The organism is Chryseobacterium sp. KMC2, assembly GCF_016756935.1.
Lineage (GTDB): Bacteria > Bacteroidota > Bacteroidia > Flavobacteriales > Weeksellaceae > Chryseobacterium > Chryseobacterium rhizosphaerae.
In genome coordinates this window covers 1-57,671 of sequence record NZ_JAESIT010000023.1, presented here as the reverse complement: position 1 = coordinate 57,671, position 57,671 = coordinate 1, and the positions used below count along the sequence as shown (strand labels likewise).

At 36.1% G+C, this 57,671-nt stretch carries 53 protein-coding genes; 24 read left to right on the top strand and 29 right to left on the bottom strand.

Annotated features, from left to right (window positions below):
* Positions 1-103 precede the first annotated feature (103 nt).
* The 4 genes from JML65_RS20590 to JML65_RS20575 all read left to right on the top strand — a co-directional run bounded on the left by JML65_RS20590 (position 104) and on the right by JML65_RS20575 (position 6,802).
* On the top strand, positions 104-2,899 hold the full coding sequence (locus JML65_RS20590) for a TonB-dependent receptor plug domain-containing protein (protein WP_202271933.1): 2,796 nt from the start codon (positions 104-106) through the stop codon (positions 2,897-2,899).
* Between the two features lie 22 nt (positions 2,900-2,921).
* Entirely contained in the window at positions 2,922-4,136 is a 1,215-nt protein-coding gene (locus JML65_RS20585) for a DUF4876 domain-containing protein (RefSeq protein WP_202271931.1), read from the top strand.
* Between the two features lies 1 nt (position 4,137).
* Complete coding sequence (locus JML65_RS20580; protein WP_202271929.1) at positions 4,138-5,652, top strand: DUF6850 family outer membrane beta-barrel protein; 1,515 nt, start codon at positions 4,138-4,140, stop codon at positions 5,650-5,652.
* Positions 5,653-5,722: 70 nt separating this feature from the next.
* Positions 5,723-6,802, top strand: a complete 1,080-nt coding sequence (locus JML65_RS20575) for a cytochrome-c peroxidase (protein WP_237390956.1) — start codon at positions 5,723-5,725, stop codon at positions 6,800-6,802.
* A 97-nt stretch (positions 6,803-6,899) separates the two neighbouring features.
* Here the strand turns inward: JML65_RS20575 and JML65_RS20570 are convergent, their stop codons facing one another.
* The 5 genes from JML65_RS20570 to rsmG form a co-directional block, all read right to left on the bottom strand.
* The gene (locus tag JML65_RS20570) at positions 6,900-9,266 is read right to left on the bottom strand and encodes a patatin-like phospholipase family protein (RefSeq protein WP_202271925.1); all 2,367 of its coding nucleotides are present in this window, start codon (positions 9,264-9,266) and stop codon (positions 6,900-6,902) included.
* 151 nt (positions 9,267-9,417) lie between these two features.
* Positions 9,418-12,105 carry a PD-(D/E)XK nuclease family protein gene (locus JML65_RS20565; RefSeq protein WP_047495490.1) on the bottom strand — a complete coding sequence of 896 codons (2,688 nt, stop codon included), beginning with the start codon at positions 12,103-12,105 and terminating at the stop codon, positions 9,418-9,420.
* Entirely contained in the window at positions 12,102-12,638 is a 537-nt protein-coding gene (locus JML65_RS20560) for a DUF922 domain-containing protein (protein ID WP_047495493.1), read from the bottom strand. Before JML65_RS20560 ends, JML65_RS20565 begins: the two co-directional genes overlap by 4 nt.
* Before the next feature lie 2 nt (positions 12,639-12,640).
* Positions 12,641-13,045, bottom strand: coding sequence for a hypothetical protein (locus tag JML65_RS20555; protein WP_047495495.1), 405 nt, complete (start codon positions 13,043-13,045; stop codon positions 12,641-12,643).
* 62 nt (positions 13,046-13,107) lie between these two features.
* A complete protein-coding gene (rsmG, locus tag JML65_RS20550; RefSeq protein WP_047495497.1) occupies positions 13,108-13,743 on the bottom strand; it encodes a 16S rRNA (guanine(527)-N(7))-methyltransferase RsmG in 636 nt (211 codons plus the stop codon).
* Between the two features lie 317 nt (positions 13,744-14,060).
* Between rsmG and JML65_RS20545 the strand changes: the two genes are divergently transcribed.
* The 5 genes from JML65_RS20545 to JML65_RS20525 all read left to right on the top strand — a co-directional run bounded on the left by JML65_RS20545 (position 14,061) and on the right by JML65_RS20525 (position 19,664).
* Entirely contained in the window at positions 14,061-15,254 is a 1,194-nt protein-coding gene (locus tag JML65_RS20545) for a pyridoxal phosphate-dependent aminotransferase (RefSeq protein ID WP_047495500.1), read from the top strand.
* A gap of 22 nt (positions 15,255-15,276) precedes the next feature.
* The gene (locus tag JML65_RS20540; protein WP_202271923.1) at positions 15,277-18,216 is read left to right on the top strand and encodes a M16 family metallopeptidase; all 2,940 of its coding nucleotides are present in this window, start codon (positions 15,277-15,279) and stop codon (positions 18,214-18,216) included.
* 146 nt (positions 18,217-18,362) lie between these two features.
* A complete protein-coding gene (locus tag JML65_RS20535) occupies positions 18,363-18,995 on the top strand; it encodes a peroxiredoxin (RefSeq protein WP_047098363.1) in 633 nt (210 codons plus the stop codon).
* Positions 18,996-19,107: 112 nt separating this feature from the next.
* Positions 19,108-19,416 carry a thioredoxin family protein gene (locus JML65_RS20530; RefSeq protein ID WP_047495506.1) on the top strand — a complete coding sequence of 103 codons (309 nt, stop codon included), beginning with the start codon at positions 19,108-19,110 and terminating at the stop codon, positions 19,414-19,416.
* Positions 19,416-19,664 carry a DUF6952 family protein gene (locus tag JML65_RS20525; RefSeq protein ID WP_047495508.1) on the top strand — a complete coding sequence of 83 codons (249 nt, stop codon included), beginning with the start codon at positions 19,416-19,418 and terminating at the stop codon, positions 19,662-19,664. The genes JML65_RS20530 and JML65_RS20525 overlap by 1 nt, the downstream gene beginning before the upstream one ends.
* Positions 19,665-20,855: 1,191 nt before the next feature.
* On the opposite strand, the gene JML65_RS20520 is transcribed toward JML65_RS20525, so the two are convergent.
* Genes JML65_RS20520 through JML65_RS20510 form a run of 3 tightly spaced genes read right to left on the bottom strand, consistent with a single transcriptional unit; the run spans position 20,856 to position 23,108 of the window.
* A complete protein-coding gene (locus JML65_RS20520) occupies positions 20,856-21,545 on the bottom strand; it encodes a Bax inhibitor-1 family protein (protein ID WP_052188787.1) in 690 nt (229 codons plus the stop codon).
* Positions 21,546-21,577: 32 nt separating this feature from the next.
* The gene (locus JML65_RS20515; RefSeq protein WP_237390952.1) at positions 21,578-22,024 is read right to left on the bottom strand and encodes a peptidylprolyl isomerase; all 447 of its coding nucleotides are present in this window, start codon (positions 22,022-22,024) and stop codon (positions 21,578-21,580) included.
* A 49-nt stretch (positions 22,025-22,073) separates the two neighbouring features.
* Positions 22,074-23,108, bottom strand: coding sequence for an acyl-CoA reductase (locus tag JML65_RS20510; RefSeq protein ID WP_115919764.1), 1,035 nt, complete (start codon positions 23,106-23,108; stop codon positions 22,074-22,076).
* Between the two features lie 59 nt (positions 23,109-23,167).
* Between JML65_RS20510 and JML65_RS20505 the strand changes: the two genes are divergently transcribed.
* From JML65_RS20505 to JML65_RS20470, 8 genes are all read left to right on the top strand, one after another.
* The gene (locus tag JML65_RS20505; RefSeq protein ID WP_047495523.1) at positions 23,168-23,518 is read left to right on the top strand and encodes a 4Fe-4S binding protein; all 351 of its coding nucleotides are present in this window, start codon (positions 23,168-23,170) and stop codon (positions 23,516-23,518) included.
* Between the two features lie 121 nt (positions 23,519-23,639).
* The gene (serC, locus tag JML65_RS20500; protein WP_202271921.1) at positions 23,640-24,704 is read left to right on the top strand and encodes a 3-phosphoserine/phosphohydroxythreonine transaminase; all 1,065 of its coding nucleotides are present in this window, start codon (positions 23,640-23,642) and stop codon (positions 24,702-24,704) included.
* Positions 24,705-24,827: 123 nt separating this feature from the next.
* Positions 24,828-25,793: a D-2-hydroxyacid dehydrogenase gene (locus JML65_RS20495; RefSeq protein WP_084084044.1), complete on the top strand. Its 966-nt coding sequence runs from the start codon at positions 24,828-24,830 to the stop codon at positions 25,791-25,793.
* Positions 25,794-25,795: 2 nt separating this feature from the next.
* Positions 25,796-27,040: a DUF1015 domain-containing protein gene (locus JML65_RS20490; RefSeq protein ID WP_047495531.1), complete on the top strand. Its 1,245-nt coding sequence runs from the start codon at positions 25,796-25,798 to the stop codon at positions 27,038-27,040.
* A gap of 54 nt (positions 27,041-27,094) precedes the next feature.
* The gene (locus JML65_RS20485; RefSeq protein ID WP_047495533.1) at positions 27,095-28,498 is read left to right on the top strand and encodes a M28 family peptidase; all 1,404 of its coding nucleotides are present in this window, start codon (positions 27,095-27,097) and stop codon (positions 28,496-28,498) included.
* A gap of 1 nt (position 28,499) precedes the next feature.
* On the top strand, positions 28,500-29,861 hold the full coding sequence (locus JML65_RS20480) for a M28 family peptidase (protein ID WP_202271919.1): 1,362 nt from the start codon (positions 28,500-28,502) through the stop codon (positions 29,859-29,861).
* A gap of 2 nt (positions 29,862-29,863) precedes the next feature.
* Entirely contained in the window at positions 29,864-31,222 is a 1,359-nt protein-coding gene (locus JML65_RS20475) for a M20/M25/M40 family metallo-hydrolase (protein WP_202271917.1), read from the top strand.
* A 345-nt stretch (positions 31,223-31,567) separates the two neighbouring features.
* Positions 31,568-32,446, top strand: a complete 879-nt coding sequence (locus JML65_RS20470; RefSeq protein ID WP_202271915.1) for an alpha/beta fold hydrolase — start codon at positions 31,568-31,570, stop codon at positions 32,444-32,446.
* On the opposite strand, the gene JML65_RS20465 is transcribed toward JML65_RS20470, so the two are convergent.
* Entirely contained in the window at positions 32,438-32,929 is a 492-nt protein-coding gene (locus JML65_RS20465; protein WP_202271913.1) for a hypothetical protein, read from the bottom strand. The two genes, JML65_RS20470 and JML65_RS20465, sit on opposite strands and share 9 nt — an antisense overlap.
* 715 nt (positions 32,930-33,644) lie before the next feature.
* Here JML65_RS20465 and JML65_RS20460 point away from each other — a divergent pair.
* On the top strand, positions 33,645-33,890 hold the full coding sequence (locus tag JML65_RS20460; protein ID WP_123863341.1) for a hypothetical protein: 246 nt from the start codon (positions 33,645-33,647) through the stop codon (positions 33,888-33,890).
* Between the two features lie 70 nt (positions 33,891-33,960).
* Here the strand turns inward: JML65_RS20460 and JML65_RS20455 are convergent, their stop codons facing one another.
* The 5 genes from JML65_RS20455 to JML65_RS20435 all read right to left on the bottom strand — a co-directional run bounded on the left by JML65_RS20455 (position 33,961) and on the right by JML65_RS20435 (position 38,588).
* Positions 33,961-34,176: a hypothetical protein gene (locus JML65_RS20455; protein WP_143330441.1), complete on the bottom strand. Its 216-nt coding sequence runs from the start codon at positions 34,174-34,176 to the stop codon at positions 33,961-33,963.
* Positions 34,177-34,329: 153 nt separating this feature from the next.
* Positions 34,330-35,493, bottom strand: a complete 1,164-nt coding sequence (locus tag JML65_RS20450) for an aspartyl protease family protein (protein ID WP_202271911.1) — start codon at positions 35,491-35,493, stop codon at positions 34,330-34,332.
* Between the two features lie 119 nt (positions 35,494-35,612).
* On the bottom strand, positions 35,613-36,650 hold the full coding sequence (locus tag JML65_RS20445; protein ID WP_237390954.1) for a peptidylprolyl isomerase: 1,038 nt from the start codon (positions 36,648-36,650) through the stop codon (positions 35,613-35,615).
* Between the two features lie 81 nt (positions 36,651-36,731).
* Entirely contained in the window at positions 36,732-37,244 is a 513-nt protein-coding gene (locus tag JML65_RS20440) for an FKBP-type peptidyl-prolyl cis-trans isomerase (RefSeq protein ID WP_047495552.1), read from the bottom strand.
* A 273-nt stretch (positions 37,245-37,517) separates the two neighbouring features.
* The gene (locus JML65_RS20435) at positions 37,518-38,588 is read right to left on the bottom strand and encodes a branched-chain amino acid aminotransferase (RefSeq protein WP_047495555.1); all 1,071 of its coding nucleotides are present in this window, start codon (positions 38,586-38,588) and stop codon (positions 37,518-37,520) included.
* Between the two features lie 85 nt (positions 38,589-38,673).
* On the opposite strand from JML65_RS20435, the gene mnmD reads away from it, so the two are divergent.
* Together mnmD and JML65_RS20425 are read left to right on the top strand one after the other, a co-directional pair.
* Positions 38,674-39,348, top strand: coding sequence for a tRNA (5-methylaminomethyl-2-thiouridine)(34)-methyltransferase MnmD (gene mnmD / locus JML65_RS20430; RefSeq protein ID WP_202271909.1), 675 nt, complete (start codon positions 38,674-38,676; stop codon positions 39,346-39,348).
* A gap of 106 nt (positions 39,349-39,454) precedes the next feature.
* Complete coding sequence (locus JML65_RS20425) at positions 39,455-39,871, top strand: NUDIX hydrolase (protein WP_047495561.1); 417 nt, start codon at positions 39,455-39,457, stop codon at positions 39,869-39,871.
* 24 nt (positions 39,872-39,895) lie between these two features.
* On the opposite strand, the gene JML65_RS20420 is transcribed toward JML65_RS20425, so the two are convergent.
* Positions 39,896-40,600, bottom strand: a complete 705-nt coding sequence (locus tag JML65_RS20420; RefSeq protein WP_047495564.1) for a DUF4294 domain-containing protein — start codon at positions 40,598-40,600, stop codon at positions 39,896-39,898.
* 51 nt (positions 40,601-40,651) lie between these two features.
* Here JML65_RS20420 and JML65_RS20415 point away from each other — a divergent pair, with 51 nt between their 5' ends.
* Both JML65_RS20415 and rpe read left to right on the top strand, forming a co-directional pair.
* Positions 40,652-41,725, top strand: coding sequence for a M28 family peptidase (locus JML65_RS20415; RefSeq protein ID WP_047495567.1), 1,074 nt, complete (start codon positions 40,652-40,654; stop codon positions 41,723-41,725).
* A gap of 104 nt (positions 41,726-41,829) precedes the next feature.
* Positions 41,830-42,480 (top strand): ribulose-phosphate 3-epimerase, encoded by a 651-nt coding sequence (gene rpe, locus JML65_RS20410; protein WP_047495569.1) that lies wholly within the window; start codon positions 41,830-41,832, stop codon positions 42,478-42,480.
* Positions 42,481-42,692: 212 nt separating this feature from the next.
* Here the strand turns inward: rpe and JML65_RS20405 are convergent, their stop codons facing one another.
* The 3 genes from JML65_RS20405 to JML65_RS20395 are packed head-to-tail and all read right to left on the bottom strand — an operon-like array spanning position 42,693 to position 44,534.
* Positions 42,693-43,175: a DUF1772 domain-containing protein gene (locus JML65_RS20405; protein ID WP_237390951.1), complete on the bottom strand. Its 483-nt coding sequence runs from the start codon at positions 43,173-43,175 to the stop codon at positions 42,693-42,695.
* A 39-nt stretch (positions 43,176-43,214) separates the two neighbouring features.
* The gene (locus tag JML65_RS20400) at positions 43,215-44,309 is read right to left on the bottom strand and encodes a DUF692 family multinuclear iron-containing protein (RefSeq protein WP_202271905.1); all 1,095 of its coding nucleotides are present in this window, start codon (positions 44,307-44,309) and stop codon (positions 43,215-43,217) included.
* 3 nt (positions 44,310-44,312) lie between these two features.
* On the bottom strand, positions 44,313-44,534 hold the full coding sequence (locus JML65_RS20395) for a hypothetical protein (RefSeq protein ID WP_047495576.1): 222 nt from the start codon (positions 44,532-44,534) through the stop codon (positions 44,313-44,315).
* A 179-nt stretch (positions 44,535-44,713) separates the two neighbouring features.
* Between JML65_RS20395 and JML65_RS20390 the strand changes: the two genes are divergently transcribed.
* Positions 44,714-46,561 (top strand): alpha-L-fucosidase, encoded by a 1,848-nt coding sequence (locus JML65_RS20390; RefSeq protein WP_202271903.1) that lies wholly within the window; start codon positions 44,714-44,716, stop codon positions 46,559-46,561.
* A 75-nt stretch (positions 46,562-46,636) separates the two neighbouring features.
* Here JML65_RS20390 and JML65_RS20385 read toward each other — a convergent pair whose 3' ends face one another.
* The 9 genes from JML65_RS20385 to JML65_RS20345 form a co-directional block, all read right to left on the bottom strand.
* Positions 46,637-47,053 carry a nucleoside-diphosphate kinase gene (locus JML65_RS20385; protein ID WP_034687444.1) on the bottom strand — a complete coding sequence of 139 codons (417 nt, stop codon included), beginning with the start codon at positions 47,051-47,053 and terminating at the stop codon, positions 46,637-46,639.
* A gap of 607 nt (positions 47,054-47,660) precedes the next feature.
* Positions 47,661-48,587 carry a ribosome small subunit-dependent GTPase A gene (rsgA, locus tag JML65_RS20380; protein WP_202271901.1) on the bottom strand — a complete coding sequence of 309 codons (927 nt, stop codon included), beginning with the start codon at positions 48,585-48,587 and terminating at the stop codon, positions 47,661-47,663.
* A 192-nt stretch (positions 48,588-48,779) separates the two neighbouring features.
* Positions 48,780-49,862 (bottom strand): chorismate mutase, encoded by a 1,083-nt coding sequence (locus JML65_RS20375; protein ID WP_047495586.1) that lies wholly within the window; start codon positions 49,860-49,862, stop codon positions 48,780-48,782.
* A 390-nt stretch (positions 49,863-50,252) separates the two neighbouring features.
* Entirely contained in the window at positions 50,253-50,834 is a 582-nt protein-coding gene (locus tag JML65_RS23935) for a hypothetical protein (protein ID WP_228405968.1), read from the bottom strand.
* A 32-nt stretch (positions 50,835-50,866) separates the two neighbouring features.
* Positions 50,867-51,952, bottom strand: a complete 1,086-nt coding sequence (dnaX, locus tag JML65_RS20365; RefSeq protein ID WP_084084021.1) for a DNA polymerase III subunit gamma/tau — start codon at positions 51,950-51,952, stop codon at positions 50,867-50,869.
* 98 nt (positions 51,953-52,050) lie between these two features.
* On the bottom strand, positions 52,051-52,683 hold the full coding sequence (locus JML65_RS20360) for a TetR/AcrR family transcriptional regulator (RefSeq protein ID WP_047495592.1): 633 nt from the start codon (positions 52,681-52,683) through the stop codon (positions 52,051-52,053).
* A gap of 6 nt (positions 52,684-52,689) precedes the next feature.
* A complete protein-coding gene (locus JML65_RS20355) occupies positions 52,690-53,946 on the bottom strand; it encodes an aminotransferase class I/II-fold pyridoxal phosphate-dependent enzyme (RefSeq protein WP_115919742.1) in 1,257 nt (418 codons plus the stop codon).
* Positions 53,947-54,377: 431 nt separating this feature from the next.
* Positions 54,378-54,734 carry a helix-turn-helix domain-containing protein gene (locus tag JML65_RS20350; RefSeq protein ID WP_047495598.1) on the bottom strand — a complete coding sequence of 119 codons (357 nt, stop codon included), beginning with the start codon at positions 54,732-54,734 and terminating at the stop codon, positions 54,378-54,380.
* Positions 54,735-54,822: 88 nt separating this feature from the next.
* Positions 54,823-55,560, bottom strand: a complete 738-nt coding sequence (locus JML65_RS20345) for a response regulator transcription factor (RefSeq protein WP_202271899.1) — start codon at positions 55,558-55,560, stop codon at positions 54,823-54,825.
* Positions 55,561-55,649: 89 nt separating this feature from the next.
* On the opposite strand from JML65_RS20345, the gene JML65_RS20340 reads away from it, so the two are divergent.
* Entirely contained in the window at positions 55,650-56,297 is a 648-nt protein-coding gene (locus JML65_RS20340; RefSeq protein ID WP_047495604.1) for a DUF1349 domain-containing protein, read from the top strand.
* A gap of 182 nt (positions 56,298-56,479) precedes the next feature.
* Here JML65_RS20340 and JML65_RS20335 read toward each other — a convergent pair whose 3' ends face one another.
* Both JML65_RS20335 and JML65_RS20330 read right to left on the bottom strand, forming a co-directional pair.
* Positions 56,480-57,091 carry an inorganic pyrophosphatase gene (locus JML65_RS20335; protein ID WP_047495607.1) on the bottom strand — a complete coding sequence of 204 codons (612 nt, stop codon included), beginning with the start codon at positions 57,089-57,091 and terminating at the stop codon, positions 56,480-56,482.
* 18 nt (positions 57,092-57,109) lie between these two features.
* A complete protein-coding gene (locus JML65_RS20330) occupies positions 57,110-57,622 on the bottom strand; it encodes a hypothetical protein (RefSeq protein WP_202271897.1) in 513 nt (170 codons plus the stop codon).
* Between the last annotated feature and the right edge of the window lie 49 nt (positions 57,623-57,671).

Here is a 57,671-nt window from a genome sequence, read left to right as displayed (position 1 = left end):
TACATTTTATCTAAATGACATTTGTCAATTATTTTAAATTATTCTAAATAAAGTTAGAGATTTTATACTGAGTCTCCTACTTTTGCCGGAAGAATAATGTTTGATGGTAACTAACGACTCCAAGGTCCTTTTTAAAATTCTCTTTTCCAGTTTTTTCTTTTTTTTCATTGATGTAGCAACATTCAAATCCCAGGACAGAAATGTCACCCTTACATTCGAAGTAAAGAATACAGCTCTTCAACCGGTTGAAAAAGCAAAAATTCATATTGTATCTGGTGAAAACAGATACTCCTCTGTTACCAATACCAAAGGCGTATTGACAGTAGATGTCATTCCCGGTTCTTATACCCTTCAAACTCAAAAAGATGGTTATCGTGAAAACCATTCCGATATAAATGTTACAAAGACAACTACCTTTTTCATTCTGCTGACAGAAAAAATTAACAGCATAGAAGAGGTTGTCATTACCGCTAAAGAAGGAAAAGGTCTTACCTCATCTTCTATAATCAGCCAGCGGGCCATGCAGCATTTGCAACCTTCAAGTTTTACTGATCTTTTGGAGCTGCTTCCCGGGGGAAGATCCGGTGATCCTATCCTGAATCAGGTCAACAAGATCAGTCTCCGCGAGACCGGAAGACCAGGTTCCGATTATAATACCTCATCTATGGGAACAATCTTCCTTATAGACGGAGCACCCATAAATTCGGGAGCGAATCTTCAGTACACCTATGATTTTCAGGATAAAACCAACAATGGATTAACCCGAAGGTTAAACATTAACAGCGGTGTAGATATGAGGAGTATTTCTACAGATCAGATCGAACGTGTGGAAGTCCTGCGTGGAATTCCTTCTGTACAATACGGAAACCTGACTTCAGGAATTGTAAAAATCACCAATAAATCAGGATATACAAAATGGAAAGCCAGATTTAAAGCGGATGGCTATGCTAAGCTTTTTGCCGTAAGTAAAGGTTTTGAAAACAAGGAAAAAGATCTGAAAATCAATGCAGGGTTGGATTACCTGAATGCTAAATCTGACCCAAGGGATAAGCTGGAAAATTATAAAAGGATAACCGCTAATCTATCTCTGGTAAAGGAAAAGAAATATGACAAGGGATTTTCAAGATGGCAGTCATCACTAAGCTATACAGGCTCTCTGGATGGATCAAAATCCGATCCCGACATCGATTTATCTGAGCTGAATTCTTATGAAGTAAAAAACCACCTTTTCAGCCTCTCAAGTCTTTTCAATTATACCAAAAACGAACCATCATTCTACAGGTCAACAGAAATTCAAGCAACTGTCAATCAAAGATTTGATAAAATAAAACAAACCAAATTCATCCAGTTAGAAAATGCGACAGCCTTTCCGTTATCTACAACGGAAGGAGAATACGATGGGTATTATCCTAAAGCTCAATATATTTCCGACTACCAGGTAGATGGTAAGCCCCTCGATTTATTTGTAAAAATGGTGAATAACTTTGGGTTTACTTTTAAATCTGTAAAAAATGAACTCAATGCAGGATTTGACTGGCAACTGAGTAAAAACTGGGGCGAAGGACAGCAATTTGACAGATACAGACCCATAGACCCAAAATCTACTTACAGACCGCGTGCTTATCGTGATATTCCGGCTTATAGCACATCTGCTGTATTCATGGAATCGATCACTACTGCAGACTTAGGAAGACATCAGCTTAGTCTCGCGCTGGGAGTAAGAGGAAATACGATGATGAATCTTCCTTCTTATTTCAGGATGCACGGAAAAATCTATGCAGATCCAAGAGCTAACCTTCAGTGGGAGCTTCCTTCTTTTGACTGGCTGAATAAAAAAGCAAAACTTTCATTAACAGTAGGCTATGGTAAGCAGAGTTTATTTCCTGATCTTAATCTTTTATATCAGGAGCTCATTTATAAGGATATTCAGCAGCTCAACTACTTCCACAGCAATCCGGAGTACAGAAGAGTTCATTATAAAACAATGATTTATAATCCTCAAAATGCGGAAATAGAACCTGCTGTGAATGAAAAATTCGAAGCAAGACTGGATTTTAGCCTAGGTTTTCATCAGTTATCCATTACTGTTTTCAAGGAAAATATGAATAATGCTTTCCGCTCTATGAATAACTATGCGGTATATCAATATAAAAAATATGATACGTCTGCCATTGATCATACTTCCATTACTGCTCCACCGGATGTACATACACTGCCCTATCAGATCATGGATGAGAATTTCACTTATGGCACACAACGCAATGGCAGCAAGGTAGATAAAGAAGGTGTAGAATTTCAATATTCATCTAACAGGATTCCTGTAATCAACACCAGGTTTACCCTTAACGGAGCTTGGTTCAGAACAAAATACGGCAACAGCCTTCCTGTTTACAGAGGCCGTGATTTACTTATCAATGGAAGACCCTACCCTTATCTTGGACTGTATGAAGGAATGGAGCCGAATTCAGCCAATGAGGTACTCAATACCAATCTGATGCTGGATACTTATATTCCTAAGCTGGACCTGGTATTTTCTTCTTCATTCCAGTTTTCATGGTATTCCATGAGAAAATTGTTTCCTATGAACGGAATTCCCAGCCATTATGTGGACCAGAACGGAACGATTCTTCCTTTTAATCCTGATACCGCAAAAGGGACTATCCTGGAAAGTTTAATTATTGCTCAGAATGAAAACCTCTACAATACCTCCAGAAGACCTATGGAAATGAATCTTAATGTAAAGGTTTCGAAAAGCTTCAGGAATAAAGCCGTTATAGTTTCTATGTTTGCCAACAGGCTTTTCAGTTATTATACACCTTATACCGTTAACGGATTTACCATCAATAGAAAAGGCGCTTACGATCCTTATTTCGGAATGGAAATCAATTTCAATTTATAAAAATTTCATTTAAAATAACATTATGTTTAAACATGTATTAAAAACACTATTACTATTATGTGTTGTGGTCAGCTTTGCGGCCTGTTCTTCAGATTCTGATGCTCCGGAAGCACAGACATCATTACAATTAGAATTAAAAGTTGTTCCGGAGAATATTCAGGTGAAAGAATACAAGCACCTTACCGTGAGCTTTAAAGAGCTGAATACCGGATTCACGACTACTCAGGAACTAAAAAACACCAATACCCTGCAAGTAGTACTCCCTTCCGGAACGTATCATATTGTTGCGGAGGGAAGCATTGTGTACTCTAATAACGCTGAACTTACAGAAGCAAAAGTAGGCGGAGTACAGACAAGTCTGGTGATCAATGGCAGCCAGCAAAGCAAAACACTTGATATAGCTTTAAAATCAGGAAGCCGTGATCTAATTCTGGAAGAAGTTTTCTTTACCGGAACAAAAACACCTCAGGGTGCTATGTATTTCGGAGATCAGTATTTCAAAATCACCAATAATACAGATCAGGTTTTATATGCTGATGGGATGTTACTGATCCAATCTGCTTTTATGACAAATGAAAAACAGGATTACAGCCCAAATATCATGGGAAGTGCTATGTCTGCCGGTGCTATCATCAGAATTCCGGGTGCAGGAACAGATTACCCGGTACAGCCAGGTGCCTCTATTATTGTTGCAGAAGATGCCATCAATCACAAAGAATTTAATCCGTTATCCGTTAATCTTTCTCATGCTAATTTTCAGATTTTCAAAGAAGATTCTGATGATATAGACAATCCTGCAGTTCCTAAAATGGTCAATGTATTTGAAAAAATGGTGATTCATACCCAGGGATATTATGGATATGCTCTGGCCCGTATGCCTAAAGGAATGTCTGATAATACCCTGGTTAGCCAGAATTCATACACCTACCAATACAATCTTACATTTGGAGGAGACGTCTATCCTATGGACGGAACAGCTGTTAAAATTCCGAATGAATGGATCACAGATGCTATCAACCTAAGTGTACAGGACTCTTTTCAATGGCTGGTAACTTCTCCTGCACTGGATATGGGATGGACTTCAGTAACTACGTTTGACGGGGACAAAAACCGTTTCGGAAAAGCAGTCCGCAGAAAAGTAATAGGAATATCTGCTGAGGGCAAAAACATATTAAAAGACACCAACAATTCTACTGCAGATTTTGAGCATGGTGTAAAACCTTCATTATTTAACTAAAATGAAATATTTCCGTTCCATATTCATCATTGCCGTCACTCTGTCCACTACAAAGCTGCAGGCACAGGAGCATGACACTATCAGGGAAAAAATCCGTGAAGAATACAATGCTGAAAGGCTGTTTAAAAGTAATATCAATGTAAATCCTGCCAATAATACGGAGGCAAGAAAACATAGTATCACAACCTTTAGCCTGTTCTCAGAAACTCATAATACACCTAATGCACTGAAGCAAAAAGGCAAAGGTAAAAATCTATGGGGAGCTGAAGCACGTACCTTTCAGGTATTGGATAGCAAAACTGTCGTTTGGGGCAACGCCTCATATGTTCAGGGAAAAAATAAACAGATGCTATGGAACGAAAATGCGGATTACGACCTCATCTATCCCTATGTAGCTGCAGACAGCGTGGGAGGGGATATGAAATTTGAGAACTACTCCTTTTCCGGGGGATATTCAAAGAAAGTAAACACATTTACCTTGGGAATTACGGGAAGCTATAAGGCCAGTTTAAGTTATCGTGATGTAGATCCACGTCCTAAGAATACGACTGCCAATTTCTCTTTAGCACTGGGTGCCAACAAAATGATAATGGGGAAATTTAAAGCTGGAGCTTATCTGGAAGCTGAAAAATATACCCAAAAACATTACCTGAGTTTTGTAAGCAACCAGGGCTTCCCTATGATCTACAATATGAGCGGATTGGGAAATTATAATGAGCTTCTTTCCGGAAAGCTGCGCCAGTCTTATTATGAAGGATGGTCATATGGAGGTGGACTTCAGATTTTTGAGGCTGAAAACAGAAACTGGTATCTTAATATTGGTCTTAAAAAGCTGAATATGGATAAACTCCTGACCGAGTATACCGATCTCAACGCTTCAAAAATTGATGAACAGCGCCTGAACTTTTCATTGGGGAAATTTTTTGATACCGGAAAAGTATCCTGGGGTATTTCTGCGGAAGGAAACAGTATCAGCCGAAAAGGAACCGAAAACCTGTTTCTGAATGAAAATTCCAGGAACTACATCCAGATCGGTACTGTGGAACAGTATAGCCATAAAATGAATACTATTCTTCTTAAGGGGATTTTGCAAATGGAAACCAATGAGGTAAGATCCTCACTCCTGCCCTTTTTAGGTTGGGCCCAGGAAAAAGAAATATACAACAGCCCTCGGTCTGCAGTAGAGTTCAATAAAATGATTTACGGTATCGATTATCAGTGGCTGAAAACATTCAGTACCCATCTTGCCCTTTCTGTTTCTTTGGGAGCTTCAGCAGCCCATGTTTATGATAAAAATGCAGTTTTCAATAATTCAGGAAAACACTCCATCAATCAGATGCTACAGGAAAATTATGCATTTATGACATCGGATGTCTGGCAGGCCAAAATGGATATTAATTTTCATTTCAGCTTTCCTGTGATAAAAAATGCATTTGTAGGAGGAAAAATGATGTACAGCAATTTTAAGGACAGCAGTAATACCCTGTTTGCTGTAAGTATAGGAAGTATTTTTTAAATTCAGAAGTATCATGAAATTTTCAGATCTTAAATTAGTAGCATTCGTTGGAGGAATTTCCTTCTTCTGTATGCAGCATACGTTTCAAAAGTATCGTATAGATTATGGTGAAATAGCAGATCAGTATAAAAAACCTATTAATTACTGGCCTTCACCATCTGTGGATGCAGGTATAGAATGGAAAGAGTTTGAAGCGATAGAATGGGATTCCAATTATTATGATATCCAGGAGTTGCCTGAAGTAATGCTTGGAAAGAAACTGTTTTTCGATCCTAAACTTTCTTCATCAAGTCAAATCTCGTGTAGCAGCTGCCATAACCCTGAGCTGGGCTGGGCAGACGGCCAGGAAGTAGCCCTGGGGAATGATCATCTTCAGGGAAAAAGAAATACCCAATCTCTTTATAATATTGGTGAGCGAAGTTCTTACTTCTGGGACGGAAGAGCCCAAACATTGGAAGAGCAGCTGGTAGGTCCTATCTCTGCACACAATGAAATGAATATGAAACCGGAGAAACTTGCGGCAAAGCTTTCTAAACTCAAAGAATACAGGCAGCTTTTCAAAGAAGTTTATAAAAGTGATAAAATTACATTTGATAAAATAGCCGGAGCTTTGGCAACTTTCCAAAAAACCATTAAAAGCCAGCCAAGCAGACTGGATAAATTCATCAAAGGGGATCAGAAGGCATTAAGCGATAAAGAAATTTATGGTATGCATCTCTTCCGTACCAAAGCCAGATGCATGAACTGCCACTATGGAAAATATCTTACTGATGAATCTTTCCATAATATTGGACTTACCTATTACAAAAGGGAATATGAGGACCTTGGCCGCTATACTATTACCCAAAAACCGGATGATGTGGGAAGGTTCAAAACTCCTTCATTACGGGATCTGGACTATACAGCTCCATGGATGCATAATGGTCTTATGGATGACATGCATGGTATTGTCAGTTTATACAACAGCGGAATGCAGATGATCAATCCTACCCCTGAAGAAAAGAAAGCAGACCCTAATTTTCCGGTAACAGATCATCTCATCCAGCCTTTACGACTTAATGAACAGGAAATAGATGCTATTGTTTCTTTTTTGAAAACTATGTCAGGAAGCTATTATAAAATGCCCCGGCCAGAAATTCCGAGAAAGTAAAGAAGAAGTTCGTTTCTAAAAGTCTTTCAAAGATTAGAGCCCTATGGAAATTAAAAGACCTTATTTGAATTCTTTGTTCATATAAGGTCTTTTTTTATTAAAATTTAAATCCAATACTGAAATAAATCCTTGAAAAATCGAGCTGATTATTTCGGGAAATATTAATATTAATGGGACCTATAAGCGATTCATATCCCAGGTTCAAAGCGTACCCGAACATGTCAAAACTGTCATTAAAAGGAGAAAGCTCATCACTGATCTTCCCATAAGTAAAAGAAGGGGCAATATAAAACTTCTTCATCACTCTGTATTGCAGCGACAGTCCCCCTTTAACTACAGAGTTGGTAGGTAATTCTTTCTGCCGTAGTCCATTGAACTCAGGATTCATCAGCTCAGTGTTATATTCACTACCTCCCAAATTGTATTTTTCATTAAGAAAAAGATAAGGAATCTGTTCTTCTCTTACAGAACCCAGGCTTGCTCCAAGAAAAAAATTGGCTTTCAGCGCCAGTCTTCTCGTAATAGGATAAGCAAAATTTTCATTCAAAGTAAATGAAACAAAATTCTTAGGTTTAAAATAATATTCAGCTTCAGGATTCAGTATCGCATACAGCGTGGGCTGTACACTCTTTAAATCATATAACTTATAGCTGTCTCCATAATATAAGCGTGCACTTACCTGGAGATGATTTCCTCTGGTAAAATAATATCTCTTATTAAGGTTATTCTGTTCAAATTTCAAAAAAGTATTGAAATTGCTGTGATTGTACAGCTTTTTGTTATAATTATCTGTTTTTGTCTGATCTACTTTATCCAGCAACGTATACATTCTCTCCAGATTGAATTCCGTTCCTAAAGAAAGAAAAGCATTGGGAGACACATTATAGTTCAATGCTATTTTCCCGGTGATATTTCTATACATATGATTGGGAAATTTTGCATTGGCATCTTCATCAAATACATTAAGCAATCTGAAGGTTAAGTCATTACTTTTTAGGTGAACAATCTTCGCTTCAGCATCAAACCACCAGCGGTCCTTCTTACCTAGAAACTGCTGATAAGCCAATCTCGCCTTAAAACGTTCTGAAACATCTACCGTTGCCAAAAATCTCGATCTGTTCATCAGGATATTTCTATAGGTATAATTAACAATAATCCCTACCGATTGTTCATTGTCATAGTGAAGGGCTAGTTTGAAAGCTCCTTTTTTGGCTTTTTTCACAAAAACATTCATAACAAGGCCATCACCTTCGTTGGTATACGTATAATAAACCTTCACATATTGCCGCATTCCAAAAACTCTGTCTATTGCTTCATTAACCGTTTTCACATCATAATACTTCCCTTCTTCCAGGTTCATTTGGTTTTTAATAACGTCAATTTCTGTCGCATCTGTAAGTGGCGTTCCATCTTCGTCGTTAAATGTAAACTTTGTAGTAGGAAGTTTGACTTCTTCAATCAATGTATGCTCATACTTGATGCCTGCTTTTCGCTGAGCCTCTGCCAATGCTACAAACTCCGGAAGATGTTTTTTAGCTTCAATTTCACCAATTTTAATGATCCTTCTGAATTTGGCAAAATCTTTTGTGGTAATCTCTCCCAAAGGATCCACAAAATCTACCAGGATATTGGATAATGCTTTCTGATGCTTGAAATCTTCTACAGACCGGATTGCATGAGTCTGATAGATCATTTTCATAGGATTCTCAATCTCCTTTTTGGTAAAGAGCCTGAATCCCGTATACCCTCCAATCACAAAATCGGCGCCCATCTCACGAACTTCATTCGCCGGATAATTCCTGTCTAGACCGCCATCCACCAAAAGCTTCCCATCGATATACACCGGAGCAAAAGCTGCCGGTATGGCCAACGTAGCACGGATAGCCAATGGCAGGGAACCTTTTTTCTGCATGATCAACCCTCCATTTTCGATATCTGAAGAAGTAAGCTGTACAGGAATCCGCAATTGGCTGAAATCATTGATATGCTTTGCATTGAATGTAAGCGTATTAAGAACCTCTCCCATATATTGTCCTTCAATATAGGAACTGGGTAGCGTGGGAAAACCTTTCACAACTGGAAACTCAAGGATGTATTTATCATATTCATCCTTTTCACTGATATTCACTTTACGATAAGGAATTTTATTGCTGAGAATTCTGTTCCAGTCAACTTTATGAACGGTAGATTTTAGCTGATCAGCATTGTATCCCATTGCATACAAACCTCCTAAAATCCCTCCCATACTGGTTCCGGTAATATAATCCACTTTAATTCCCAATGAATCTACCATTTTAAGAATCCCGATATGAGCAAATCCTTTAGCCCCACCACCACTAAGGGCCAAACCAAATTTAGTATCCTTGGTGATGTGTTGTAATGCAATATTCAGAGAGTCATTTTTTTGCTGGGACCTGGCAGTTAAGAAAAGAAATGTGCTTAAAAATATCAGATTCTTCTTCATGCGGAATTTTTATTTTTTCAGGCTCAACTATATACGAGTTTAACCGAGCCGTAAATATACAACAAAAAGCATTTTCCTTGATCTACACTCGCGTACTAAAGAATAATTTTATCAAAAAAAATCGGGTTAACAATAAAAAGAAAAAGGACTCTTAATAAGCCTTTATACTTTCCACAAAAGGAATATCCGGATTGAGAATTTCAAGAATAAGACTCTTAACAGATTTCATAGCATCATCAATATTTCCTTTTTCAAACTGTAAGGAAATGACCCCTTTTTTAGCTTCAGAAAAGCTCCAGATTCCAGTTTCTATCGGGAAACCCCAGAACTCCGGTAAATGCTGCACCACATAATGATAAATACAAAGCTGTAAAGCCTGTTTTCTTTCACTGTTATGAAAATAGCCCTCTACATTCTCACCATCAATCTTGACAATGAGATTTTTAATCTTGGCCGTTTTGTAATCGATGATTCTTAAAGTTCCATTCAGTTTATCTATCCGGTCAATGAACCCCAGGAAGGAAATTTTATCATTTCCATCAAGATAAAAATCAATATTTTCAAACCTCCTTTCTATATCGATGATCTCCAGTTTATTCCCTTGTTTTACCAGCTCAAGATCATGGCCCAGAATATTTTCAATCACTTTTTTCGCAATGGCTTTGTGAATATAGTTCATTCCCTTTTCATAGAATTCCGGCTGATGTTTAAGCTTTTCAATCGCAACATCTATATATTTATCAATCGCTTTAATTGAATTTTCTAAATCACTTTCTTTTAACACCTTACCCTTTATCTCTTCATATATTTCCTGAAGTGAATAATGCACAAGATTTCCATAATTTTTCACAGATAATTCTTCTTCAATTTCATCTGTTTCTGAAGTATTTAAAATCTTTGATAAATAAAAATCGATAGGATTATAAAGGTAGCTTGTAAGGTGGGAAGCCGATACTTTTTTCTTCCAGTTCTGAAGCCTCTCCTGAACAATTTCTGTCTTAGGAATTTCTATAGGTTTGGTTAGAATAGGTTCTGAAGAATTTTCAATAATCAGGTGTTCAATAGTATGGGAACTCTCCATTTCTATCTGCGTAATAAATCTGCTTTTTTCACCGGTATTCACTCCGGAACTCAATGCATTGTACAGCAAATGTACATTGGTAGAATCCTGAATCAGGCGGTAAAAGTGATAGGCATAAATACTGTCATTTTCCAGGAACGTATGAAGATCAAAAAACTTCCTGATATCAAAAGGAATATACGTATTCTGTGAGTTTCCAAGAGGAAGTTTTCCTTCATTAACGGAAAGCATAATGACATTCTCAAAATTCAGGAGACGAGTCTCCAGCAGTCCCATAATCTGTAGTCCTCTTAGAGGCTCACCCTGAAAATCAATACTTTCAGAATTGATATACTGATTGATCAGGATCTCCAGCGTATCCATTTTGATACTGATATTATAGGGAGTCAGCTGGTTTTTGATAATCCGGAAAGCATTTTCAAAGTGAGAAACATTTTCATATTGAATATCATCTATTTCCAGCCATTTTACCTGCTGACAAAATGTAATAAGGATATCCAGGTATGCATGGGTATTCTCTGCCTTTTGAAGCAGTCCGAAATAAGAAAGTCCGCTTAAAAGCTCCTGCAGGAGTTTTCTGGAAATATAAACAATATTCCTTTCTTCTATTTTCGCTTTAAAATCATTGATGATCTGCTCATCTTCAGCAGATTTTGGCAGTTCTTCCAAAATAGGAAAAACATCCCGGTAATAATAAGAAGATTTATTTTTCTCCAATTGTTTCTGAAGATAGAAAAGGCGTTTTACAGCATTGGAAAAAGACAGGTTTTTCAATGGAAAACCCATGGTAATATTTAAAGTCTCTATCCCGTGCATCACATCGAGACTCGCCGGAAGAAGATTTTCATCAAGCAATACTACAGCTGTATTGGAATAGGTTTTATTATTAATTTCCTTGAATATTTCCGGTAATACTTTCGTCTGCGTAACATTTCCTGAAACTTCGTATACTTTGATATTTTTAGGCTGGTTAAAATCATCTTCAATCCACTGAAAAGCACGGTTGTCATCAAACTCCTTCCATGTTTTATGGTTTCTGAGAAATTTTCCGGCTTCCTGTCTTTCATCATCAAAATAATACCGGTCAGCCTGAAAGAAACACTGGGCTTTGTTCCATTGCAACAGGCTCCTTACGAGTTTTTCTTCCACCGGTGTGAAAGCATTAAAGCCACAAAACACAAAGTGTTCTGAAGTATTTTTAGCGAAGGAGACAATTTCAGCTTTAGCCGTTTCATGAATCATCCCTGAGGTTGCCCAATTTCTTTCTTTAAGCCTTTCCTTTAACGCCGGAAGAAATATATTCATATTCTGCCAGAAATTCAGGAATTTCTTTCTGGGTACATCATCATCTTCTCCAAGATTCTGAGCCCATTCTTTAATCCTCTCCTCATCAAACATATATTCTAATACGGCCTGATCACTATCCGAAAATTTCAAAACATCATCCCAGTCTTTCTGTAAAGTAGGAAACCATTTTAAAAATTCTGAAAAATCATCATTCGGAATAAGATTCAGACTTCTGTAAACATCAAATGAAAAAAGCCAGAGAGGTATTCCCTGGATAGGCTGTTTATCTGCAATGGTATTGATCAGCTCTTCCACGGTAAAGAAATTGGGAAGAAAACCTGAGTAGTTGCTCTCCTCTAAGATCTGTCTGATAAATACAATGGGACGCTTTCCGGGCAGAATGATATTAAACGCAGAAAGGTCCTGGTTTTGTGCCAGCAGTTCGTGAATGATCTTATTGAGGAATTTCAAGGGGCTTTATAGCTTTTTAAATGTTCTAATTCTTCAGCAATGGCAGTATTATATTCTGCCTGCTTTTCTTTATTCATCCCATGACTGGTATCTTTGTCATAGGAGATCTGAAAATTTTTATAATCGTTGGATATGTCTTTATAAATTGAAGCAAACCATTTATCATAATCAGCCGAAGTATTGATTTTTTCGGCAATCATTTTTCGCATTTTTCTTACAAATAACTCTGCAATATCAAAATGTTTTTGCTCATGGACTAAGATATAATCATTAATCTTTTTCACATCCTTCCATGATTTATCTTCATTGAAAATTGTTTTGATCTCTATTTTAACAGGAGATTTAGGATTGGTAGATTTGATGACTGAATATTCCCAGCCACAATGCGTATAGGCGGCTACATCCGGATTATTTTTTCTGTTCGCTGTACTTTTAAAATTATTCCAGTCAAGTTTTTGATCTTCCTTCCAGATTATCTTTTGTCCAAATACAAGGTGTACAGCTAAAAAGAGGGATAAAACAATCAGTTTCATGCTTATTCCGCTACAATTGTTTTTGTAATCCAGTTTTTTCCGCCATTCCAGAATCTAAAAGTATAGGTTCCTTTCTGCTGCGGGCTAAACTTAATCTGATTTGTTCCTACATAGCTGCTCTGCTGGCAAGGACCACTTGTCATATATTTATAAGTAGTCACCGTTCTTTCAAGATCATCTTCATAAATATAATCATATCCATAAAAACCATCACAATGAGAAGGATAAGTAGAATACGTTTTTATGCTCTGTATGCTAAATACACTCATGGTGTCTTTCATAACCTTTACACTGTCTATTTTGATCTTAGCAATAGATTCAATAGTCTGGTAATCATCATCATTACATGAGACTACTACTAATCCCAATAATAATGTCGAAAATCCAATGTTTAAAAACGTTTTCATAACCTTCAATTTTCTGATTATCAATAAATATTTAGCAAAGTTTACTTCCCAATCATACAAATTTAGGAATTAAAATTACCTTTTGATACATAAACTACTTTTTTTGTATCAAAAAATTCTTCATCAAAATAGTTTTTAAGATTATAGATCTCAGATTTAATCCCGGCAAGCTCCTCTGCAAGGTCACCGCCTTTTAAATATAAAATTCCGTTATGCTTGGCATTCAACTGTTCTTTTTCAAATTTTCCTTTCAGCCATCTTAAAAATTCAGGCATCTGGGTTACCGCTCTGCTGACTACAAAATGGAATTTTTCTTTCAGCTTTTCCGCTCTTCCATGGATAGCCTTTACATTTTTCAAACCAACACCTTCTGCCACCGCATTAACGACACTGATTTTCTTTCCGATGGAATCTATTAAGGTAAACTCTGTCTCCGGAAACATAATGGCTAAAGGAATTCCCGGAAAACCTCCTCCGGTTCCAATATCCAATACTCTTGTTCCCGGTGCAAATTCCATCACTTTAGCAATTCCCAAAGAATGCAGGATATGCTTTTCATACAGCGATTCCATATCTTTTCTGGAAATTACATTGATCTTTTCATTCCACTCATTATAAAGTTCCTCCAATTGAGCAAACTGTTTTAGCTGGGTTTCTGTAAGATCCGGGAAATATTTTAATAGTAACGTTGTAGACATGTGAATTATTATAATCTGCAAAAATAAGATTTTATTATTTTTATTCAAACTTTAGCAGCATCTATATCAAAAAATAAAACGGCAGCACCACATTGTACAACATATCTGCTTCTTTAGGTTTTTCAATTATAAAAAAATGACACTGAAATCCTTCTTATTTTACAGATTCATTTTAAATCTTCAATTATACTCAGGAAAAACATCAGTTCAAAATATTTTACGACACTTCAAAACCTGATAAAAATCTTTAAACTAGGGCTGTTTTTATTTCCCGACAAGACCTTTTTATTATATATTTGTTAAAATTGAAAAAAAACATGGATAAACTTTCAGATAGAGTAAAAAGACTAGGATACTCACAGACTTTTGTAATGTCTAACAAAGCCAGAGAAATGAAGGCAAGCGGAATTGATGTAATTAGCTTAACTCTTGGCGAGCCGGATTTCGATGTTCCGGACAATATAAAACAGGCTGCTTTTGATGCCATTAATGAGAATTACAGTCACTACTCTCCTGTTCCCGGATTTCTGGAATTACGTGAAGCAATTGCTTATAAATTAAAAAGGGATAACCATTTAGAATATAAACCCACTCAGATTTGTGTCTCCAATGGTGCCAAGCAGGCTATCATTAATGTTTTGGCAGCTATCATCAATGACGGAGATGAAGTACTGCTTCCTGCCCCTTATTGGGTAAGCTATGATGAGATGGTAAAAATGATGGGCGGAAACTCTGTCATGCTTCCTACTTCTTATGTAACAGACTTTAAAATTACAGCAGAACAGCTGGAAGAGGCCATCACAGAAAAAACGAAAGCTGTACTTTTCAGCTCGCCATGTAATCCTTCCGGAGGATATTATACATATGACGAATTGAAATCGTTAGCAAAAGTGATCGCAAAACACCCTCAAATCACTGTTATCTCAGATGAAATCTATGAATTCATTAATTACGAGACAAAAACTACTTCTATTGCCCAGTTTCCGGAAATATATGAACAAACTGCTGTTATCAACGGAATGTCTAAAGCATTTGCAATGACAGGTTGGAGAATAGGATATTCTGCATGTCCTGAATGGCTGGCAAAAGCTTGTGAAAAAGTTCAGGGTCAAATGACCAGCGGAGCAAATACCGTGGCTCAAAGAGCTTCTATTACTGCATTAAAGGCAGATCCTTCCGAATACAAATACATGATCGATGCTTTCAAGCAGAGAAGAGATCTTATGTTTGATCTCATCAAGGAAATTCCAGGATTCAAAGTATTGCTTCCTAAAGCAGCCTTCTATTTCTTCCCGGATATCTCTCATTATATCGGAAAAACACTAAACGGAACGGAAATTAATAATTCTGATGATTTTGCCATGTTCCTTTTAGAAAATGCCCATGTAGGATGTGTAGGCGGACTTTCTTTCGGAAGCCCTGAATGTATCCGTTTTTCATATGCCGCTTCTGAAGAAGAACTTAGAGAGGCAATGAAACGAATCAAGAATTTACTGGCTCCTTTCAATTAATAACCCAATTCCAATATATCAAATGAATCTGTTCAAAAAACTGACAATTGCCACAAGTATTGCTGCCGCAAGTTTCACAGGCTATGCTTATGGGCAGGATTTCCAATGGAAAGAAGCAAAATCAAACGGCTACTCTTACAGGTATGTTACCAATGACCCTACTTCAGCCAGATATTACACGCTGAAAAACGGCTTAACGGTCATTCTGAGTCCTACCCATAAGGATCCGAGAATTCAGACTTATATTGCCACGAAAGCAGGAAGCAAGACCGATCCTGCAGACCATACCGGACTGGCACACTATCTGGAGCATATGCTTTTTAAAGGAACTGATCAGTTTGGCTCTAAAGACTGGGTTAAAGAAAAGCCTCTTTTGGATCAGATTGATGCTCTTTACGAGAAATACAATACCACAAAAGACGAAGCTAAAAGAAAAGAAATCTATAAAGAAATAGACAGGGTTTCCGGAGAAGCAGCGAAATACGCCATAGCCAATGAATACGACAAAATGCTGGCTGGCATGGGCGCTGATGGAACTAATGCCTTTACTTCTTTTGAACAGACGGTATACACAGAAGATATCCCAGCGAATGTTATTGATAAATTTCTGGCAGTACAGTCTGAAAGATTCAGACAGCCGGTATTGAGACTTTTCCATACAGAACTTGAAGCAGTTTACGAAGAGAAAAACAGATCACTTGATGATGACGGAGACAAAGTTTTTGACACCATGTTTGCCAACCTTTTCCCTAATAACAATTATGGAAAGCAGACAACAATAGGAACTATTGAACATTTAAAAAACCCATCTCTTCAGGCCATCAGAGATTATTACAATAATTATTATGTTCCCAACAATATGGGAATCATCATGTCGGGAGACTTTAATCCGGATGAAGTCATTGCAAAAATAGACAAAGCCTTCTCCTACATGAAAACCAAAACAGTTCCTGAATATAAAATCGGACAGGAAAAGCCCATTACAGCTCCTGTTGTCAAAGAAGTTGTAGGACCCAATCCTGAAAGCGTAATGCTTGGCTTCAGATTTCCGGGAGCTTCTACCAAAGATGCCAGATTGCTGAACCTTGTAGGAAATATGCTTACCAATGGCCAGGCAGGATTAATTGATCTTAATTTGGTCAAAAAACAAAAATTACTGGGCGCAGATGCTTTTCCTTATGCTTTAAAAGATTATTCTGTTCTATTGATACAGGGAAAGCCCACTGAAGGACAGTCTCTGGACGAAGTCAAAAACTTATTGCTTCAGGAAATAGACAAATTAAGAAAAGGAGAATTCTCTGATGACTTAATTCAGTCTATCGTGAACAATGAAAAGAAAAACATCATCCAGAAGGATGAAAAATATTCTTCCCGAGCAGGGATCCTGATGGATGAATTCACCTCTGATGTAGATCATAAAGCTTCATTGGAATATGTGGATGAAATTTCCCATCTGACTAAAAAGGATATTATGGATTTCTCTTCAAAGTATCTTCAAAACAATAATTATGTAGCTGTTTACAAGAAAAAAGGAGAAGATAAAAGTATTGTAAAAGTTGACAAACCCACTATTACTCCGGTTTCAGTAAACAGAGAAGATCAGTCTCCTTTCCTTAAGAAGATTGATGAGATGCCGGAAAATGCGATCTCTCCGATATGGTTGAATTATGATAAAGATATCGCCAAAAATAAACTGGGAGCTATAGATGTTCTTTCTGTAAAAAACACAGATAACGCCCTGTTCAGAATGTATTATCATTTTGATTCCGGAAAATGGAACAACAAGATACTTCCGTTGGCAGCAGAATATCTTCAGTATTTAGGAACGAAAAATAAATCTTCTGAAGCCATCAGTAAAGAGTTTTATAAGCTTGCTTCAAGTTTTGAGGTAAGTGCCGGAAACGAGGAAACTTCGGTATCTCTGGAAGGTTTAAATGAAAACTTTGACCAAACCATTGCTTTATTTGAAGACCTGATCAAAAACAGTCAGGCTGACCAGGAAGCTTTAGATGCCTATAAAGTAAGACTTAAGAAAGCCAGGGCTAATGCCAAACAGAATAAAGCAACCATCATGAGTGGGCTTAGAAGTTATGCACAGTATGGGGCACAAAATCCTTTTAATAACGTTTTAACGGATGCAGAACTTGATGCCCTGAAAGCAGAAGATCTGATCAATGTACTTCATGATTTATTCAATTTTAAGCATAAAGTACTGTATTACGGACCAAAATCAGGAAATGAAGTCGTAGCATCCCTGACTCCCGTTCACAAACTTCCGGCAACCCTGAAAGAGCTCCCTAAAACCAAAACTTTTGTTCAGATACCTACGGATAAAAACAAGGTATTGTTTGCCCATTATGACATGGTTCAGGCCGAGGTTTTCTGGATAAGAAACTCCGATCAGTACAACCCTACCATTACCCCGACTGTAAGTTTATTCAACACTTATTTTGGAGGCGGAATGGGTTCCATTGTATTCCAGACCATCAGAGAATCTAAAGCATTAGCCTACTCTACTTATTCTTATTTTGCACTTCCGGGTAAGAAAACTGATAAAGATATGATTATGGCTTACGTAGGAACTCAGGCTGATAAATTCAATGAGTCTACTACGGCAATGAATGAGCTGCTGACTACACTGCCAAAATCCGAGCAATTGTTTGAAACTGCCAAAAGCGGATTGAAAAAATCTATTGCATCAGAAAGAATTACACAGGATGGTATCATTTTTTCTTATTTAAAATCCCAAAAGCTTGGAAACAACTTTGATATGAGAAAAAATGTCTACGAACAGGCTCCCAAACTGTCTTTCACAGATATCAATACCTTTCATGATAAGGAAATGAAAAACAAAACCTACACCTACTGTCTGGTAGCTTCTCAAGATAAAGTAAATGAAGCTGCTATGCAGAAATTAGGAGAGGTAAAAAAACTTAATTTAACTGAAATATTCGGATATTAAAATATACAAAAAGTCCTGGTTTCAGGGCTTTTTTATTTAGGAATGAATCAAAAACAATTATAGATTTTATTTATCGAAAACAACTTGTTCGATAGATAAAACTTTTATATCTTTGCATTAGAAATTAAATATAAAAACAGAAAATTATGTCTTTAGTAGGAAAAAAATTCCCAAATTTAACAATCGACGCAATGTCAGAAATGGGTGACGATCTTAGAATCAACATCCTTGATGAAGCAGTAAACAACCAACAAAAAGTTCTTTTATTCTGGTACCCGAAAGATTTCACTTTCGTTTGCCCTACAGAACTTCACGCTTTCCAGGAAGCTTTAGGTGAGTTCGAAAAAAGAAACACTAAAGTAATCGGAGCATCTTGTGATACTAACGAAGTACACTTCGCTTGGTTAAACACTCCAAAAGATAACGGAGGTATCGAAGGGGTTACTTACCCACTTTTAGCTGATACTCACAGACAATTAGCAAACACGTTAGGAATTGTAGATCAGGATTTCGAATATAACGAAGAAGGAGAAGAGGTTTTCACAGGTTCTAACGTAACATACAGAGCAACTTACCTTATCGACGAAACTGGAAAAATTTTCCACGAAGCGGTAAACGATATGCCTCTAGGTAGAAACGTAAAAGAATTCTTAAGATTAATCGATGCTTATACTCACGTTCAAAAACACGGTGAAGTATGTCCTGCAAACTGGGAAGAAGGTAAAGATGCAATGAAAGCAGACAGAACTTCTACAGCAGAATACTTAGCTAAGAACTAATATAATGTGTTAATTTGAAAATGAGATAATTTGAAAATTATTTAAGAATTATCTCATTTTCTTTATCATACTTATTAACGCATTTTCAAATAACAATTTTCAATTTATTATCATGTACACAGAATTAACCGAAGATACATTACAGAATATTGTGAATGACAACGAAAAAGTAGTTGTTCAATATGGCGCAACATGGTGCGGAAACTGCAGAATCATGAAGCCGAAATTTAAAAAATTAGCATCAGAAAATGAAACTATCCCTTTCTTATATGTAGATGCTGAAAAACTTCCTGAAAGCAGAAAATTAGCAAAAGTGGACAACTTACCTACTTTCGCCATCTTTAAAAACGGTGAATTAGTCAATCAGGTTCAATCTAACCAGGCAGAAAGTTTAATTAACCTTTTTAACGAATTATCATAATGAAATTACCCGTAATCAGACAATTTTATCAGAATCAGACTCCTGAAAATCTTGAAAAAACACTGGAAGTTCTGGAAAGTTTCTGTGAATTCAGAGGAACAAGTGAAGAAGATCTTAATGTAGCCGGAGAGCTTATTACAAACATCTGTGGAGCTTTGGAAGTTCACTCTAATGTACAGAATGGAATGAGCGAAAAAGACGCTTTAAACTCTTTTGCACAAAAGGTTTTAGGATCTATCGACAAATAGTTCTTTACTTATTTACCATCAATTGGTTTAATAATTAAAAATTATAAAAACACAATATACCTGGGGCTTCCCCATTACTATATTTTTTCCCTATTCTTTAATAACTGCTTTATTTTCAACTGGAACAATACTTCAAAAACCTATCTGGTCAATATGAAGCCAGAAGTTATATCCGTATCTGTTAAAGAATATCCAATTAAAATCCCGATGAAATGTCATCAGGATTTTTTGGGTTCGCTGCTTTAAATATTCATAGAGCTCATCTGTAACCCAACCACTTTCTTTGACTTACATGTATATAAACACTAATAACACAAATATTTTTCCACAAATACCACAAATACAAACTGCATTAATAGTGTCATCTGTGAAAGTATCAGTGTGATTTGTGGTTAAAAAATTGGCTAAATACATCTGTCCTATATCACATAAACTTCATCAGATTAATTTCAATTAATCCCTCATTTGCAACCTTATTTATCAAGCTTCTAATTTTTTCTTTGCGTTAAAAAAATATTACTTTACTATTTAAAGACAAGAGGAATTATAAAACGGTTACATAAACATCTGCCAAATCAGCACAATCTGCGAGAGAAAATTTTAAACAAGTTTAGGCTAAAGCCAATGGATACAATCTAAAAAGCAAGCGGGCTAAAGCCCACTCCTATTGAATTTCAAATCTCACTTTGACTTACATTTAAGCAAACACTAATAACACAAATATTTTTGCACGAATACCACAAGTACAAACTGCATTAATAGTGTCATCTGTGAAAATACCAGTGTGATTTGTGGTTAAAAAAATAGCTCAATACACCCATTCTATTATACTACATAAGCTTCATCAGATTAATTTCAATTAATCAATCCTTTGCAACCTTATTTATCAAGCTTCTAATTTTTTCTTTGCGTTAAAAAAATATTACTTTACTATTTAAGGACAAGAGGAATTATAAAACGGTTACATAAACATCTGCCAAATCAGCTCAATCTGCGAGAGAAAAATTTTAAACAAGTTTAGGCTAAAGCCAATGGATACAATCTAAAATACAAGCGGGCTAAAGCCCACTCCTATTGAATTTCAAATTTTATCTATGAAACCATTAATTTTGACAGAAATAAAAAATCCTGATGAAAATATCACCAGGATTATATGTATAAACGACAAGCACAGGGCATATCATTATTGAATTAGTTTCTCTTACTCATTAAGATGCTTAAGATATACCAAAACAGAAGCATGATAGATGCAAAAAGCTGTAAAGCAGCTCCTACATACTGATCGGTTCCGTATGAATCTTTTAATTTACTGGTTTGGTATAAAATTGTTGCTGAAGCCAAAATAGTCATTCCCACTGAAAACCATAAGCCTAAGTTGAAACCGAATAACATTCCGCCAACAATCAATCCAATTGAAATAAATCCTCCGATAACGATAATATTTCTTAAGAAAGAAAAATCTCTCTTAGAAGTAAATGCCACAGCAGAAATACCGGCAAACATAGCAATAGTTAGAGTAGCTGCCTGAAAGATCACGTTGGCTCCTCCTGCCATATTCGTAGCAATATAAAGCATTGGCATAAAGATTACCGCCTCCAGCAGGACATAAAATCCTAAACCAAGATATTGGGTAGACTTACTTTGTGAAAGTGACCATTTAGAAGCTAAAATAGAAGCCAGCCAGAAAACACCGATGATCAATAACCAGGTATATCTTTGTCCAAACATCATGGCAATAATTTCTACCGGCACTGTCTTCAACAAAATGGTTTCCACTCCAATAAATGCAAGAATTGATAAAGCAACATGCAAATAGGTTTTTTTGTAAAAATCAGCTCTATCCACTTCCGAAGAATGAGCGACTAAAACATTTGTCTTCATAGTTAACATTTTTTAATTAATCGAAAATAAATTTATTTATCTTTTTTTCCGGGCATAATTCCCAGAATTTTTCCATCCTCCTCAAATACGGCACTCACCACTTCTTTTGAAGAAGAATCTCCTGCATATTTGTATTTAATATTAGGATGATTAGCACCGTCCATTGTTACGTAATACCCTACTTTTGAGACTTCAAGTTTTTTGTTAGGATCTATACCTTCTTTTACTTTTTTAAGAATATCATCCGTCACAATTTCTTTTACTTTATCAGAAAGCAGGCCGTCAATAGTCTTATGGTCAGAGGCTTGTAAAGCCCCCATAAACTTCAGAAAATTATCATTATAGAGACTTACTTTCTCCTTACTTATAGTAGCAGGCTGTTCTTTCTTTTGATTGTTCTCAACCTCCAGTCCTACAACTTTTTGGGCGAATACCAGTTGGCCTCCAATGATGGCAAGTCCTAAAAATAATTTTTTCATATGATCCATTTTATTATTTTGGTGCAATAAGTGATGGAAGATACGAAAATCAGACCATTTCCAAAAATTTCATCGTATCTACGTTATCGGCATAGGTATCAAGACCAGGATTCTGAGCATCTCCGAAGTGAATAGAGTCTAATCCCAATTCGTCTTTAGCGACTATACACTGAATATTTTCTTCATTTTCAGCTATAAAATCCTTGACATCATCCAGTGAAGTATATCTACTGAAATTGATCACAGAAAGCGGACTAAACAGTTTGTCATCCTCTTTCAACATGACAAAATTATTGTCCCAGAATTTATCCTGATTAAGCAGGTATACTGCTCTGTTATAATCATAATTATTGGCGTATTTATGATGATTGATAATATCCTGGAAGCCTATGAAACTTTCAAATAATCTATCGATTACATAGTCCTGTGGGATAAAAATTCGGGTTACATTCCTGCATCCCAGGCCAAAATACTGAAAAATATCGTTGGCTAAAAGCTGTAATTCTTCTTCTGTTTCATCACCTTTCAAAACAGCAACTGATGTTCTGTTTTTACGGATAATACTTAAATGATTTTTAAAATAATATTCCAGATATCTCGCAGTATTATTACTTCCGGTAGCAATTACCGCATCAAAATTCTCTAATCTTTCTACGAATTCAAACTGAACCTGATCTCCGGAAAACTCTTTCCATTTTTTGAGCAGGAACGGAATCATATATTTATCTTTTGAAGACAGCTTAATGACCGGAATATGATTGCTCAAAACCACAGAAACCACATCATGAAATCCTACTAAAGGAATATTTCCGGCTAAAATTAACCCTACTCTCTTGGAAATTTTCGAGATAGAATAGTTTTTCAGCCAACCGTTAATACTTTCTGCTGTCAGTAAATCTGCCCACTGTTGTAAAGCAAATTTCTGATTCTCAAGGGTAAACCATTGATTCTCTATTTTTGTTTTTTGTAATAATAATTCAATATCTACATCATCCTGATTGTAGTCTTCCGTTTTTTTCGACAAAAACGCCTTTATATAATCACTTAATTCAATAAGTCCTAAAACTTGATTTTCGGTATTCATAATTACTGTAAAATTGGGGAATATTTTGTAATTTTGTGCAAATTTAAAAAAAATTAGCGATGGCTATTAAAATAACTGATGAATGCATTAACTGTGGGGCTTGTGAACCTGAATGCCCGAACAATGCAATATATGAAGGAGCTGTAGACTGGAAAGCTTCTGATGGTACTGCCCTGAATGGGACAATTACATTGCCATCAGGACTTACTGTAGATGCTGACGCGGCACAGGAACCTGTAAGTGATGATGTATATTTCATTGTAACAGATAAATGTACGGAGTGTAAAGGCTTCCATGAAGAACCACAGTGTGCGGCTGTATGCCCGGTAGACTGTTGTGTTCCTGATGAAGATCATGTAGAATCTGAGGAAGCACTTCTTAATAAAAAAGCATTTTTACACGGCGAATAAAAAATTCCGTCTCATCATCTGTGAGGCGGTTTTTTTAACGATAAATTCAAAATCTAGTAAAAAAGAAAAAAATAAATCGCAGGGAAGCCAGCTCCCTGTTACAACCAAAAAGTAAAAAAATATGAACAAAAAGCACAACTTCAGCGCAGGACCATGCATTTTACCTCAGGAAGTATTTGAAAAATCAGCCCAGGCTATTTTAGATTTTAATGGTATTGGATTATCACTTCTTGAAATATCACACAGAAGCAAGGATTTCGTAGCCGTAATGGACGAAGCACGTGCTATTGTAAAAAGGTTGATGAATCTTGGTGATGACTATGAAGTACTTTATTTGGGTAGTGGTGCCAGCATGCAGTTTGCAATGGTTCCTTATAACCTTATGAAAGTAGGTGGCAAAGCAGCTTATCTGGATACAGGTACGTGGGCTGCAGGAGCGATCAAAGAAGCAAAAAAATTAGGAACTGTAGATGTTGTAGGTTCTTCAAAAGAGGAAAATTATTCTTTCGTTCCTAAAAATTATACGGTAGGTTCAGATTATGATTATTTTCACTGTACCTCCAACAATACAATCTATGGAACTCAAATGAAATCTTTCCCTGAGGTAGATACACTGATGGTTTGTGATATGAGTTCTGATATTTTCTCAAGACAGCTTGATTTCTCAAAGTTTGACTTAATCTATGCCGGAGCTCAGAAAAATATGGGACCTGCAGGAGTTACTTTAGTAGTTATAAAAAAAGAAATTCTAGGTAAAACAGGAAGAGAGAATATGTTGTCTATGCTGGATTATTCTCAGCATATCAGCAAAGAATCTATGTACAATACTCCACCTGTATTCCCTATCTATGCATCTTTACTGACTCTTCAACATCTTGAAAATAACGGGGGAATTGCTGCTGCAGAACAAAGAAATGAAGCAAAAGCAAAACTTTTATACGATGAAATTGATAGCAATCCTTTGTTTAAAACATTCTGTGTAGAAGAAGACCGTTCATTAATGAATGTTTCTTTCAACATTACGGATGAAAGCAAAAAAGAAGAATTTGATAACGCATGGAAAGCTGCCGGTATCAGTGGACTTAACGGACACAGAAGCTTAGGCGGATACAGAGCAAGCTTGTACAATGCTTTGACTATTGAAAGCGTACAGGTTTTAGTGGACGTCATGAAATCTATCAAATAATTTAAACCTTAAAAATTCAAAGATTGAAAGATTGAGAAGCAGTTAATTTAAATTTATTAATTTGCACCTCAGTTTTAAAATTTTGAAATATTTAAATTTTTCAATCTTTAAATCAAATAACACATGAAAGTTTTAGCAAACGATGGAATTTCAAAATCAGGAGAACAGGCTTTAAAAGAAGCCGGAATTGAGATTCTGGACAATAGAGTCGCCCAAGATCACGTTATTAAATTTATCAATGATAATAATGTAGATGTTCTTTTGGTAAGAAGTGCAACAAAAGTAAAACAAGAACTGATTGATGCATGCCCCGGTCTTCAGATTATAGGAAGAGGTGGGATTGGGATGGATAATATTGATGTGGACTATGCTAAAAGCAAAGGAATTAAGATTATCAATACGCCTACAGCATCTTCAAAGTCTGTAGCGGAACTGGTTTTCGGACACTTTTTTTCATTGGCGAGATTTCTTCATGAATCAAACAGGCTGATGCCTTTAGAAGGAGATACTCACTTTAATGCCATGAAAAAGTCATTCAGTAATGCTTATGAACTTTCAGGAAAGACATTAGGAGTTATTGGCTTTGGAAGTATTGGCCAGGAAGTGGTAAAAATAGGAATTGCCTTAGGCATGAAGGTTCGGGTTCTTACAAAAAGTCCGAGAACGGAAGTTCTTACCCTGAATTTTTTTGATGGCCAGGCTGTTCATTTTGAAATCACTTCTACCAATGATATGGATGCATTCCTTAAAGATGCAGACTTTATCAGCATCAATACTCCAAAAACAAATGAGTATATTATAGATACCCCTCAGTTTGAAAAAATGAAAGACGGTGTTTATATTGTAAATACAGCAAGAGGCGGAGTTATCAATGAAGTGACATTAATAGACTTCATTGAGTCAGGCAAAGTAGCAGGAGCGGCACTGGATGTTTTTGAAAATGAGCCTAGCCCGGAACTGCCTTTATTAATGAACCCTTCATTATCCCTGTCTCCTCATGTAGGAGGTAATACAGTGGATGCGCAAGAGAAAATCGGAGTCGAACTTGCGGAACAAATTATTAAGTTACAAAAAGAAACTATAAGATAAATATGCCTGTTTTTAAACCTTTCCGTGGAATAAGACCTCATAAAGACTTGGAGAGTACTTTCCCTACACACCCACTGGATAATTTCACCCAGGAAGAGATAGCAGAGAAGGCTCAAGTTGAAAATACTTACATTAATATGATTAAACCCTATGTTGTAAGTAAATCCAAAGATATTGACCGGAATCTAAGGAAGATCCGTTCTACATTTGAAGAACTTCTGGACGAAAAAAAATTGGTCCAGGACAGTTCAGCCTACTATCTTTATGAGCAAATCTACCCCAATAAACAGGTTTTCAGAGGACTTTTGGGACTGGCCAGCATTGAAGATTTCTGGAATGGAAAAATCAAAAGACATGAAAGTACCATTCCTCAGAAAAAAGAAAAACTGGCACACTATCTTGAAAAAGTAAGCCTGCAGGCAGAACCTGTACTGCTTACCTACCCTGCCAACTCTAAAATTGAGCTGTTGATGAATCATGAGGAAAAAAATGTTCCTATTTTTAATCATACAGATAACCTGGGGATAAGACATAAAATCTGGAGAATAGATAACCGTTTGAAACTTCAGCAGTTCAAAGAAGTAATCGATCAGATTGATTCATTTTATATTGCCGACGGACACCATAGAATTGGTTCTACAGCCATCAATGCAAAACGTCACAAAGAGAAAAATAAAAGACACAACGGAACCGAGCTTTACAATTTTGTATACAGCTTCATCGTTTCAAATCAATCTATTAAAATTCATGATTACAACAGGATTTTACATGATATGAACGGTCTTTCCAATGAACAGTTTTTAAAGGAACTTGAGACTTATTTCCTTATTCATGAAAAAGGAGAAGCATCTTATTTCCCTTCTCAGAAATTCCATATTTCAATGTATCTGGGTGGGAAATTTTATTCACTTCATGTAAAACACGATCTGCGTTCCAAAGAAATGTCTCTGGACAACCTTGATCACCATCTTTTGGATAAGTATATTTTCAAAGATATCCTGAAAATTGAAGATCCTGATAGCTCAGATAAAATATCTTATGTAAAAGGTACTTCTAACCTGAACGGAATCAACATCCTAAAAGAAAAGGTGGACAGTGGTGAGGGCATAGTAGGCTTCGGAATTTATCCTGTAAGTTTTAATGATATGATTAAAATTTCAGACTTAAAATTAAGTATGCCTCCGAAATGTACATTCATTGAACCCAAATTGGTTACAGCTTTATTAATGTACGACATGAAACCTTAATAAATTCCTATTTTTTCCCTACTTTTAACATCGGAAAAGAAAGGTAAATAAAAAATGAAAAAAATATTCATCATACTTCCACTCTTTTTGAGTGGATTTTTATTTTCTCAGAAAAAGCCGCAAAAACATCCGGCAAAAAAAGGCACAGTAGCCAAATTCAATTATCATGATGAATTTAAAAAGATATCAGACGAAATCTTAACCAACGGTGAAGCTTATTCTAATCTTGGAGAGCTTACAAAAGGCATCGGACCGCGCTTCAGTGCCACTCCGGGATATGCAAAAGCATCCGAATGGGCTGAAAAAAAGCTGAAAGACGCCGGTATACAAAATATATGGAAGCAGGATGTAAAAGTTCCTGTCTGGATCAGAGGTAAAGAGTCTCTGCAAATAAAATCAGGAAACGGAGAATGGAAAAATATCAGAATGCTCTCCTTTGGAAATTCTGAAGGAACAGGGGGAAAAGATCTTACGGCAGAACTTTTACTGGTGAATGACATGACAGAACTGAACGCTTTAACTTCTGCTCAATTAAAAGATAAAATCATTTTTGTCAATTCTCCTTTAGACCAGAAAGTAGTTAATACCGTTGACGCTTATCTTATCACTGCCAAATCTAAATTGCTCTCAGCCTCTGTTATTGGCAAAAGAGGGGCTAAAGGTTTAATTATACGCTCACTCACTACAGCTTCAGATGATACACCTCATGCTAAAATGATTTATTATGAACCGGACGACAGGGTGAGAATCCCTGCAATAACCATTGGTGTAAAATCAGCTGATGAACTTGAAAAATTACTAAAAAAACAAAAAGTAACCGCCAAGCTGAACCTATCTGCCGAAACAAAAGGAGAAGCTGTTAACCAGAATATCATTGGTGAAATTCCTGGAAATAAAGATGGGAAAGTGATTGTTTTGGGAGCGCAGCTTGATTCATGGGACTTTGCAGAAGGGGCCCATGATGACGGATCCGGAGTTGTACAGTGCATTGAGGTTTTAAGAACGCTTAAAGCGCTTGGTTTCACCAATAATCATACGATAAGAGTCGTATTGTACGCCAATAGTGAAAACGGCGGCCAGGGCCGGGATATGTATGCTTCGTATGTAAAAAAGAAAGATGAGAAACATATTTTCGCTTTAGGAACAGATTCCGGAGGCTATTCTCCAAGAGGATTCTCATTAGATATGCCTCCTCAGAGAAGAAGACAGATCTTTGAATGGAAAAATTATTTCCTTCCCTACGGAATTTATGATTTTGATCAAACGTATGCAATACAGGATATTGCCCCTTTAAAAAAACTGGACATTCCTCTGGCAGAGCTGGTAGTGGACACACAGCGCTATTTTGATTACCACCATTCTGTAGAAGATACTTTCGACAAAGTAAATAAAAGAGAACTTCTTCTGGGAGCTGTTGCTATGACTCAACTTATTTTCATGATTGATAAAAACTGGTAACATGAAAAAAATTATAAATCTATCAGTACTGATTCTCGGGGTGGCTTTTGTATCCGGCCAAACCAAAGAGGATTCTATACAGTTTAACAGGATTTCCACAGAAATCCTGAATAATGGAAAAGGCTACAATGAATTAAAAGAGCTCACCAAAAATATTGGTAACCGGTTGAGCGGTTCTCAAGCTTATGAAGAATCTGTAAAATGGGCGGCGCAGAAACTTAAAGATGCCGGAGCTGATAAAGTCTGGCTTCAGGAAGTGATGATTCCTGTCTGGGAAAGAGGTAAGGAATCCTTACACATCAAAACTTCAAATGGAAGCTGGAAAAGCCTTAAAATGCTTTCTTTGGGCAACTCTGAAGGGACAGGAGGAAAAGATGTTTCAGGAGAAATCATCATGGTGAAATCATTGGAAGAATATGACAGGTTACCGGCTGAAAAAGTTAAAGATAAAATTGTTTTCTTTAATTACCCCTTCAATCAGGGACATGTACAAACCTTTATTGCCTATCGGGAAGCTGGAGCTTACAGAAGGACAGCAGCTTCTTTAACGGCTAAAAAAGGAGGAAAATTTGCTGTTATACGCTCTCTTTCTTCCGCTTTCGATGATGTTCCACACACCGGAAATATGCGTTATGATGATAATGTGTCTAAAGTTCCCGCAGTGACGATTGGAAACACCAGCGCAGACGAACTGGAAGCTTTATTAAAAAATCAAAAGGTAACGGCAAAACTTAATTCCAACTGTGGGATGAGAGGTGAGAAACTCTCCCACTCTGTTATTGGTGAAATTACAGGCAAAAAAGATCAAAACGTTATTGTTGTTGGCGGCCATCTGGATTCGTGGGATGTAGGAGAAGGAGCTCATGATGACGGAGCAGGAATCGTTCAGAGTATAGAAGTCTTAAGAACCTTCAAAAAACTGGGAATACAAAATAACCATACCATCAGAGCCGTTTGTTTCGCCAATGAAGAAAATGGGACAAAAGGAGGCAAGCAATATGGAAAAACAGCTAAAGATCACAACGAAAAACATCTTTTCGCCATTGAATCTGATGCAGGAGGTTATGCTCCACGAGGTATTTCGTTAGAAATGGACAACACGAAAAGAGACCAGATCAAAAGCTGGGTAAACCTCTTCTTGCCCTATGGAGTTTACAATTTCGAGGGAAAATATTCAGGGTCAGATATTGCTCCACTCCATGAAATGGGTGTTCCCACTGCAGAATTAGTTCCTGACCCCCAACGTTATTTCGATATCCATCACACTTCAGAAGATACTTTTGAAAAAGTAAACCGCAGAGAACTTCTTCTCGGCTCCAGTGTGATGACACAACTTATTTATATGATTGATAAAAATTGGTAATCATGAAAAAGATATTAGGTACAACATTATTACTTTTGGGAGTAGCTGTTTTGGGCCAAACCAAAGAAGATTCCGTACAGTTTAACAGGATTTCTACTGAAATCTTAAACAATGGAAAAGGCTATAACGAATTGAGGGAACTCACCAAAAATATTGGCCATCGTTTAAGCGGTTCCGAAGCTTATGAAAAGTCCGTAAAATGGGCAGCGCAGAAACTTAAAGATGCCGGAGCCGATAAAGTCTGGCTTCAGGAAGTGATGATTCCGGTCTGGGAAAGAGGCAAGGAATCCTTGCACATCAAAACAGCAAACGGCAGCTGGAAAAATCTTAAAATGCTTTCTTTAGGAAATTCTGAAGGGACAGGAGGAAAAGATATTGCAGGAGAGATCATCATGGTAAAATCCATTGAAGAATATAATGCATTGCCTGCTGAGAAAGTAAAGGATAAGATTGTTTTCTTCAACTACCCTTTCAGTCAGTCATTTATAGAAACATTCAAAGGATATAGTGATGCTGCCAAATATCGGGTAACTGCTGCGGCATTAACTGCTAAAAAAGGGGGGAAATTCGCTATTATACGTTCTCTTTCTTCAGCTTTCGATGATGTTCCCCATACCGGAGCAATGCGTTATGAAGATAATGTATCCAAAGTACCCGCTGTAGCTGTTGGAAATACAACCGCAGATGAGCTGGAAAATCTGCTGAAAAACCAGAAGATCACCGCCAAACTTAATTCCAACTGTGGGATGAAAGGTGAGAAACTCTCCCACTCTGTCATTGGTGAAATTACGGGTAAAAAAGACCAAAGTGTTATTGTTGTTGGCGGACACCTGGATTCTTGGGATGTAGGTGAAGGAGCACATGATGACGGAGCCGGAATTGTTCAGAGTATAGAAGTCTTGAGAACCTTCAAAAAACTGGGAATACAAAACAACCATACCATCAGAGTTGTATGTTTCGCCAATGAAGAAAACGGCGTAAAAGGAGGTGTTCAGTATGGTAAAGCGGTAAAAGAAAACAATGAAAAACATCTTTTCGCTATTGAATCTGATGCCGGCGGTTTTGCCCCGAGAGGTATTGCCCTGGATATGGATGATACCAAAAGAAATCAAATCAAGGGCTGGTCAAAACTCTTCCTTCCATATGGAGTCTATAACTTTAACGAAAGATTCTCAGGAACAGATTTATACCCACTTCACGATATGGGAATCCCAGCTGCTGAGCTGATGCCCGATTCACAAAGATATTTCGATATCCATCACACCGAAGAAGATACCTTTGAAAAGGTAAACCGCAGAGAGCTTCTGCTAGGCGCTGCAGCAATGACACAGATGATCTACATGATTGATAAAAACTGGTAATCCCCGTTTGTATCTTAAAAAATTAACATCAAAAGAGTTCATAGAAACCTTGAAAAATTCGGGGTTTTATGAACTCTTTAATTTATCATCAATCGAAAAGGGCTTTAGCCCCTTTATCTTATAAAAATTCATCTAATGGCTGTCGCCAAAACATAATTCACATTCGATGCTTGCAAAGATTCGGAGGTTGTACAATACATCTGCCGGAGACTATAACTGATCAAATTTCATTTTAGTCTTCAATGGATCCGGATATTTTAAATCAGATTTTGTTTCTGAATTGCTATTTTGACCATATTAAATAGCTATATTACACCATCTTACATTAGAATAATAGAATATGGTATGGAAATAAGTAGATTCAAATCAGAAAAAATACATCAGAAATTTCTTACATTTTATGATGAAACCATGAAGAAACTTCCTGTACCACAGGAGATCTTCGATATCGATACTACCTATGGAACAGTAAGGGTCTATCGGTTTGGAAACCGGGGAGGAATACCTATTCTGCTTTTTCCGGGAAGAGCAGCTTCAACACCCATGTGGGAACCCAATATGGCAGGACTGCTCAAGACTTATGATGTTTATTCTATGGATCTTCTGGGTGAACCCGGTATGAGTACCCAAACAAAACCTATTAAAGATAATGAACAACAGGCTGTCTGGGTAGAAGACGTCTTGAGGGAACTACAACTAACAAAGGTCCATCTGGTGGGTGTTTCTTTTGGCGGCTGGTCCGCAGTAAATTATGCCGTCCATTATCAAAAATATATTGCATCCATTATCTTGTTGGATCCCGCACTGGTTTTTGCTCCATTTTCTCTGAAAATCATTCTGTTTTCACTGATTACTATTCTTCCTTTTGTTCCTGAATCCTGGCGCAAAAAATCAATGAGCTGGATTTCTGGAGGAGCTCAGGTCGATCCGCAAGATTCTACCGCTCGCCTTATTTCGATTGGATTAAAAGATTTTCTGATCAAAACACCACCTCCTAAACAGTTTACTACTGAACAGTTAAACTCTATTCAAGCACCAATACTGGTCATTTTTGCAGGCAAAAGTATTGTACACGATTCAGCTAAAGCCTTAGCCTATGCAAAAAAACTTTCGAACCCTATTGAAGCTGAAATTTGGCCGGCAGCTTCACATGCAATCAATGGAGAGTTTCCAAATGAAATTAATGAGCGGATTGGTACATTTCTTTCAGGAATTTCATTTTAATCTCAATTTGTATAGAAAAACGCTCCAGATATGCCTTAATCTTCCTGCTGCTTCCCAGTTAACATCATATTGTACACCACTTTTCCCAAAGAATGGTAATGAAAATTTGGCATGAAACATTGGTGGGTTATTCTTAATTTTAGTATAATAATCAGTTTCAAAATTTGACTTCCTATAGTATTGTATTTCTATGATTGTCTCTTTTTTTAATGCCTTGAAAACATACAAATTGACATCATAAAGGTCGTCATATTCATTATTTAAAACCTGTATTGCGGCATCTAATGTAAGTGGTATTTTTAAACTATTAAGTTTATTTCTATGAATTCTCTGTTCAGAAGAATTACTTCCCTTAAATTCATTAAAATCTGACAGAATAAAAATAATATTGGGAGAAATTTTATTCCAACAATGTATTTCTACCAATCGTAGCAGATTATCAAGAGAATGTTGAATATTATTTTTTAAATTATTTTGATACATTTTCTTTCAATTTCTATTTTCCTCATAAGAATTCTCTGCCATAGTGGAAAAATCTAAAACGTTACTAAGCCTCTTAGAAGTTCGGGAGAATATTTAATTTTCTCACTACCATAAAATTCATACATAAAAATACATCATAATTCAACAATTATTCTCATCACTTCTCCTAAATTACCAATCAGAACAATTTGATTTTTTATATTGAAATTTCTTAATTTAAAAACATTTCTCCTTGTTTAAGGAAATAAGTCTGAAAAAACACTGTAAAACAACTACATACAGCCATAAAAAATAAAATGTTAATGGTGAAATACTCACTTTGGCATGAAATTGGCATGTCTTAAAACGAAAAAAACATAAAAACACTAGATGAAAAAAAAGATCTTCTATAGATTTTCAGTTTTCCACTGATTCAAAATGTGAATCTTTTTTTTCTGCGATACCCTAAATGATATGGAAATTGTGATTAACCAACCTTCGGTTTGTTTTTCGCAATAAAACTTATAATCTGTATCAAACTGGTATCAGAACCCATGAGTCATTAATGATTCAAAAAATTTACTGATCAACCCTAAGCTTTATGCTCCGGGCTCAGTCGTATAAATAAATGGCACGTCTTCGTGAACCTTAGCCCAGTAAGAGAATATATTCTTTTTACCATGTGAGACAGCTGCTTATCCATATAAATTAATGTATAACCCTTAAAATGTTAGTAATGATGAGAGATTTTTTTGAAATGATTTTTAAGAGAAATGAAGATGCTGCAAAAATGCATATCTGGAGCCTGCTTTTGGTATTGAGTTTTGCCGTCTTTTCTGTATTGGTATACACCTTAAAACCAAGCTTTAACAGCTTAATAATATATCTGACCGCATTTGCCGCTTACATCGGCTTTGGTCTTGTATTCATCAGTTCCCTTGCGGGGACAAGTATGAAAAAAAGGTCCAGCAGAAACATATAACTTTTAATTCTTTTTTTTACTGAAAAAACCGTCCTTTGGGACGGTTTTTTGTGTTATACTCACTGATCATTTATTCAATACCTTTCATCATCTCGGTAAGAATTTTTATCGTTTCTTCCTCAATCATTTTTTCAGATTTTGCAACCAGTTCTATCCTGAAAGGTTCACAACAGGCCTTTATTCCAAAACCATCATCTGTTTTCACAAATTCAGGATGCAAACCATGTTCTTTACATACTTGTGCTTCAATTTCTTTTCGGATCAAAGCATAATCTAGATTAATCATATTCTTATATTTTGTTTCATTGGTGACGGATAAAGATAAGCATAAATTGGTTGTACAGAAATCCGGATTTCTACGGTAATCCATATCGGCATACATTAATTTTCCCGATCCTTTTTTAGAATATCAACAATCCTTTTCTACAACAACTATTCGTTATTTCAGATATGCTTTCTTTTTCAGGGTTATATCCAGTATATTCCCATTCCTCTTAATTTTCACATTAATCGTATCATATTGACTTTCTACCCTATTGAGAAAATAGTGACATGCACCATCTTTATCGAGATTATCAAGCTTAATATCATTAATACTGATAATTGAATCGCCAATCTGTAAAGGGAAATGCTCTTCCTGAAATATATAAACAACCGTAGGTTTTGTATCTATAAAACGATATCCAAAACCGAAAGATTCCAGTTTATGAGAATTATTTCCAATCTGTTTCATATAGATTTTATGATCAGACCAGTCTAAAATAAAAACAAAATTTTTCAGGAAATCATTTCCAATCAAATTTGAACTTCCTGTAGTCATTATCTCATTGGTGAAATTTTTATTTCCCAATACCCAATCTGAGGATTTGAAAATATAACCGAGTGTGGGCTTTCCGGCACCATAAGCTCCTACCGCATTATTCCCATATACTTCTATTCGCTCTGATACTTTCTTAGCATTAAAGTCATTCTCTGTAATCTTTATATTCCCTGAAAAACCGGTATCGAAAGTAAAATTATTTTTTTTATCTAAAATTTTTGTTTCTACGATGGGAGTTTTCTGATCTTTCGTCTCAAAAGGGATAACAATATCATACCCTTTAAGATCAAACCTGGAAAGACTTTGAGTCACTTCCAGAGATTTTTCAGTATAATTTATCCGCCAAAAAAGTTTTGCCATCTGATTGGCTCCGAGAATACCATCCACTTTTAGACATCCGAATTCTGCCGCTTTAAGATCCATCACCATAACCCCTATATTTTTAAAGGTAGCCTGGTCGACAACCATCTCAGGCAATACGGTGAAAATCTGTTCCTGTTTGTTTTTCTGAGAGTCCTTTACAGTACTTTTATGTTTTTTTTCAAGCCCCAGATCAGTATAGATGGCTGTAGAAATAATAGTTGGAGCTCCGGTATCGAACAGAAAATTATACATTTTTCCATTAATATTCACTTTTACAAAAGGTAAATCGGTAGAATATTGTAAGTTGAGTTTTTCAACGGCTTCTTTTAGCTGAACCTCTCCCCCTTCAAAGAATTTCTTCCCCTGGGCAAACAAGTTAAGATTAGATAATAACAAAAGACTAAGTAAAATTTTTTTCACAAGGTATTTTTTACTAAAATAATATTTTTTAAAGTCTGAGCAAAATTTCTTATTCTTCCATCAAAAACAAAAAAAGCCGCCCCTTCCGGAACGGCTTTTATATCTTAAAAAGATTTCAATTATTTCACTTTTACAAGCTCAACATCGAAGATTAACCAAGCGTTTGGCGGAATAACTCCTCCTGCTCCTCTTTCTCCATAAGCCATTGCTGGTGGGATCAATAAAGTAGCAGTTTCACCTTCTTTCAATAACAGGATCCCTTCATCCCATCCTTTGATTACTCTTCCCATTCCGATTGGAATATCGATAGGCTCATTTCTTTTGAATGAAGAATCAAATTCTGTCCCGTCTACTAACTTTCCAGCATAGTGTACAGATACATTATCACCTGATTTCGGAGCTTTTCCGTCTGTCGTTTTTGTGATTTTGTAATAAAGACCAGATTCAGTTTTCTGCATACCTGCTTTCAGGGCTTCAGTCATTTTCTCCTGATTAGCTTTGAATTCTTCTTCTCTTTTCTTTCTTTCAGCTTCCTCTTTAGCAATGAAAGCTTTATTATTTTCTGCGACTTTAGCTTTCCCTTCGCTGAAAGTCTTAGCTGCATCGTAGTTTTTGTACTCATCACCTTTACCGAAAACAGAAACTTTTTCTAAAACGATATCTGTTTTAGGCTTATCCTGAGCTCCTTTTTCAACGTTAGCAATAGCATCAATTACGTCATTTCCTTTCACTACTTTACCGAAAATAGTGTGTTTTCCGTCTAACCAAGGTGTAGCCACTTCAGTGATGAAAAACTGAGAACCATTGGTATTAGGTCCAGAGTTTGCCATAGAAAGAATACCTTTTCCAGTATGTTTAAGGTCGTTTCTCTCATCCTCGAATTTATATCCAGGATCTCCCATTCCTGTTCCCTGAGGATCACCTCCCTGAATCATGAAATCTTTGATCACTCTGTGGAAAATTGTTCCATCATAATAAGGAACTCCTTTAGCTTTAGCCTTGTTGTCGATTTTCCCTTCTGCAAGACCGATAAAGTTGGCCACAGTTACTGGTGCTTTCTTGTCTTCAAACTTTACAATCAGATTCCCTTTTGTGGTTTGAAAATTTGCATAAAGTCCGTCATTAAGACCTTCGTAAGTTTCTTTGTCTACGTTCATTTTTTTATAAATTGGAGTACAACTCATCAGCGAAATACTTGCCGCTGCCAGAATTATATTTTTGTTAAACAATTTCATGTATTATAAAGCTTTTAATTTTATGATTAATGGGATGTCGTTATCTATTTTTTTTTCGTCTCCAAATGTTCCATATGCCAGGGAAGATGGTACCAAAAGGGTTACCTCTTCTCCATTACGTATAAATCGTAATGCATTTTCTACAGCTTTCAGCTCATCAAAATGTCCAAATTTAGCATCTCTTCTTTCAAAAGACTGATCATAAATCTTGGTCTCATCAAAATCATACAGATCATAAGAATAAGAGATCATGGTATTGTCTGCTCTCCTTTCTCTCTGATCATACCCTTCCACTGTAACCCAGTAATTAAGCTGTGTAGGATAATATTTTACCGGCTGGCTATTGGCCCACTGCTGGATATGCCCTCTTTCTATGGTATTCAGATTTTTCATCCTTTCTTTAGAAACGTCCAGATCTTTTTGGCTCAAAACACCGCCTACGGGAGGATGTGCCGGCTGTGCATTTCTATTGCAGCTCAACAGACTGACTAATGATATGAAGACTAATTTTCTCATAAACTTTTGCGAAAATACACATTTCGTGAATCAATTACAAAACTTATATCAGATTTCCAGGAACAATTTAAGGAACATAAAATACGATATTTTACCGTAACAAAAAATTGCTTCCAACTACAGGTTTTTAAGATGACTAAGAAAAACTTTATGCAAGGCTCTTTCATGTTAAAAAATACTGGATTTTCCATATTAATTTTTCATCCCCTATGGCAGGTCAATAAAAAAAGCCGGAAATATTCCGGCTTCTATATATTTTATATTCAGTTTAGATTAAACTGTTTCTAAAGCGTGGTCAACCACAACTCTCCATCCGAATGGATCTTCAGAAAGATTGTTCTGTAAGTCTACCAAATCTTTCTTAAGAGTAGCTGCAAAACTATCCTCATCAGATAATCTTGGAAGCTCCAGTTTTTCTCCCTGGTATCCTAAAGCCTGGAACACCGTAGTTACTACAGCAGTTCCTACTCCCCATACTTCTTTTAAAGTACCGTTTTTCTGAGCTTCAACTACCGTTTTTACCGGAATTGGTTCTACTTTCACTTCAATACCTCTTTTCTTAGCCAATTGAAGGAAACTGTCTCTTGTAACTCCGTCAAGAATCTTCTCTGAAGTTGGAGGTGTATAAATAGTATCGTTAATTCTTACAAATACATTCATAGTACCACTCTCTTCAAAATATTCATGGGTAGCATCATCCGTCCAGATAATTTGCTCATATCCTTCTTCGATAGCCAACTGAGTTGGGTAAAAAGAAGCGGCATAGTTTCCTGCAGCTTTAGCAGAACCTACCCCTCCATTTGCTGCTCTTGAATAGTGATCAGAGATTTTTACAGAAACAGGCTCTGAATAATAGCTCTTCGCAGGGGTTGCAACAATAGCGAACATATATTTGTTAGAAACTCTTGCTTTCAAAGCTTCTTCAGTAGCAAAAATCAATGGTCTGATATATAAAGACATTCCTTCTCCTTGTGGAATCCACTCTCTGTCGATATCTACCAAAGCTTTCAATCCGTCTAAAAACATTTCCTCAGTCACTTCAGGCATAGCAAGACGCTTCGCTGACTTATTGATACGTTCAAAATTCTTTTCAGGCCTGAAAAGGAAAACCTGCCCATCTTTGTCTTTATAAGCTTTCATACCTTCAAAACAAGCTTGCCCATAGTTTACTCCCATCATAGCAGGTGTAAATGGTATCGGACCGTAAGGAACTAATTTCACATCACCCCATTTTCCATCTTCATACTCACAGATGATCATATGATCAATGAAAGTACCACCAAATGAAAAATTATTTGGGTCAAATGTAGAAATTCTAGAGTTTTCAGTTTTTTGAATTATCATTTTTAAAATTTTTTACGATGTTCTACAAATTTAATATAATTTTCTAAATATAAAAATTTTAGAGTAAATTTGACAAAAAAATAGCTTGAAAAGAGAAATAAAGACCACAAACGACGGGAGTAAAACATTGTTTATCAATGATTTAAATGAAAACTACCATTCTCATCATGGCGCATTGCAAGAAGCAGAACATGTGTTTATCAAAAATGGACTAAATTTAGTTAATGATTACGAAATTAATATTTTAGAACTCGGTTTTGGAACAGGTTTGAATGTTTTGGTTACAATTAATGAATATTTAAAAACTGACAAAAATCATGTCATTAATTATTTTTCGCTCGAAAAATACCCCGTAAATGAATCCGAAGTTAACGATTTGGCATATTTTGAACTTTTTGATAACCCTGAATTCAAAAATATTTATCAGAAAATTCATCTAGCAGATTGGGAAAAGCCAGTTGAAATCATTAGTGGTTTCAACTTAAAAAAGATAGAATGTGACTTTTTTGACCTGAAGGATATAGAATTGCCTAAAATTAACCTAGTCTACTTCGACTGTTTCGGAGCAAGGGTGCAGCCTGATCTTTGGGAAAAACCATTATTTGAAATGGTTTCTGACAAAATGGCCATTAATGGATTATTAACAACCTACTCTTCTAAAGGAAGCGTAAGAAGAATTCTTCAGGAGCTGAACTTTAAGGTAGAGAAAAAACAGGGTCCCCCGGGAAAAAGAGAGATGATTAACGCACTAAAGCTTTAATGGGTGTAAAAAGGTGGATTTACCTCCATTCCTTTTTCCTATTTTCGCCCTACTGCTTCATGAAAATTCCTTACCTTAGCTTTACAAAATATTATACCTATTATATATGATAGACAAGATCAACATTAGAGTGTATGGTTGTGCAGTGAAAGACAAAAAAGTTTTAACCTTATTTGAAGAATATGCAGGAGAAGCTTTAGTTAAATTCCCCGGAGGAGGATTGGAATATGGAGAAGGAGTCCTAGAATGTCTGCACCGTGAATTTGATGAAGAGCTCAATGTAAAAATAGATATTAAAGAGCATTTCTTTACTCAAGAAAATTTTTTGGTTTCCCGCTTCAGAGAAAACGAACAGCTCCTTACCATATATTATATTGTCCATATCACCAATGAAGAAGATTTCCTGATTATGGATCCCTGCATTGAGAAAACAGAATGGATGGCTATCGACAGACCCGACAATCCGTTTCCTCTTCCCATAGATAAAATTGTATTCGATAAATTAAAAGAAAAATTCCTGTAAGAAACTTACAGGAATTTTATATTATTATTTTTTCACTTTAAACTGATTGGCTCCCGGATAAGGTTTTAAATAACCGGAATTCCAGTTGGACTGAAGCAATGACTCTATAAATTCATCACTTCTGTTTCTGTGAGGATCATATTGTTCTTTCAAATCAATATCAGCCATCTTTCCTTTTACATTCCACCAAAAGGCACTCCATCCTCCTCTAAGCTCTTTTATAATTTCATAAACATTTTTACCTGTAGCTCTGTTCATCAATTTGGCAAAAACCTGTCCTTCAGTTGTCGTAAGATCTCTTAACTGTTTTTCATATTGGTCAGCAAGCATGTTCTGTCTTTCTCTTATAAATTTTCTTTTAGCCTTGCTGTCCATATCATTCATATCCGCCTGCATATCCCTATACTGTTGCAAAGCTGTCACGAATAACGGATATACTCTGTATAGCTTTTTATTTAGGAAATAATAGTAATTTTTATCCAGCTGATTGTTGAATCGGGGTTTGTTTACTAAAACAAGCTCATCCATCACCACTACAGGTTCCCCGTTAATCTCATAGATTTTAACCTTTTGCTGCTCGTCGTAATAATACTTATTACCGAATTCATCCACTTTCAGAGATTCAGCAGGGTATTGGTTAAGGGGTTTTGCCACAATAGAATCCTTCTGACCAAAAACACTGACTCCAAAAAAGAAAATAAAAAGGCAGATAATCTTCCTAAAATTCATTATTTTTACACTTATAAGAATAAAAATTAAACGCAAAAATCATTCCTTTTTATGAAATTTGAAAAGAAATCTTTAAAATTTTTAGAAAAATATTTAAATACTTCATCGCCAACAGGTTACGAACACAAGGGACAAGAGGTCTGGATGGACTATATCAGACCGTATGTAGATAAAATTGAAGTAGATCATTATGGGACCTGTTACGGCATCATTAATCCCGAAGCTGAATTTAAAGTAGTGATTGAAGCCCATGCCGATGAAATCTCCTGGTACGTAAACTATATTACTGATGACGGATTGATTTATGTCATCCGAAACGGAGGATCGGATCAGACCATCGCTCCTTCAAAAGTAGTACATATCCACGGAGAAAACGGAATTGTAAAAGGAGTATTCGGATGGCCGGCTATTCATACCAGAACCAACCAGAATGAACCTACTCCAAAAATTGAAAACATTTTCATTGATTGCGGAGCCACTTCCAAAAAAGAAGTGGAGGAAATGGGAATTTATGTAGGCTGTATGATCACTTACCCGGATGAGTTCTTTGAAATGAATGACAGATACTTTGTATGCAGAGCTTTGGATAACAGAATCGGAGGCTTTATGATTGCTGAAGTGGCAAGGCTTTTAAAAGAGAATAAAAAAACAATTCCTTTTGGGCTGTATATCACAAATTCTGTTCAGGAAGAAGTAGGCCTTTATGGGGCTGACATGATCGCAGACACGATTAAACCTAATATTGCGATAGTAACCGACGTTACCCACGATACAACCACTCCTATGATCGAAAAGAAAAAAGAAGGGGATCAGAAATGCGGAGACGGACCAGTGGTATTCTTTGCACCAAGCGTTCACCATACGATCAGAGAATTGATTATTGATACCGCAAAAACAAAGAAAATACCTTTCCAGAGAGCAGCGGCAAGCCGGGCAACCGGAACGGATACAGATGCTTTCGCCCACTCCAACGGAGGGGTACCAAGTGCTTTAATTTCCTTACCTTTGCGTTATATGCATACAACGGTGGAAATGGTATCTAAGGAAGATGTGGCTAATGTGATCAAACTCATCTATGAAACCATTCTGAAGATTAAACCGGAAATGAAACTGAAGTATCATTAAAGATATTAGATAGCAGATATCAGACCCTAGACTATTACACCAGAATACTACGTCTGATATCTGATGTTTAACATCTGAAATCTAATATTAAGTAAAAAGTAAAAATGAAAACGAAGCTTATTGCTCCTTCCCTTTTATCTGCAGACTTTGGGAATCTGCAAAGAGACATTGAAATGCTGAATGCCTCTCAGGCTGACTGGTTCCATATTGATGTCATGGATGGCAGATTTGTACCTAATATTTCATTCGGTTTTCCGGTAATGAAAACGGTTCAGCAGCATGCTAAAAAATTCGTGGATGTACATTTAATGATTGTAGAGCCCGAAAAATATGTTGATGAATTTATCAACCACGGTGCTGATCTTGTTTCTGTACATTATGAAGCGTGTACCCACCTTCATAGAACAATTCATCATATCCAAAGCAAAGGTGCGAAAGCTGGGGTTGTTTTAAACCCTTCCACTCCTGTTTTAATGCTTGAAGATATTATTGCGGATGTAGATCTTGTTTTATTAATGAGTGTAAACCCTGGATTTGGAGGGCAAAAATTCATTGAAAACACATATAAAAAGATTGCAGAAACAAAAGATCTTATTTTAAGCAATAACTCTACTGCACTCATTGAAATAGACGGTGGTGTTAACCTTGATAATGCCTCTAAGCTTTTTGAAGCAGGAGCTGATGTATTGGTGGCCGGAAATGCGGTATTCTCTGCAGAAAGCCCGGAAAGAACCATCGAACTTCTTAAAATTTAAATTGTATTTTTAAACATACAGAAAAAGGCAGTTCGTAGGGACTGCCTTTCCTCATTTTGGAACTTTGAGTAGATGTGGTTATTAGCTATTTTGAGTTTTTATCTTTATTTCTTCCTGATAACAACACAAATTTCTCAATAAAGATCCACACATCCATCAGTAGAAATACTGAATTTAAAAGTAAGCACTTCTACGTAATCACTATTATTTCTTTATATTTCCTTGTTCCAAATGCAGGCGCAGACTACCAAAGCAATACTGATAACCGAGAAAACCGTTCTTATGTTATTTAAGAGATTCCACCTCTTCTCAAACCCTTCGCGCATTTGTTGAATCGCATCGGTGGTAGCTCCAGAAATATCAAATTTATCAAGTATATCATTCATCGGAACATTTCCTGCTACCGTAACCCCGAAAACACCAATTAGATAAGCTAATGTTGCCAGCAAAAGAAAAATAAAAGCAGGCTGTCCACGAAATACAAATGCAGCTACCGGAAGAAGAACTGCAGTTCCCATAAAACTCATAAAAAATACAGGATTAAGAATTTCCCGGTTGATGCTCTGCATTGCTTTCAGATATTCTCCATCAGATAACTTTCCCAATCCCAATACTACAGAACAGGAATAAGCATAAAAGAGCCCGGCAATCAAAGCCGTAAGTACAGCAGTAAAAATTAATAGTAGGGTTGCCATTTTCATATATTTTGATTTGTGGTTAGTAGTCGGTATATTTTAATAGGGATTCCATTTTTTAATAATGTTCTGGGCAGTCAGAATCATTTCAGGATCCCAATTTTCTGTTTTAAAATAATGAAAATTCTGATTTTTAATCAACGTTGGGTCAGTATGATCAAATAACAGTTTTGTAAGCCGGATCTGTTCCTCATATAAAATGGAATCTTCCACAGGTTCTGGAAGGAGCATTTCTCTTTTCACCCACTTTTCTTTTTTCCTCTTCATCCCATCTGAATCATTAAGAATGCTTTTAACCCTCACAAAATCATTAAAAAAACGCTGCTTCTCCTCTTCTGTATGAATGGTATGCCCCAACCTTTCAATGATCACATACTCAAGGTTACGGCATTGTGACAACACTGAGGGAAGTACACTAAAGATCTCTTCCGGGATTACATCATCATGCGTATCTCTACGGATCATTTTTTTACCATAAACACTATCCTGCCAGCTTCCTCCCGAAAGATGAATCTCTTTAACTTTCTCCAAAGGATACAAACTAACAATTTCCTGTATGCTCACATCAAAATTACAAGACTGACAATATATATTATGAAGATCAAGGATTAAAAAACCATCGATATCATCCACCAGCTTATCCAAAAAAACACCTTGTTCTCTGACGTCATCAACGGAAAAGGAAAATGCCAGATTTTCTACTCCAATAGGAATAGATACAGCATCCTGTAGTCTGTAAAGCCTGTCTTTTCCAATCTCAAGAGTTTTCGGATGCAACGAAAGGGGCAATGGTACACCCTGATGATAGTTTTCGGTATTCATAAAACCGAAATGTTCTGTAATATGATTATAATTTCTCTTTTGAACTTCGTGCTTCAGCTTTTGAAGCCACATTTCCTGTCGCTCCGTCCATCTTGCATCGAATAAGGAATAATAAACGCCATGCCCAAGCAAACGCCCATTTCCTGCATAAAAATTCAAAAGATCTTTAAGCCATGCCGGCTCTTCCGCTGCAAAGAAGGTATCAAATGACCACTCTACTACATCCACAGCGTTGTCCTGTAATAAAGGCAAAATAGCAGAAACAAAATCCGCCTCTGCCATCATGGATAATCCTAATAGTGGTCTTCCCATATCTTATCCCATTCCACAGGCAGGACAACCATGAGGTAAACGTACCACTGTATCTTTCTTCGCAATAACTTTAGGAGTTCCCGGTTTTGGTTTTTCCGGCGTTTCTTTAATTACCGCTTTTTTAACTTTCTTTACGGGCTTCTTAGTGTTCGTAGCAGGCTTGGTAGTTTGTGCAGACACTCCTACTGCTAATAAACTGGCCATTAATAGGGTTGGAATTTTCATTTTTTTCTTTTTAAGGAAGTTTACAATAAGTGTTCCATTTATTTTGCTTTAAAAATACAATAATTTATCATTGAATATTTTAGTTTTTTCACGTAGTATTTCTCTTATTAAACGAATATTTGAAACGGATATTTGAAAAATAGGTATTCTTTATTTATATTTATCATTAAAATTAAAAAATGAGAAACAGGCTTATAAAAGCTGTTTTCCTTGGATTGGCAATATCGGCACACAGCATCAATGCACAAGTACAGTCCGTTGACAACAATAAGAAAATGGAATGGTTCAGGAACGCTAAACTGGGAATTTTCATTCACTGGGGAATTTATTCGGTTAACGGAATTTCTGAATCATGGTCCTTCTTCAATAATTATATCAATTATGAGAATTATATGAAGCAACTGAATGGGTTTTCAGCTTCAAAATACCAGCCGGAAGAATGGGTTGGACTTATCAAAGAATCAGGAGCAAAATATGCGGTTATCACCACAAAACATCATGATGGCGTAGCACTTTGGAACTCTAATGCTGAAAAAGCGATCACTATTCCGGGTAATGCTTCTGCCCAAAAAGATGTTTTAAGCCCTTTTGTTACCAGCCTTAAAAATTCAGGATTAAAAACAGGCCTTTATTTTTCGCTTCCGGACTGGAGCCATCCGTACTATGACATCAATACCCGGACTAAAAAGCGGTATGATTTAAAAAATGACCCCAAGCGCTGGCAGCAATTCACCAATTACTACCAGACCCAGCTTACTGAGCTTTCCTCAAAGTACAAACCTGATCTTTTATGGTTTGACGGAGACTGGGAACATACCTCTGAAGAATGGAAAGCTACGCAGACACTTGGAATTCTGAAGCAATACAATCCGGATATCATTATCAACTCAAGGCTTAATCATCATGGTGATTACGACACTCCGGAACAGGGAATTCCCGTTATTGCTCCGCAAAACCCTTATTGGGAGCTCTGCTATACGATGAACGATTCGTGGGGATATCAACCCTATGATCAAAACTATAAAACCCCTAATATGATTGTCCGTACCCTGGCAGACGTTATCAGCATGGGAGGTAACCTATTGCTTGATATAGGACCTAAAGCTGATGGAACAATTCCCGAAAAACAGGTGGAAATCTTAAAAAATCTTGGAAGATGGGTCTCTAAAAATAAAAAGGCTGTTTATGAAACACAACGGGGAATTCCTTTTGAAAATTATAAAGGAAAGTCTTCCCTGTCTGATTCTAAAAAGTCTGTATTCCTCTATCTGGAAGAGGCTAAAAACATAACCAAGATATATGGCTTGGCCACAAAGCCAACCTCCGCAAAAATCATAGGAGACAGCAAGGCTGTAGTAGACCTGAGCTATAATGACAAAAATACAGTAAGCCTTCACTTTTCAAATGTGAAATTCGATAAAGATGTTAGTGTTGTAGAGCTATCTTTCGATACCCCTCCTGTGTTTCTCAAGGATTTTAAGAAAGAAAAGCAACCCCTTTCCAAGCTTATGGATCAAAAAAACACCCGATCGGCCATTTATGATATTGCTGACGCCCTTCATGATGGGGATGATCTGTTCACCAATTCCGGATTAACCGGTGACGGGCTTGATATGCATCTTGGTAAAAGCGCTCATACAAATCCTGAAACACTTCAATGGATCAGTAAGCATGCTGAAGCTCTTCTTGACACTGAAAAAGGGTTGCCAGAAGGTCATTATCCGGGTATGAGCAGCCTGTCTAAGGACAAACAGACAGTTTATCTTTTTGTGGAAGGTGAACCTACCGGTCCTATTGCTTTAAAAGGAATAAAAAACAACATTGCCAGAATCAGAATTGTTGGAGAAGGTACTTTACTTGATCACAGCATTTACAATAAGCTATATTGGAGTGACAGACCAGGTATTATATACGTAGATATTCCGAAGCAAAGACTCGATAAAAATATGACCGTCATTGCCGTTTTGCTTGACAAGCCCATCGAGCTCTACAGAGAAAAGATTGGAGCCATTGAAAATAATCTTTAATCTTAATTTCAGAATAGGTGTAAAAAACAAAATCCGGAGAAATTCTCCGGATTTTTTATTTTGTAAGGTAGTTTCCTAGAAAATCTCTCTTCCTGAAAAATGGAATTGAGCTTCAATAAGAGCGTTCTCGTCAGAATCTGATCCGTGAACAGCGTTTTCACCAATGCTTCTTGCAAACATTTTTCTGATTGTACCTTCTGCAGCTTCTGCTGGGTTTGTAGCACCAATCAATGTTCTGAAGTCTTCAACTGCGTTGTCTTTTTCTAAAACAGCAGCTACGATAGGACCTGAACTCATGAATTCTACCAATTCTCCATAAAATGGTCTTTCAGCATGTACTTCGTAGAATTTTTTAGCATCAGCTACTGTAAGCTGAGTTAATTTTAAAGCTTTGATTTTAAAACCTCCTTCTGCAATCTTACCTAATATAGCACCGATATGTCCGTCAGCAACTGCATCAGGCTTAATCATAGTGAATGTAATGTTAGACATAAATGTATATTTTTTTAATGCCGCAAAATTACAAAAAATATCTTTGATTTTTATTTTAATTTTTTTTTAACATAAAAATAACTTTTATTAAGAAATCGTGAACTAAACTTTGGCACAGTAATTGTTTATTCTATTGCGATTCTCATGTTTAATTTGAGTTTTCATGGTTATTAGTTTTTACCCAGCTTCGGCTGGGTTTTTTATTTGCAAAAAAACAACACTTTTATTGCTGATTTCGTAAAATTAAAAACCATATAAAATCATATTTATACGTTATTGCTTCTATTTCAATCAATGAAATAATGGTTTTTTTTTGAATTTTTTTTGAGTGACTTATTGGGACGACCCATATCGATCAAAAATATGACATTACGCCCTATATTTTGAATGTCAAAAAGTGGAGTTATTGTAAAAATATTTTTTTTAAGGGCAGAAAAAATCAGTCGGAATATTTTCCTGGGGAAAATTTTAATTAAAAATAAGACCCCGAAATGTATAGGCCATTTTTTTAATATGATTCCCTAGCCTGTTTTCGATGTTTAACATAAGTTATTTCCGGGTCAATTTATACTGATCCGATATTTTAATGGAAAGGGGAAACAAGTGATTATTTTTGAGAAGCTTCTTCTGCTTCATCCATAAGCTTAATGTAGGTAGCATAACGGGAATGTTGAATCTCTCCGGTCTCCAGAGCATCTAAAACCGCACATTTTGGCTCATTAATATGAAGACAGTTATGGAATTTACATTCTTCTCTTTTCTTGAAAATTTCAGGAAAATAATGCTGAACTTCTTCCTTTTCGATATCAATCATGGCAAACTCACGTACCCCAGGTGTATCGATCACATTACCTCCAAAATCCCAAAAGTGCATCTGGGCAAAGGTTGTTGTATGTTTTCCTTTTAGGTGGGTATCTGAAATTTCAGAAGTTTTTAAATTAAGTCCAGGCTGTAGCGCATTTACCAGAGTAGATTTTCCACATCCTGAATGACCGAAGAATACTGAAGTTTTATCATGAAGGAGTTCCTGAAGCTGATCCAGGTTCAAACGGGAGTAAGAAGAAATTTCTAATGTCCCATACCCTATCTCCTGATAAAGGAATTCAATATCTTTCACAATTTCAATTTCCTCTTCATGCAGGACATCAATTTTATTGAATAAGAGTAAAGGAGTGATATTGTAAGCTTCGCAACATGCTAAAAAACGATCCAGGAAGCCAAGTGATGTTTCTGGATGTTTCAAGGTAAAAATAAAACATGCCGTATCAATATTGGAAGCAATGATATGCGCTTCTTTTGAAAGGTTTACTGATTTTCTGATCAGGTAATTTCTGCGGGGTTCTATCTTAGTAATCCACGCTATATCATCCTGCTCTAATTGAAATTCAACAAAATCTCCTACTGCAAGCGGATTGGTAAGCCTGGTTTTTATTAATTTGAACTTTCCCCGGATTCTGGCCTCGAAAATTTTATTTGTTTCCAGTTCCAAAACCTGGTACCAACTTCCTGTAGATTTAATGATTTTTCCTTTCATAGATAATACTAGGTGCAAATATAAGAAATTAAGAGATAGAAAGTAGGGCTTAGGGTTTAGGAAATAGGTTAAAACCAATGTTTCAGTCGCTACTCCCTAAGCTCTAAGCCCTTTATTTAGTATTGTCAGAACTCAATTCATAGAGTTTCTGAGCTTTTAAGTTCAAATCCTCCTGTCTTAAGTCCTTTCATTTTATGCTCTATCAATCATGATATTATTCTGCACCTCAATAGATTCTTCATGGATTGCCTTGAATACCTTTTCGATAAACTCGTTAGACATTCCTGTTTCTTTAGCTTTTTGATTAGCATATTCAGTAATTACTTTCCAACGCTCAGGCTGGAAGATCGCAATATCATTTTCCTTTTTAAGTTTTCCAATTTTTTCTGAGATCTTCATTCTTTGAGAAAGAAGTTCTATTAACTGGAAGTCAAGATCAGAAATTAGGGTTCTGTGTCTTCCCATTTCACCTTCAAATCCTGCCAGGTTTGAGCTTCTTACTTTTAAGTTTCCGATAAGTTCTGCCAGTACTTCAGGGGTAATCTGCTGAGCTGCATCACTCCATGCTTCATCAGGATTACAGTGGCTCTCAATGATAGCTCCCTGGTATCCTACGTTAAGCGCTTCCTGCGTGATATCAGCCAATCCTGTTCTGTTTCCACAGATATGAGAAGGGTCAATCAGCATTGGAATGTCCGGGAACTGACTTTTGAAATCCAAAGCAATCTGCCAATTTGGGTTATTCCTGTATTTTGTTTTCTGGTAAGTGGAAAATCCTCTGTGAATTACTCCAAGATTTTTAATATCCTGACCTAAAAGTCTTTCTAGTGCCCCAATCCATAAAGCTAAATCAGGATTCACTGGATTTTTAACGAATACAGGCTTGTCTGTACCTCTTAAAGCCATAGCAATTTCCTGCACCGTAAAAGGGTTTACCGTAGAACGCGCCCCAATCCAAAGAACATCTACGTCTGCTTCCAAAGCGGCAAACACATGATGTGCATTCGCAACTTCCGTAGCGGTTTTAAAACCGTATTCTTCTTTTACTTTTTTTAACCAGTTTAAACCAATTACTCCTACTCCTTCAAAACCATTAGGTTTGGTACGAGGTTTCCAGATTCCTGCACGGAAAACAGATACCTGAGCATTTGATTCTTTAATTCTTTTAGCCGTTTCAAGCATTTGAGCTTCACTTTCTGCACTACACGGTCCTGCGATCATTAGAGGTTGCGTAAGCCCGCTAATCCACTCGCTTTTTAAATCTTTTAGGTTCATATTCTAAATTTATTGTTGTTATTTATTCTAAAGTTCACAGCACGGCCCTTTCATTATAAAATTACTTTATAATTCTTTTCAAAAAATGCCGTTCAAAATTTTTTAAAGGAATCAGGAGAATAAAAGGGCTTCACTCCTCCTGTATTTTTTGGAAAGAAATTCAGTTAGTAGTACCAGTAAAATCGGTAATAGGTTCTGAAATTTCTATAATAAGAAGCAGAAAAGCTAAAATAACCGCTAAAATAATTAGCGGGTGTAAAATAAGACAGATATGTTGTAAATAAATTTTCCATTTTTGTTCTGGAAATGTCTTGTTTTAGCGTTTCTTGTTACTATTTGCTTTTGTCAAAAAATGATTTTTCACAAAATGATTTTACAAATATATAAAAATTATGTCAAATCAAACTTCATTAAATCATCAAGATCTTTTAAAAGTGGATTTTTTTCTATAAATTTTTCAAATATTTTTCTTTTCGTGACTACCTCAATCTTCAGATTTTCAACGTCCCGCTGGTATTCTACGACGATGGCATGATTGTGAACTTTGCTTCTGAAATGGTTGAAAAATTCTCCGCTTATTTTATCAAATTCTACTTTAGCAGAATCTGAAGGGTATAAAACTTTGATTTTATTCTCTTCTTCCTTTACCAGTTTAAAGGTTTTTACCGCATTAAAGATAAAACCGTCTTTTCTTTGCAGCTGCTTGAGCATAAGAATCCATTCTGCCTGCAGATCTGTCTCCGTAAAATGGTTTTGCGGGAGTTTTTCAGTTTTCACCATTACGGTTTCTTCTACCACTTCTTTCTCCTCTTTATTCAGAAAAGAATTGATACTGAAGCCCGAAGAACCTCCTGGTCTCGATAAAGGTTTATTGGTTTTCTGAATAACAGTTTCCTGAACTGTATCAGCTTGTGGGGTTGTGGGTTGTGCAGGTAATTCTTTTTTCTCCGGAGCCTTTGCAGGTAATTTCACTTCCTGCCTCTCACTGAGAAATGGCGCCAGTATTAAGAACTTTTTTTTTTAGTATCACCTAAATTAGCTGTCAGAGAAGCCAGCTGCATTAATGCAATTTCAACCGTAAGTCTTGGGTTTTTAGAATTTTTATAATTGATATCTGCGTGATTACAAATCTCAACAGCATCAATCAATTGCTGGGCATTCCATTTCTGACTCTGTTCTACAAACTTGACCTTCGTCTTCTCTCCCACTTCAATAAGTTCTAAAGTGGCCGTATTCTGGGCCATCATAAGATCTCTGAAATGATTTCCTAAGCCCGCAATAAAAATGTGAGGATCAAATCCTTTCTTTACAATTTCATTAAATGCGAACAGGACTTCCGGAATTTTATTCTCTTTGGCCAGATCTACTATATTCAGATACTGGTCATAATCTAAGATATTGAGAACTTCAGCAGCTTTAGCCAGCGTAATATTCTTCTGGGAAAATGTGGAGAGCCTGTCAAAAATAGATAATGCATCTCTTAAAGCACCGTCAGCCTTCTGGGCAATCATATAAAGAGCATCATCCTCATACTGGATATTTTCTTTTTGAGCAATACCCCTTAGATGATTTTGAATATCTTCAATAACAATTCTCTTGAAGTCATAAATCTGACATCGCGATAAAATGGTAGGAATTATTTTGTGCTTTTCTGTAGTTGCCAAAATAAAAATAGCATGTGCCGGCGGTTCTTCAAGTGTTTTCAGGAAAGCATTGAAAGCAGCAGAAGATAACATGTGTACCTCGTCGATGATATACACTTTATACTTTCCTACTTGAGGGGCAAAACGTACCTGATCAATAAGTTCTCTGATATCATCTACAGAGTTATTGGATGCAGCATCCAATTCATAGATGTTATAAGCAAAGCCATCTTCTGAGACTGAGCCGTCTTTTTCATTGATCTTTCTCGCCAGAATTCTGGCACAAGTAGTTTTACCCACACCACGAGGTCCACAAAAAAGCAAAGCCTGAGCCAACTGGCTCTCTTCAATTGCGTGTTCTAAAGTATCCGTAATATGAGATTGCCCAACAACTGTATCAAACTCTTGGGGGCGATATTTTCTTGCAGATACTATAAAATTTTCCATTGGTCAAAAATAAGGAATATAGTTTTAATTTGAAAATTAAAAGTTTTCAAATTGTCTACAAAATTTTATTTCTGGTCAAATCGGAAAACTTTTAATCATCATTTTTTGGTTTGGTAAAAATGATCTATAATCTCAACGATCACTTTTTCAACTTCTCCTCTTCCTTCTTCGGTTCTCATATCAATACCGCAGAATTCGGTTCCGTTATAGGCAGGGAACAGGTTTAGATAATAAACACCTGCCACTACCAAAGCAAGCATTGCTCTTATACTCGTCGCATTTTCTCCGAAATAAGGGTCCGTTACATTTTCAAATAAATTGGCTCCTACTTCTTCTCTTTGCTTTAAGATGTTTTTAAGGATAGGTTTACTTTCGGAAAGTTCCCAAAGAATAATTTTTTGCAGTTCCTTATTTTTCTTCAAGCTCTCAAACTGTGTAAGGATTCCCTGAGTTAAAGCTTCTTTACCTTTTCCAATCTGTACTTCTTCTTCTATATTCGGGCTGAACTTACTCCAATAATCCTGAGATTTAATATACTCGTCGATAAGCTTATCAGTACTTCCAAAGTACTCATAGATAAGCTTTTTATCAAATCCGGCTACGGCTGCAATTTTACTTACTTTCAGACCTGAATAGCCTTTTACTCTCAAAATTTTCCCAACTGCTGCAAGCAGTTTTTGTTTTGTTTTTTCTTTGTCCCTAATGGGGCCTTGCACTACTTTTCTAGGCATAATTTATTATTTTTTTGCAATATGCAATTTTTTATTAATATCATCAAAGACATTCAATGTTTTGTCAAGATGCTCTTTTTCGTGTCTCGCTGTTACAGTCATTCTGATACGGGCATCTTTTCTGGCTACAGCGGGGTACATAATAGGGTTTGTATAAACACCTTCTTCAAGCAATATTCTTCCGATATCCCACATTTTGCTCTGATCCCCTATTTTCACCGGAATAATCGCTGAGCAGGTAATTCCTGTATCCAACCCTAGATCATTAAGCCCATTTTTGAAATAATTAATGTTATCCCAGAGCTTATCTTTCCAGAATGGTTCTTCATCAACTAGATCAATTGCTTTTAAAATTCCGAAGGAAGAAGGGGGTGCTGTTACTGAGAAAATATGCTGACGAGACTGGAACTTAAGGAATGATGCTATTTTTTTGTTCGCAATAACATATCCTCCCAAGTTACCAAATGTCTTACTTGATGTTCCTGTTATAAAATCTACTTTATCCAATAAACCATCATCTTCAAGGGCTCCCCTTCCGGTTTTTCCCATCACTCCGACACCATGGGCATCATCTACCATGAGATAGGCATTGTATTTTTTTACAAGGGCATGTATTTCTTTAGCACGTGAAGTATCTCCTTCTTGAGAGTATACTCCATCTACTATAACAAGTTTTGTACGGTACGTATTTTCAGATATCTTCAAAATATGTTCCAAAGCTTCCAAATTGTTATGGGGAAATGTTTTTTTATTTGTAAAAACACATCCTTCATGCACACTAGCATGTACCCCCATATCTAAAATAGCAAGATCTTCCTTCTGCATTAAAATCTGCAAAGTAGCACTATTAGCTGCATAACCCGTAGTGAACAGTATCACTTCTTCTTCCTTTCTTCCAAAAAAGCCGGCAATTTTTTTTTCTATAGCACTATGATAATCAAAATATCCACCGATGAGAGGTGATGCTCCTGTTCCGGTTCCATATTTTTCAATCCCTTCAATAGCAGCCTGTTTTACTTTTGGATGCTGTGTAAATCCTAAATAATCACTGGAAACGAAACTTACATATTCCTTATTTTGGTTTGCAATATCAATATTTAAGGTTGCATTCGTTCCTGAAGTGTTTTTCAGTCTGTAGTTCATATGTCCTCTAGATTTCATATGATCCAAGAATTCATAAAAATATTCGGCTCTTTGAGCAATATCATAATCCGGAATATTTTCAAAATCTTTAAAAGTTGCCGTTGTAAAATCAATACTCATCCTTAATGTTGTTTGTGTGTGTGTGTTTGTGATTTAAGAAACAAATATATGACTATTATAAGAGTCCTCACCTTCTGTATGACATTAAAATATTATTAAGATACAGCCGATTTGGTCTTATTTTCACAGAAACAAGATTTCTTCTGTTTCCATGGCTCTTAGTATATTTTGTTCTAATTAATTCAATCAATTTTTCTAACCTAAATTTACTAAAAAAAAGAAAATGATAAAGTAATATCAATAAATAAATAGCAAAAAAGATAGTTGTTAATTGCAACTATCTCATTTATACAACATTATTTTTTTGTGTACTCTTTTGAATGTTTATTAAATGGTGATTTATTATATAATTCTAATATAATTAACTCACTTTATAGAGAAGTCAGAACACGTAAACATCTATAAAAAGGGTTCTATATAAAAATAAATTATTATTTTTTATTGAATTCTCTAAAATTACCAGGTGTTTCACCAGTCTTCTTTTTAAAGAATTTAGAAAAATTGGACGGATCATAGGTAAAAATACGGGCAATCTCTGCAACAGACTTCCCAGAATTAGCCAGCATAAGCTTGGCTTCCATGATAATTTTTTCGTCATAAAAATAGCATGGATGTTTTCCGGTTTCTTTTTTTAGGGTATCTGTAAGGTGCGTGTGTGAAATGGCAAGCTTTCCTGCAATTTCATTCAGTTCCATAAACTCAGGAACATTCCCGGCAATTACATCCCGGACATGCTTATCTATAAAGTCAAAATACTGACTTGTAATTTCTTCGCTTCTTTTCATCATTTGTTATTCTTAAATTAATTCAGATTATAAATTTAAAAATAAGAATTAAAACAATATGGTGAACTTTTCGGATGTTAAGAATATATAGTTAGTAAAAACTGTCTTTAAAGGCCTGGGTAGAATTATTCACTTTCAGCTTTTCAAGGATATTCTGGCGGTGTCTGCTCACCGTATTTACGCTGATAAAAAGCAAATCTGCAATTTGTTTACTGCTATATCCTTCTCCTACAAATTTTAAAACTTCCAGTTCTCTGTGGGTCAGTATACTTTTATAATCCAATTTATCTTTAACAAAAATTTCCCCTTTCACAGTATTAACAATCATAAATTCAGGAATTAAAGACTGTTTTAAAGCAATATTATAAAGACAAAGTGCAAATCTTAACTTCCCATTATCCGGTGAATATATATAAAACATACGATGTTTTACGGCTTTGTATTCATCGTTTTTATCTTTCATCCTGATGTTTGACAAAACAGCATAGTCCGAACGAAGCTCAGATTCTATTGAATCTAATAAATTAAAAAAACGGAGCTCATGAATATATTTTTTAAGTCTGTCATCAGGATGTATCTTCTTCAGCATCTCTTCTTCCCAAATGGAATCAATTTCTACAGAATCCGTATGAAAACTTATTCCCAGTTCTAAGGCAGTTTTTGATTTATAAATATAACTTTTATCAGCCTGCATGTCGCTTAGCACCCCTATTGCACCTTCTATCTGCGAATACATTTGTGCCCTTTGCTTATAGATCTCGATGTCCAGTAAACATTTCTTTGAGGTCTTGTCCAGCAGCTTATCACTTAATTGTTCCCGGATCTCCATATGGTTATTTTTCAGTATTGATATGAGACTTCTTTAATTATACTTTTGCTAAAATAATAATTTACCCTTAGAACTTATTAAAAAAGAGAATGAAGAGATTGATATTAGGTTTCTGCGCACTATTTCTGACCCAAAAGATTTCGGCTCAGACCTTAGAAAAAATGACCTGGTTTAATGAACCCGAAAAATGGGAGATCAAAAACAACAGTATATCTATGTTTGTCACACCCCAAAGTGATTACTGGAGGGTCTCACATTACGGATTTACAGTAGATGACGCTCCTTTTTACTATAGTCTCTATGGCGGTGAATTTGAAGCCAAAGTAAAAATAACGGGTAATTACAAAGCTAGATTTGATCAGATGGGTCTTATGTTGCGGACAGATAAAGAGCATTACATCAAAGCCGGTGTAGAATTTGTAGACGGAAAATATAATCTGAGTACCGTTGTCACTCACGGTAAAAGTGACTGGAGTGTCATTACATTAGACAAAATTCCTTCAGCCATCTGGATAAAAGCTGTAAGAAGACTGGATGCTGTTGAGATATTTTACTCCTTTGATGACAAAAATTACAGCATGATGAGAAATGCCCCACTTCAGGATAACACACCTGTCATGGTAGGTTTGATGGCAGCCTGCCCCGATGGTGAAGGGTTTACAGCAACATTTGAAAATTTCAGGGTTAAGCATCTGCCGGATGAACGTAGACTGAAATGGCTTGAAAACAATAAATAACCGATTGAATTACACTTCAATATACAGTCAATTTTTGCCTCCCGCTTTTTTGGGGGGCTTTTTTTATTTAGAATTTCCCGGATGTTATATTCAAGATTAAAAAGCTTATACGGCTTTCCTATCATAAAAAAAGGACAAACAGAAAACTGTTTATCCTTTTTAGTTTTATGGATCAGAGAATTTTATCCTCCGAATTTTTCTGCGTAATCAGCTTGAGAAGCCTTGATTACTTTTCTTGCGTGTTCAGCACCATATACCTCCTGGATTCTGCATTTCGCAGGCTCATCCGGTAAGTTTTTATAGGTTAGGAAATAGTGCATCAATCTTTTAACTTCAGCTTCCGGTAATTCAGAAATATCTCTGAAATGTCCGAATGCGTGGTCGTTAATCATTACGGCAACAATTTTATCATCTGCTTCTCCTCCATCGATCATTTTGAAACCTCCAATTGGAATAGCTTCCATCAATAAACCTCCTGCATGGATATTATGAGAACTTAATACACAAATATCAAGTGGATCATGATCTCCCATTGTTACATCATCAGCTCCCGCTTCAATAGCAAGCTTCATTACCTCATTATGACAGTATGTTCTTGGTACAAAACCATACAAAGCCGGGATAATATTGGAAAACTTCTGTGGTCTGTCTACTTTTAAGTATCCTGTTTCTTTATCTACTTCATATTTAATTGTATCTGAAGGAACAATTTCCACAAATACATTAACAACATTCGGTGCATCCTCTCCTGCAGAAATTCCGTGCCATGGATGTGCTTTAAAATTTGGAATCATTATTTTATCTCTTATTTTTTAAGTTATTATTAAAATTTCTTTTCTCAAGTCTTCTATTGTCGCTGCAATATAGTCATTGTCCTCCATATAGTTCATGATAAAAATAGTCTTGAACTCATTCAGATCAGCATTTCCATTCAGTCCTTCGTAAGTTGTATGAAGCAGCTCTATTACGGCATTTTTAGAATCTACGATATTCTTCCATGAATTTTTCGAAAGATACAGCTGCTGTGAAGAATTGTATTCAAACTCTTCATTAATCGTTTTCTCTGTAAGGAAAAGGAATTCGTGAACAGCCAGCTCTTTATCAAATTTCTGAATAAGATTGGAAGGTTTCAGCCTTTCAAGAAATAAAGTCATCCTTTCATAAGAATGTGCTTTATTTTCTGTATTCGACTTCACCGCAAGCAGCTTGATTTCCTGATTTTTAAGGGTAATATACGAATGTACAAACTGTCTGAGCAATACCAGGAAAGGAATCGCAATGATCAATGCAAATGCATACGGTAGATATTCTGAAAAATTAGCCATAATTTTAGGTGGCAAAATTACTAATATTTTCTGAAACTATAACTCAAAT

Excerpts from the sequence above, each read along its gene's own strand:
- JML65_RS20555 (WP_047495495.1), bottom strand. The coding sequence starts at position 13,045 with ATGAAAACGTTTTTAAACATTGGATTTTCGACATTATTATTGGGATTA.
- JML65_RS20360 (WP_047495592.1), bottom strand. The coding sequence starts at position 52,683 with ATGCCTAGAAAAGTAGTGCAAGGCCCCATTAGGGACAAAGAAAAAACA.
- JML65_RS20570 (WP_202271925.1), bottom strand. The coding sequence starts at position 9,266 with ATGAAGAAGAATCTGATATTTTTAAGCACATTTCTTTTCTTAACTGCC.
- JML65_RS20525 (WP_047495508.1), top strand. The coding sequence starts at position 19,416 with ATGAAATTACCCGTAATCAGACAATTTTATCAGAATCAGACTCCTGAA.
- JML65_RS20560 (WP_047495493.1), bottom strand. The coding sequence starts at position 12,638 with ATGAAACTGATTGTTTTATCCCTCTTTTTAGCTGTACACCTTGTATTT.
- JML65_RS20580 (WP_202271929.1), top strand. The coding sequence starts at position 4,138 with ATGAAATATTTCCGTTCCATATTCATCATTGCCGTCACTCTGTCCACT.
- JML65_RS20400 (WP_202271905.1), bottom strand. The coding sequence starts at position 44,309 with ATGGGAAGACCACTATTAGGATTATCCATGATGGCAGAGGCGGATTTT.
- serC (WP_202271921.1), top strand. The coding sequence starts at position 23,640 with ATGAACAAAAAGCACAACTTCAGCGCAGGACCATGCATTTTACCTCAG.
- JML65_RS20390 (WP_202271903.1), top strand. The coding sequence starts at position 44,714 with ATGAGAAACAGGCTTATAAAAGCTGTTTTCCTTGGATTGGCAATATCG.
- JML65_RS20465 (WP_202271913.1), bottom strand. The coding sequence starts at position 32,929 with ATGTATCAAAATAATTTAAAAAATAATATTCAACATTCTCTTGATAAT.
- JML65_RS20590 (WP_202271933.1), top strand. The coding sequence starts at position 104 with ATGGTAACTAACGACTCCAAGGTCCTTTTTAAAATTCTCTTTTCCAGT.
- JML65_RS20470 (WP_202271915.1), top strand. The coding sequence starts at position 31,568 with ATGGAAATAAGTAGATTCAAATCAGAAAAAATACATCAGAAATTTCTT.
- JML65_RS20340 (WP_047495604.1), top strand. The coding sequence starts at position 55,650 with ATGAAGAGATTGATATTAGGTTTCTGCGCACTATTTCTGACCCAAAAG.
- JML65_RS20455 (WP_143330441.1), bottom strand. The coding sequence starts at position 34,176 with ATGATTAATCTAGATTATGCTTTGATCCGAAAAGAAATTGAAGCACAA.
- JML65_RS20425 (WP_047495561.1), top strand. The coding sequence starts at position 39,455 with ATGATAGACAAGATCAACATTAGAGTGTATGGTTGTGCAGTGAAAGAC.
- JML65_RS20520 (WP_052188787.1), bottom strand. The coding sequence starts at position 21,545 with ATGAAGACAAATGTTTTAGTCGCTCATTCTTCGGAAGTGGATAGAGCT.
- rpe (WP_047495569.1), top strand. The coding sequence starts at position 41,830 with ATGAAAACGAAGCTTATTGCTCCTTCCCTTTTATCTGCAGACTTTGGG.
- JML65_RS20485 (WP_047495533.1), top strand. The coding sequence starts at position 27,095 with ATGAAAAAAATATTCATCATACTTCCACTCTTTTTGAGTGGATTTTTA.
- JML65_RS20445 (WP_237390954.1), bottom strand. The coding sequence starts at position 36,650 with ATGAACGTAGACAAAGAAACTTACGAAGGTCTTAATGACGGACTTTAT.
- dnaX (WP_084084021.1), bottom strand. The coding sequence starts at position 51,952 with ATGGAAAATTTTATAGTATCTGCAAGAAAATATCGCCCCCAAGAGTTT.
- JML65_RS20440 (WP_047495552.1), bottom strand. The coding sequence starts at position 37,244 with ATGAGAAAATTAGTCTTCATATCATTAGTCAGTCTGTTGAGCTGCAAT.
- JML65_RS20475 (WP_202271917.1), top strand. The coding sequence starts at position 29,864 with ATGAAAAAGATATTAGGTACAACATTATTACTTTTGGGAGTAGCTGTT.
- JML65_RS20510 (WP_115919764.1), bottom strand. The coding sequence starts at position 23,108 with ATGAATACCGAAAATCAAGTTTTAGGACTTATTGAATTAAGTGATTAT.
- JML65_RS20490 (WP_047495531.1), top strand. The coding sequence starts at position 25,796 with ATGCCTGTTTTTAAACCTTTCCGTGGAATAAGACCTCATAAAGACTTG.
- JML65_RS20355 (WP_115919742.1), bottom strand. The coding sequence starts at position 53,946 with ATGAGTATTGATTTTACAACGGCAACTTTTAAAGATTTTGAAAATATT.
- JML65_RS20395 (WP_047495576.1), bottom strand. The coding sequence starts at position 44,534 with ATGAAAATTCCAACCCTATTAATGGCCAGTTTATTAGCAGTAGGAGTG.
- JML65_RS20420 (WP_047495564.1), bottom strand. The coding sequence starts at position 40,600 with ATGAATTTTAGGAAGATTATCTGCCTTTTTATTTTCTTTTTTGGAGTC.
- JML65_RS20530 (WP_047495506.1), top strand. The coding sequence starts at position 19,108 with ATGTACACAGAATTAACCGAAGATACATTACAGAATATTGTGAATGAC.
- JML65_RS20385 (WP_034687444.1), bottom strand. The coding sequence starts at position 47,053 with ATGTCTAACATTACATTCACTATGATTAAGCCTGATGCAGTTGCTGAC.
- JML65_RS20460 (WP_123863341.1), top strand. The coding sequence starts at position 33,645 with ATGATGAGAGATTTTTTTGAAATGATTTTTAAGAGAAATGAAGATGCT.
- JML65_RS20535 (WP_047098363.1), top strand. The coding sequence starts at position 18,363 with ATGTCTTTAGTAGGAAAAAAATTCCCAAATTTAACAATCGACGCAATG.
- rsgA (WP_202271901.1), bottom strand. The coding sequence starts at position 48,587 with ATGAAAGGAAAAATCATTAAATCTACAGGAAGTTGGTACCAGGTTTTG.
- JML65_RS20495 (WP_084084044.1), top strand. The coding sequence starts at position 24,828 with ATGAAAGTTTTAGCAAACGATGGAATTTCAAAATCAGGAGAACAGGCT.
- JML65_RS20585 (WP_202271931.1), top strand. The coding sequence starts at position 2,922 with ATGTTTAAACATGTATTAAAAACACTATTACTATTATGTGTTGTGGTC.
- JML65_RS20405 (WP_237390951.1), bottom strand. The coding sequence starts at position 43,175 with ATGGCAACCCTACTATTAATTTTTACTGCTGTACTTACGGCTTTGATT.
- JML65_RS20515 (WP_237390952.1), bottom strand. The coding sequence starts at position 22,024 with ATGAAAAAATTATTTTTAGGACTTGCCATCATTGGAGGCCAACTGGTA.
- JML65_RS20480 (WP_202271919.1), top strand. The coding sequence starts at position 28,500 with ATGAAAAAAATTATAAATCTATCAGTACTGATTCTCGGGGTGGCTTTT.
- JML65_RS20435 (WP_047495555.1), bottom strand. The coding sequence starts at position 38,588 with ATGATAATTCAAAAAACTGAAAACTCTAGAATTTCTACATTTGACCCA.
- JML65_RS20330 (WP_202271897.1), bottom strand. The coding sequence starts at position 57,622 with ATGGCTAATTTTTCAGAATATCTACCGTATGCATTTGCATTGATCATT.
- JML65_RS20575 (WP_237390956.1), top strand. The coding sequence starts at position 5,723 with ATGCAGCATACGTTTCAAAAGTATCGTATAGATTATGGTGAAATAGCA.
- JML65_RS20545 (WP_047495500.1), top strand. The coding sequence starts at position 14,061 with ATGGATAAACTTTCAGATAGAGTAAAAAGACTAGGATACTCACAGACT.
- JML65_RS20415 (WP_047495567.1), top strand. The coding sequence starts at position 40,652 with ATGAAATTTGAAAAGAAATCTTTAAAATTTTTAGAAAAATATTTAAAT.
- JML65_RS20350 (WP_047495598.1), bottom strand. The coding sequence starts at position 54,734 with ATGATGAAAAGAAGCGAAGAAATTACAAGTCAGTATTTTGACTTTATA.
- JML65_RS20335 (WP_047495607.1), bottom strand. The coding sequence starts at position 57,091 with ATGATTCCAAATTTTAAAGCACATCCATGGCACGGAATTTCTGCAGGA.
- JML65_RS20345 (WP_202271899.1), bottom strand. The coding sequence starts at position 55,560 with ATGGAGATCCGGGAACAATTAAGTGATAAGCTGCTGGACAAGACCTCA.
- JML65_RS20540 (WP_202271923.1), top strand. The coding sequence starts at position 15,277 with ATGAATCTGTTCAAAAAACTGACAATTGCCACAAGTATTGCTGCCGCA.
- rsmG (WP_047495497.1), bottom strand. The coding sequence starts at position 13,743 with ATGTCTACAACGTTACTATTAAAATATTTCCCGGATCTTACAGAAACC.
- JML65_RS20375 (WP_047495586.1), bottom strand. The coding sequence starts at position 49,862 with ATGAACCTAAAAGATTTAAAAAGCGAGTGGATTAGCGGGCTTACGCAA.
- JML65_RS20505 (WP_047495523.1), top strand. The coding sequence starts at position 23,168 with ATGGCTATTAAAATAACTGATGAATGCATTAACTGTGGGGCTTGTGAA.